At 58.7% G+C, this 57,671-nt stretch carries 42 protein-coding genes, 3 tRNA genes and 5 pseudogenes (1 of these 50 running past the window's edge); 30 read left to right on the forward strand and 20 right to left on the reverse strand.

Annotated elements, in window-relative coordinates; all coding sequences use genetic code 11:
• The 16 genes from ftsH to CES87_RS13940 all read left to right on the forward strand — a co-directional run.
• Positions 1–1,228, forward strand: the 3' portion of a protein-coding gene (ftsH, locus tag CES87_RS13865; RefSeq protein WP_128606665.1) for an ATP-dependent zinc metalloprotease FtsH. Its footprint begins 683 nt before the window's first position; only the last 1,228 of its 1,911 coding nucleotides appear in the window; its start codon lies beyond the left edge, outside the window; it ends in the stop codon at positions 1,226–1,228.
• Positions 1,229–1,236: 8 nt separating this feature from the next.
• On the forward strand, positions 1,237–2,088 hold the full coding sequence (folP, locus tag CES87_RS13870) for a dihydropteroate synthase (protein ID WP_128606549.1): 852 nt from the start codon (positions 1,237–1,239) through the stop codon (positions 2,086–2,088).
• Between the two features lie 16 nt (positions 2,089–2,104).
• The gene (gene glmM, locus CES87_RS13875) at positions 2,105–3,442 is read left to right on the forward strand and encodes a phosphoglucosamine mutase (protein ID WP_128606550.1); all 1,338 of its coding nucleotides are present in this window, start codon (positions 2,105–2,107) and stop codon (positions 3,440–3,442) included.
• Positions 3,443–3,508: 66 nt separating this feature from the next.
• Positions 3,509–4,264, forward strand: coding sequence for a triose-phosphate isomerase (gene tpiA / locus CES87_RS13880; RefSeq protein ID WP_128606551.1), 756 nt, complete (start codon positions 3,509–3,511; stop codon positions 4,262–4,264).
• A gap of 4 nt (positions 4,265–4,268) precedes the next feature.
• The gene (gene secG, locus CES87_RS13885; protein ID WP_017336473.1) at positions 4,269–4,652 is read left to right on the forward strand and encodes a preprotein translocase subunit SecG; all 384 of its coding nucleotides are present in this window, start codon (positions 4,269–4,271) and stop codon (positions 4,650–4,652) included.
• Positions 4,653–4,674: 22 nt separating this feature from the next.
• Positions 4,675–4,760 (forward strand) — tRNA-Leu (locus CES87_RS13890).
• 97 nt (positions 4,761–4,857) lie between these two features.
• A tRNA-Met gene (locus CES87_RS13895) sits at positions 4,858–4,934 on the forward strand.
• 139 nt (positions 4,935–5,073) lie between these two features.
• Positions 5,074–5,532: a ribosome maturation factor RimP gene (rimP, locus tag CES87_RS13900; protein ID WP_128606552.1), complete on the forward strand. Its 459-nt coding sequence runs from the start codon at positions 5,074–5,076 to the stop codon at positions 5,530–5,532.
• 47 nt (positions 5,533–5,579) lie between these two features.
• Positions 5,580–7,061 (forward strand): transcription termination factor NusA, encoded by a 1,482-nt coding sequence (gene nusA / locus CES87_RS13905; RefSeq protein WP_008057419.1) that lies wholly within the window; start codon positions 5,580–5,582, stop codon positions 7,059–7,061.
• Between the two features lie 27 nt (positions 7,062–7,088).
• Positions 7,089–9,602 carry a translation initiation factor IF-2 gene (infB, locus tag CES87_RS13910; RefSeq protein ID WP_128606553.1) on the forward strand — a complete coding sequence of 838 codons (2,514 nt, stop codon included), beginning with the start codon at positions 7,089–7,091 and terminating at the stop codon, positions 9,600–9,602.
• A gap of 159 nt (positions 9,603–9,761) precedes the next feature.
• Entirely contained in the window at positions 9,762–10,163 is a 402-nt protein-coding gene (rbfA, locus tag CES87_RS13915) for a 30S ribosome-binding factor RbfA (protein ID WP_060541203.1), read from the forward strand.
• Positions 10,164–10,166: 3 nt separating this feature from the next.
• On the forward strand, positions 10,167–11,084 hold the full coding sequence (gene truB, locus CES87_RS13920; protein ID WP_128606554.1) for a tRNA pseudouridine(55) synthase TruB: 918 nt from the start codon (positions 10,167–10,169) through the stop codon (positions 11,082–11,084).
• A 142-nt stretch (positions 11,085–11,226) separates the two neighbouring features.
• Positions 11,227–11,496, forward strand: coding sequence for a 30S ribosomal protein S15 (gene rpsO, locus CES87_RS13925; RefSeq protein WP_003197723.1), 270 nt, complete (start codon positions 11,227–11,229; stop codon positions 11,494–11,496).
• Between the two features lie 195 nt (positions 11,497–11,691).
• Positions 11,692–13,797: a polyribonucleotide nucleotidyltransferase gene (gene pnp / locus CES87_RS13930; protein WP_128606555.1), complete on the forward strand. Its 2,106-nt coding sequence runs from the start codon at positions 11,692–11,694 to the stop codon at positions 13,795–13,797.
• Positions 13,798–13,935: 138 nt separating this feature from the next.
• Positions 13,936–14,008 (forward strand) — tRNA-Thr (locus CES87_RS13935).
• Positions 14,009–14,145: 137 nt separating this feature from the next.
• A complete protein-coding gene (locus CES87_RS13940; protein WP_128606556.1) occupies positions 14,146–14,448 on the forward strand; it encodes a DUF6388 family protein in 303 nt (100 codons plus the stop codon).
• Between the two features lie 108 nt (positions 14,449–14,556).
• Here CES87_RS13940 and nadC read toward each other — a convergent pair whose 3' ends face one another.
• Positions 14,557–15,405 (reverse strand): carboxylating nicotinate-nucleotide diphosphorylase, encoded by an 849-nt coding sequence (gene nadC / locus CES87_RS13945; RefSeq protein WP_128606557.1) that lies wholly within the window; start codon positions 15,403–15,405, stop codon positions 14,557–14,559.
• Positions 15,406–15,663: 258 nt separating this feature from the next.
• Between nadC and ampD the strand changes: the two genes are divergently transcribed.
• The 5 genes and pseudogenes from ampD to CES87_RS13970 all read left to right on the forward strand — a co-directional run bounded on the left by ampD (position 15,664) and on the right by CES87_RS13970 (position 20,322).
• On the forward strand, positions 15,664–16,239 hold the full coding sequence (gene ampD / locus CES87_RS13950; RefSeq protein ID WP_128606558.1) for a 1,6-anhydro-N-acetylmuramyl-L-alanine amidase AmpD: 576 nt from the start codon (positions 15,664–15,666) through the stop codon (positions 16,237–16,239).
• Positions 16,236–17,072 carry a regulatory signaling modulator protein AmpE gene (gene ampE / locus CES87_RS13955; RefSeq protein WP_128606559.1) on the forward strand — a complete coding sequence of 279 codons (837 nt, stop codon included), beginning with the start codon at positions 16,236–16,238 and terminating at the stop codon, positions 17,070–17,072. The genes ampD and ampE overlap by 4 nt, the downstream gene beginning before the upstream one ends.
• A gap of 183 nt (positions 17,073–17,255) precedes the next feature.
• Positions 17,256–19,285: pseudogene (locus tag CES87_RS13960) on the forward strand (methyl-accepting chemotaxis protein).
• A 203-nt stretch (positions 19,286–19,488) separates the two neighbouring features.
• Complete coding sequence (locus tag CES87_RS13965; protein WP_128606560.1) at positions 19,489–19,878, forward strand: hypothetical protein; 390 nt, start codon at positions 19,489–19,491, stop codon at positions 19,876–19,878.
• A gap of 177 nt (positions 19,879–20,055) precedes the next feature.
• Positions 20,056–20,322, forward strand: a complete 267-nt coding sequence (locus tag CES87_RS13970) for a hypothetical protein (protein ID WP_128606561.1) — start codon at positions 20,056–20,058, stop codon at positions 20,320–20,322.
• A 229-nt stretch (positions 20,323–20,551) separates the two neighbouring features.
• Here CES87_RS13970 and CES87_RS13975 read toward each other — a convergent pair whose 3' ends face one another.
• Positions 20,552–21,370, reverse strand: coding sequence for a TatD family hydrolase (locus CES87_RS13975; protein WP_128606562.1), 819 nt, complete (start codon positions 21,368–21,370; stop codon positions 20,552–20,554).
• Positions 21,371–21,373: 3 nt separating this feature from the next.
• Positions 21,374–22,369 (reverse strand): catabolite repressor/activator, encoded by a 996-nt coding sequence (cra, locus tag CES87_RS13980; protein ID WP_128606563.1) that lies wholly within the window; start codon positions 22,367–22,369, stop codon positions 21,374–21,376.
• Positions 22,370–22,661: 292 nt separating this feature from the next.
• Between cra and ptsP the strand changes: the two genes are divergently transcribed.
• The 4 genes and pseudogenes from ptsP (at position 22,662) to CES87_RS14000 (ending at position 29,881) form a co-directional block, all read left to right on the forward strand.
• A complete protein-coding gene (ptsP, locus tag CES87_RS13985) occupies positions 22,662–25,523 on the forward strand; it encodes a phosphoenolpyruvate--protein phosphotransferase (protein ID WP_128606564.1) in 2,862 nt (953 codons plus the stop codon).
• Positions 25,523–26,464 (forward strand): 1-phosphofructokinase, encoded by a 942-nt coding sequence (pfkB, locus tag CES87_RS13990; RefSeq protein ID WP_128606565.1) that lies wholly within the window; start codon positions 25,523–25,525, stop codon positions 26,462–26,464. The genes ptsP and pfkB overlap by 1 nt, the downstream gene beginning before the upstream one ends.
• Positions 26,465–26,475: 11 nt before the next feature.
• Positions 26,476–28,214: pseudogene (locus CES87_RS13995) on the forward strand (PTS fructose-like transporter subunit IIB).
• 126 nt (positions 28,215–28,340) lie between these two features.
• Positions 28,341–29,881, forward strand: a pseudogene (locus tag CES87_RS14000) (alkaline phosphatase).
• Between the two features lie 60 nt (positions 29,882–29,941).
• On the opposite strand, the gene CES87_RS14005 reads toward CES87_RS14000, so the two are convergent.
• Both CES87_RS14005 and CES87_RS14010 read right to left on the reverse strand, forming a co-directional pair.
• Positions 29,942–32,500: a sulfite reductase flavoprotein subunit alpha gene (locus CES87_RS14005; RefSeq protein WP_128606566.1), complete on the reverse strand. Its 2,559-nt coding sequence runs from the start codon at positions 32,498–32,500 to the stop codon at positions 29,942–29,944.
• A gap of 226 nt (positions 32,501–32,726) precedes the next feature.
• Positions 32,727–35,049, reverse strand: a pseudogene (locus CES87_RS14010) (TonB-dependent receptor).
• Between the two features lie 208 nt (positions 35,050–35,257).
• On the opposite strand from CES87_RS14010, the gene CES87_RS14015 reads away from it, so the two are divergent.
• Genes CES87_RS14015 through CES87_RS33105 form a run of 3 tightly spaced genes read left to right on the forward strand, consistent with a single transcriptional unit; the run spans position 35,258 to position 36,839 of the window.
• The gene (locus tag CES87_RS14015) at positions 35,258–35,938 is read left to right on the forward strand and encodes a Fe2+-dependent dioxygenase (protein WP_128606567.1); all 681 of its coding nucleotides are present in this window, start codon (positions 35,258–35,260) and stop codon (positions 35,936–35,938) included.
• The gene (locus CES87_RS14020) at positions 35,935–36,702 is read left to right on the forward strand and encodes a tetratricopeptide repeat protein (protein WP_128606568.1); all 768 of its coding nucleotides are present in this window, start codon (positions 35,935–35,937) and stop codon (positions 36,700–36,702) included. The genes CES87_RS14015 and CES87_RS14020 overlap by 4 nt, the downstream gene beginning before the upstream one ends.
• A gap of 8 nt (positions 36,703–36,710) precedes the next feature.
• Positions 36,711–36,839, forward strand: a complete 129-nt coding sequence (locus tag CES87_RS33105) for a hypothetical protein (protein WP_256590917.1) — start codon at positions 36,711–36,713, stop codon at positions 36,837–36,839.
• Positions 36,840–36,872: 33 nt separating this feature from the next.
• Here the strand turns inward: CES87_RS33105 and CES87_RS14025 are convergent, their stop codons facing one another.
• The 5 genes from CES87_RS14025 to CES87_RS14045 form a co-directional block, all read right to left on the reverse strand.
• Positions 36,873–38,036 (reverse strand): type III PLP-dependent enzyme, encoded by a 1,164-nt coding sequence (locus CES87_RS14025; RefSeq protein ID WP_128606569.1) that lies wholly within the window; start codon positions 38,034–38,036, stop codon positions 36,873–36,875.
• 440 nt (positions 38,037–38,476) lie between these two features.
• Entirely contained in the window at positions 38,477–39,634 is a 1,158-nt protein-coding gene (locus CES87_RS14030; protein ID WP_128606570.1) for a betaine/proline/choline family ABC transporter ATP-binding protein, read from the reverse strand.
• Positions 39,631–40,284 (reverse strand): ABC transporter permease, encoded by a 654-nt coding sequence (locus CES87_RS14035; protein WP_128606571.1) that lies wholly within the window; start codon positions 40,282–40,284, stop codon positions 39,631–39,633. Before CES87_RS14035 ends, CES87_RS14030 begins: the two co-directional genes overlap by 4 nt.
• Positions 40,285–40,296: 12 nt before the next feature.
• Positions 40,297–41,190 carry a glycine betaine ABC transporter substrate-binding protein gene (locus CES87_RS14040; RefSeq protein WP_128606572.1) on the reverse strand — a complete coding sequence of 298 codons (894 nt, stop codon included), beginning with the start codon at positions 41,188–41,190 and terminating at the stop codon, positions 40,297–40,299.
• Positions 41,191–41,210: 20 nt separating this feature from the next.
• A complete protein-coding gene (locus CES87_RS14045; RefSeq protein ID WP_128606573.1) occupies positions 41,211–41,927 on the reverse strand; it encodes an ABC transporter permease in 717 nt (238 codons plus the stop codon).
• A 599-nt stretch (positions 41,928–42,526) separates the two neighbouring features.
• Between CES87_RS14045 and CES87_RS14050 the strand changes: the two genes are divergently transcribed.
• Positions 42,527–44,110: a peptide chain release factor 3 gene (locus CES87_RS14050; protein ID WP_128606574.1), complete on the forward strand. Its 1,584-nt coding sequence runs from the start codon at positions 42,527–42,529 to the stop codon at positions 44,108–44,110.
• A 173-nt stretch (positions 44,111–44,283) separates the two neighbouring features.
• Here the strand turns inward: CES87_RS14050 and CES87_RS14055 are convergent, their stop codons facing one another.
• Positions 44,284–44,649, reverse strand: a complete 366-nt coding sequence (locus CES87_RS14055; protein ID WP_128606575.1) for a DUF4440 domain-containing protein — start codon at positions 44,647–44,649, stop codon at positions 44,284–44,286.
• Between the two features lie 323 nt (positions 44,650–44,972).
• On the opposite strand from CES87_RS14055, the gene CES87_RS14060 reads away from it, so the two are divergent.
• Entirely contained in the window at positions 44,973–45,230 is a 258-nt protein-coding gene (locus CES87_RS14060) for a hypothetical protein (RefSeq protein WP_128606576.1), read from the forward strand.
• 203 nt (positions 45,231–45,433) lie between these two features.
• Here the strand turns inward: CES87_RS14060 and CES87_RS14070 are convergent, their stop codons facing one another.
• The 9 genes and pseudogenes from CES87_RS14070 to CES87_RS14110 all read right to left on the reverse strand — a co-directional run bounded on the left by CES87_RS14070 (position 45,434) and on the right by CES87_RS14110 (position 57,419).
• On the reverse strand, positions 45,434–46,414 hold the full coding sequence (locus CES87_RS14070; protein ID WP_128606577.1) for a peptide ABC transporter ATP-binding protein: 981 nt from the start codon (positions 46,412–46,414) through the stop codon (positions 45,434–45,436).
• The gene (locus tag CES87_RS14075) at positions 46,414–47,382 is read right to left on the reverse strand and encodes an ABC transporter ATP-binding protein (RefSeq protein ID WP_128606578.1); all 969 of its coding nucleotides are present in this window, start codon (positions 47,380–47,382) and stop codon (positions 46,414–46,416) included. Before CES87_RS14075 ends, CES87_RS14070 begins: the two co-directional genes overlap by 1 nt.
• Before the next feature lie 10 nt (positions 47,383–47,392).
• Complete coding sequence (locus CES87_RS14080) at positions 47,393–48,319, reverse strand: ABC transporter permease subunit (RefSeq protein ID WP_128606579.1); 927 nt, start codon at positions 48,317–48,319, stop codon at positions 47,393–47,395.
• 11 nt (positions 48,320–48,330) lie between these two features.
• Positions 48,331–49,341 (reverse strand): ABC transporter permease subunit, encoded by a 1,011-nt coding sequence (locus tag CES87_RS14085; RefSeq protein ID WP_128606580.1) that lies wholly within the window; start codon positions 49,339–49,341, stop codon positions 48,331–48,333.
• A 73-nt stretch (positions 49,342–49,414) separates the two neighbouring features.
• On the reverse strand, positions 49,415–51,010 hold the full coding sequence (locus CES87_RS14090; RefSeq protein WP_128606581.1) for an ABC transporter substrate-binding protein: 1,596 nt from the start codon (positions 51,008–51,010) through the stop codon (positions 49,415–49,417).
• A gap of 79 nt (positions 51,011–51,089) precedes the next feature.
• Positions 51,090–52,522 (reverse strand): annotated as a pseudogene (locus tag CES87_RS14095) (OprD family porin).
• Between the two features lie 170 nt (positions 52,523–52,692).
• Entirely contained in the window at positions 52,693–54,294 is a 1,602-nt protein-coding gene (locus tag CES87_RS14100) for an ABC transporter substrate-binding protein (RefSeq protein WP_128606582.1), read from the reverse strand.
• A 306-nt stretch (positions 54,295–54,600) separates the two neighbouring features.
• Positions 54,601–56,226: an ABC transporter substrate-binding protein gene (locus tag CES87_RS14105; protein ID WP_128606583.1), complete on the reverse strand. Its 1,626-nt coding sequence runs from the start codon at positions 56,224–56,226 to the stop codon at positions 54,601–54,603.
• Between the two features lie 476 nt (positions 56,227–56,702).
• Positions 56,703–57,419: an SIMPL domain-containing protein gene (locus CES87_RS14110; protein ID WP_128606584.1), complete on the reverse strand. Its 717-nt coding sequence runs from the start codon at positions 57,417–57,419 to the stop codon at positions 56,703–56,705.
• Positions 57,420–57,671: the final 252 nt, after the last annotated feature.

Below are 57,671 nucleotides of genomic sequence, written 5' to 3' on the forward strand. Positions count from 1 at the left end.
CGGTGTTGGTGCCAGCCGCGTTCGCGATATGTTCGAACAGGCCAAGAAACACGCTCCATGCATCATCTTCATCGATGAAATCGACGCCGTCGGTCGCCACCGTGGCGCTGGCATGGGCGGCGGTCACGATGAGCGTGAGCAGACTCTCAACCAGTTGCTGGTAGAGATGGACGGCTTTGAGATGAATGACGGCATCATCGTGATTGCAGCGACGAACCGTCCTGACGTGCTCGACCCTGCGCTGCTGCGTCCGGGTCGTTTCGACCGTCAGGTTGTGGTTGGTCTGCCGGATATTCGTGGTCGCGAACAGATTCTCAAGGTTCACATGCGCAAAGTGCCAATGGGTGACGACGTCGCTCCGGCCGTGATCGCTCGTGGTACTCCTGGCTTCTCTGGTGCTGACCTGGCCAACCTGGTGAACGAAGCTTCGTTGTTCGCTGCACGTGCCGGCAAACGCATCGTCGAGATGAAAGAGTTCGAGCTAGCCAAAGACAAGATCATGATGGGTGCAGAGCGCAAATCCATGGTCATGTCCGAGAAAGAAAAACAGAACACCGCTTACCACGAGGCGGGTCACGCCATCGTTGGTCGCGTCGTGCCTGAACATGATCCGGTTTACAAAGTGTCAATCATCCCGCGCGGTCGAGCGCTGGGTGTGACCATGTTCCTGCCGGAGGAGGATCGTTACAGCTTGTCCAAGCGTGCCTTGATCAGCCAGATCTGCTCGCTGTACGGTGGTCGTATCGCTGAAGAGATGACTCTGGGCTTCGATGGTGTCACCACTGGTGCATCCAACGACATCATGCGTGCCAGCCAGATTGCCCGGAACATGGTGACCAAGTGGGGGCTTTCGGAGAAGCTGGGTCCGCTGATGTACGCCGAAGAAGAGGGTGAAGTGTTCCTCGGTCGCGGCGGCGGCGGCCAGAGTGCAAGCTTCTCGGGTGAGACAGCGAAGCTGATCGACTCTGAAGTACGCAGTATCATTGACCAGTGCTACGGCACGGCGAAGCAGATTCTCACGGACAACCGTGACAAGCTCGATGCCATGGCTGATGCCCTGATGAAGTACGAGACGATCGATGCCGAGCAGATTGACGACATCATGGCGGGGCGTACTCCTCGCGAGCCTCGCGATTGGTCAGGTGGTACCGGTACTTCCGGAACGCCTCCGGCGGTACAGGATGAGCGTCCGCAAACACCTATCGGCGGTCCCGCTGCTGACGTTTAAGGTTTGAAATGACTTTTGTTCAGTCCTCGACCCGGTTGCCTTGCGGCAACCGGGTTCTTGATTTGGCCCAGACGCATGTCATGGGCATTCTCAATGTCACTCCCGATTCTTTCTCCGATGGCGGCCAATACAGCCAGCTCGACGCGGCCATGCGCCACGCCGAAGCCATGGTGGTGGCTGGCGCGACACTGATCGATGTCGGTGGTGAGTCGACGCGACCGGGCGCCAGGGCGGTTTCGCCGCTGGAAGAGCTTGAGCGTGTCGCGCCGATTGTCGAGCGGATTCATCGCGAGCTGGATGTGATCATCTCGGTCGATACCTCCACGCCAGCCGTCATGCGCGAAACCGCACGGCTGGGAGCCGGATTGATCAATGATGTGCGCTCGTTGCGCCGCGATGGTGCGCTGGATGCAGCGGCGGCAACGGGTTTGCCGGTCTGTCTGATGCATATGCTCGGTGAGCCGGGCGACATGCAGGATAATCCGCAGTACCAGGACGTCACGAGAGAGGTGGGCGAGTTTCTCGCTGAGCGCATGGCGCAATGTGCGTCGGTCGGCATTCCGGCTGAGCGGATCATTCTTGATCCTGGCTTTGGTTTCGCAAAAACCTTGCAGCACAATCTAAGCTTGTTCAAGCATATGGATGCTTTGCATGCCTTGGGGCGCCCGCTGTTGGTCGGAGTTTCGCGCAAGAGCATGATAGGCCAGGCATTGAATCGTCCGGTGGATGAGCGCCTGTATGGCGGGCTCGCCCTCGCGGCGCTAGCTTCGCACAAGGGGGCGCGTATATTGCGCGTCCATGATGTAGCTGAAACAGTCGATGTGGTGAAGATGATCGCCGCAGTGGAATCAGCCGAATAAGAATGATGGAGTGTTTATGACTAGGAAATATTTTGGTACTGACGGTATTCGTGGTCGTGTCGGTGAATACCCGATTACTCCTGACTTCATGCTCAAGCTTGGCTGGGCTGCGGGTATGGCATTCCGCAAAATGGGTGCCTGCAAGGTACTGGTCGGCAAGGATACTCGGATTTCCGGGTACATGTTCGAATCGGCACTTGAGGCCGGGCTCACGTCGGCGGGCGCCGACGTAATGCTCTTGGGGCCGATGCCCACCCCGGCCATTGCCTACCTGACGCGCACCTTCCATGCTGAAGCCGGCATCGTGATCAGTGCTTCGCACAATCCTCATGATGACAACGGCATCAAGTTTTTCTCGGGTACGGGCACCAAGCTTCCGGACGAAGTCGAGCAGATGATCGAAGAGCTGCTGGACACTCCGATGACTGTTGTCGAGTCGAGCAAGATCGGCAAGGTTTCGCGAATCAACGACGCCTCTGGCCGTTATATCGAATTCTGCAAGAGCAGTGTGCCGACCGGCACCAGTTTTTCGGGTCTGAAGATCGTTATCGACTGCGCCCATGGTGCGACTTACAAAGTGGCCCCTAGCGTGTTTCGCGAGTTGGGTGCCGAGGTCGTAGTTCTGTCTGCGCAACCCAACGGATTGAACATCAACGACAATTGTGGTTCGACCCACATGGGGCAATTGCAGGCCGCAGTCCTGGCTGAACACGCCGATCTGGGTGTTGCATTTGACGGTGACGGCGACCGCGTTCTGATGGTGGACCACACTGGCACCATCGTCGATGGTGATGAGCTGCTTTACATAATCGCTCGCGATCTACATGAGCGCGACAAGCTACAGGGCGGCGTGGTGGGTACGCTGATGAGTAACCTGGGTCTGGAGCTGGCTCTCGCGGATCTGGCGATTCCATTTGTGCGCGCCAATGTCGGTGACCGTTATGTGATCGCGGACTTGCTGGAGCGCAACTGGCTGGTGGGTGGTGAGAATTCAGGGCATATCGTTTGCTTCAATCACACCACTACCGGTGATGCGATCATTGCTGCGCTACAGGTGCTGATGGCACTGAAGCGACGCTCGGAAGGTTTGGCCCAGTCTCGTCAGGCGCTGCGCAAATGTCCTCAAGTGCTGATCAATGTGCGCTTCGGTGGCGGTGCCAATCCTCTCGATCACGCGTCGGTCAAGGAGGCCAGTGAGCGTGTGACCAAGGCCATGGCAGGTCGCGGGCGTGTGCTGTTGCGCAAGTCTGGAACTGAGCCGTTGGTGCGCGTGATGGTCGAAGGTGAAGACGAAACGCAGGTCCGCGGCTACGCCGAAGAGCTGGCAAAACTGGTTGCTGAAGTTTCTGCCTGATTTTGGCTTGCCAGCCATGATTGTGTTGGGTAACATCTGCGCCCACTTTGACCGACGAGGTACAGCATGCGTCGCCCTATGGTAGCTGGTAACTGGAAGATGCACGGTACCCGCGCCAGCGTCGCTGAGCTGATAAATGGCCTTGGTCAATTGGCCTTGTCGAGCGATGTTGATGTAGCGGTATTCCCGTCTTGCCTGCATATCAATCAAGTGATTGATGGCTTGAAAGGAAAGTCGATTTCGGTCGGCGCGCAGAACTCTGCGGTGGAATCCATGCAAGGCGCATTGACCGGTGAGATTGCTCCGAGTCAGTTGGTGGATGCAGGTTGTTCCCTGGTCCTTGTTGGGCACTCCGAGCGCCGCTTGATACTGGGCGAGCAAGACGGAATGCTGAATCGCAAGTTTGCAGCGGCACAGGCATGTGGCTTGATTCCGGTGTTGTGTGTAGGGGAAACCCTTGAGCAGCGCGAAGCGGGGAAAACTCTTGAGGTTGTCTCGCGTCAGTTGGGCAGCATCATTGACGAGTTTGGTGTCGGTGCGTTTGCAAAGGCGGTAATCGCTTACGAGCCGGTCTGGGCCATTGGTACCGGGCTGACTGCTTCGCCGCAACAGGCGCAGGATGTGCATGCAGCCATCCGCGCTCAGTTGGCGGCAGAGAATTCTGAAGTCGCGCAAGGTGTGCGGCTTCTATACGGCGGCAGCGTGAAGGCGGCCAATGCGGTCGAACTGTTCGGCATGCCGGATATCGATGGGGGCCTCATTGGCGGGGCTTCCCTGAATGCAGATGAGTTCGGTGCGATTTGTCGCGCCGCGGGAAACTGAAAAAATGCTGGAAACAGTCGTAGTCGTTTTTCATCTGCTGGGTGCATTGGGCGTAGTGGCTCTGGTATTGCTGCAGCAGGGTAAAGGTGCGGATGCTGGTGCGTCTTTCGGAGCAGGTGCTTCAAATACTGTGTTCGGAAGCCAAGGTTCCTCTACCTTTCTTAGTAAGTTTACTGCTATACTTGCCGCAGGTTTTTTCATAACCAGCTTGGGGTTAGGTTACTTTGCTAAAGAGAAGGCTCACCAGCTGACTCAAGTAGGTCTCCCAAATCCAGCGGTGCTGGAAGTTCCAAAGCAACAACCGGCTTCTGACGATGTTCCGGTGCTTCAAGAGCAAAAGTCGGCTACTCCAGCGACTGACGTGCCTCCAGCTCAAGAGCAAAAGTAAGAAGGGTTTCAAACGTAGTATTGCCGAGGTGGTGGAATTGGTAGACACGCAACCTTGAGGTGGTTGTGCCCATAGGGTGTAGGGGTTCGAGTCCCCTTCTCGGTACCAATTAGTCAGGAGAGCCCGCTGTTGCGGGCTTTCTTGCAGGTGGAAGGTTACATTGACCCTGTTAGGGATCGGTCGTATACTTCCGCCCCAGCTTTGTCGCGGGGTGGAGCAGTCTGGTAGCTCGTCGGGCTCATAACCCGAAGGTCGTCGGTTCAAATCCGGCCCCCGCAACCAGTTTAAGGAGCCCCTTTTAAGGGGCTTTTTGTTAGCTGGATACTTTCAACGCCGCTGTTCGACGGCGTTTCAAGGATGGGCGTTTAGCCCATTTTTTTTATTTTGCAAAGCATGCACATACATGCACTAGGGGGTTCAGGTGTCGAGCAAGCTAGAAGAGTTGCAGGCCTTGCTGGCCCCGGTGGTCGTGGCCCTAGGCTATGAATGCTGGGGTATTGAGTTTTCGGCTCAAGGTCGTCACTCAATGTTGCGCGTTTATATCGATAAAGAGGGCGGCGTGCTGGTGGACGATTGTGCCATCGTCAGCCGTCAGATCAGCGGTGTTTTGGATGTTGAAGATCCAATCTCCGTTGAATACACCCTTGAAGTTTCCTCGCCTGGCATGGAACGCCCACTGTTCACTCTTGAGCAGTTTGCCAAATTTGCCGGTGAACAAGTGAAGATCAAGCTGCGCTCGCCTTTTGAAGGACGGCGCAACTTTCAGGGCCTTCTGCGCGGTGTAGAAGAGCAGGATGTCGTGGTGCACGTAGATGACCATGAATTCCTGTTGCCGATCGATATGATCGACAAGGCCAACATAATTCCCAGTTTTGACTGAGACGCGGATCCCGCGGATCCAATGGCTTGCGAAAGGCGAGGCGTACGATGAGCAAAGAAGTACTGCTGGTTGTTGAGTCGGTATCCAATGAAAAAGGCGTACCGGCAAACGTAATTTTTGAAGCGTTGGAACTGGCTCTGGCCACTGCTACCAAAAAGCGTTTCGAGGACGAAGTTGATCTGCGTGTGGAAATCAATCGCCACACCGGCGCTTACGAGACCTTCCGTCGCTGGACGGTCGTCGAAGAAGCAGACCTGGACGATCCGGCCATCGAAACCTGGCCGAGCAAGGTTGCCGAAACGCATCCTGGTGCCAAGGTCGGAGACGTCGTCGAAGAGAAGATCGAGTCCATCGAGTTCGGTCGTATCGCTGCACAGACTGCCAAGCAAGTCATTGTGCAAAAGGTTCGCGAAGCCGAGCGCGCTCAGGTTGTTGACGCTTATCGCGAGCGCCTGGGTGAAATAATCTCCGGCACCGTGAAGAAAGTGACCCGCGACAATGTGATCGTTGATCTGGGTAACAACGCCGAAGCGTTGCTGGCTCGTGAAGACATCATTTCTCGCGAAACCTTCAGGGTTGGCGTACGCCTGCGTGCACTGCTCAAGGAAATCCGCACCGAGAACCGCGGCCCGCAGCTGATCCTGTCGCGTACTGCGCCGGAAATGCTGATCGAGTTGTTCCGCATCGAAGTGCCGGAAATCGCTGAAGGCCTGATCGAAGTAATGGCTGCGTCCCGTGATCCGGGTTCGCGTGCCAAGATCGCCGTCCGCTCCAAGGACAAACGCATCGACCCGCAGGGTGCTTGCATCGGTATGCGCGGTTCGCGTGTCCAGGCAGTGTCGGGCGAGTTGGGCGGTGAGCGTGTGGACATCGTCCTGTGGGACGACAACCCGGCTCAATTCGTAATCAACGCCATGTCCCCGGCTGAGGTTGCGGCAATTATCGTTGACGAAGATGCCCATGCCATGGACATCGCCGTTGGCGCAGACAATCTGGCTCAGGCCATCGGTCGCGGTGGTCAGAACGTGCGTCTGGCTAGCCAATTGACTGGCTGGACCCTGAACGTGATGACCGAATCAGACATCCAGGCTAAACAGCAAGCAGAAACCGGCGACATCCTGCGCAACTTCATCGACGAGCTGGAAGTCGACGAAGATCTGGCACAGGTACTGGTTGATGAAGGCTTTACCAGCCTGGAAGAGATTGCCTACGTACCGTTGGAAGAAATGCTCAACATCGATGGCTTTGACGAAGACACCGTCAACGAGCTTCGCGCTCGTGCCAAGGATCGTTTGTTGACCAAAGCCATCGCTACTGAGGAAAAGCTGGCAGACGCCCATCCGGCCGAAGACCTGCTCTCGCTTGAGGGTATGGACAAGGATTTGGCGATGGAACTGGCGGTGCGCGGCGTAATTACCCGCGAAGACCTGGCCGAGCAGTCTATTGACGACCTGCTCGACATCGACGGCATTGACGATGATCGTGCCGGCAAGTTGATCATGGCCGCCCGAGCCCACTGGTTCGAGTAATTAGGCGCGGCCTGAGGAGAGAAATGCATGACGCAAGTCACGGTGAAACAACTGGCCGATGAGGTCAAAACACCGGTAGAGCGCCTGTTGCAGCAGATGCGTGAGGCAGGTCTGCCGCACACCGCCGCCGAAGAAAGTGTGACTGACAGTGAGAAGCAATCCTTGCTGACTCACTTGAAAAGCAGTCACAAGGCGAAAGTGGAAGAACCACGCAAGATCACGCTGCAGCGTAAAACCACCAGCACCCTGCGTGTTGCTGGCAGCAAAAGCATCAGCGTTGAAGTACGCAAGAAGAAAGTCTTCGTACAGCGCAGCCCGGAAGAAATCGAAGCCGAGCGCAAGCGTGAACTGGATGAACGTCGCGCAGTAGAAAGTGCTGCACGTCAGAAGGCTGAAGAAGAAGCCAAGCGCCGCGCCGAAGAAGAAGCGCGTCGCCAGCCAGTTGCTGCGCCGACCGCTCCAGCCGCACCTGCTGCGGTGGCCGAGCCTGTACGCGAAAGCGCACCGGTTGTGGCTGTCGCTCCGGCTCCTGCGGCCGATACTCGCAAGCGCGACGAACAGCGTCGTCCGGACAAGCCACGTGCCGACGATAACAGTCGTCGCGGTGGTGGCGATGGCGAGCGCAAAAACGCTCCGCATCGTGCTTCGGTCAAGGAAAAAGCGCCTGCTCCACGCGTTGCCCCACGTACTACCGACGAAGAAAGCGATGGCTTCCGTCGTGGTGGTCGCGGCAAGGCCAAGCTGAAGAAACGCAATGCTCACGGTTTCCAGAGCCCAACCGGCCCTGTCGTGCGCGAAGTGAAGATCGGCGAGACCATCACTGTGGGCGATCTGGCCCAGCAGATGTCGGTCAAGGCTGCTGAAATCATCAAGTTCATGTTCAAACTGGGTACTCCAGCCACCATCAACCAGGTACTCGATCAGGAAACTGCTCAACTGGTTGCCGAAGAGCTGGGCCACAAAGTGACCCTGGTCAGCGACACCGCCCTGGAAGATTCCCTGGCCGAGTCCCTGAAGTTTGAAGGCGAGGCAGTTTCCCGTGCGCCAGTCGTGACCGTAATGGGCCACGTTGACCACGGTAAGACTTCCCTGCTCGACTACATCCGTCGTGCGAAGGTAGCTGCTGGCGAAGCCGGCGGCATTACTCAGCACATCGGCGCATACCACGTTGAAACCGACCGTGGCATGGTGACGTTCCTCGATACCCCTGGTCACGCCGCGTTTACCGCAATGCGTGCCCGTGGTGCCAAGGCAACCGACATCGTGATCCTGGTGGTTGCAGCGGACGACGGCGTGATGCCGCAGACCATCGAAGCTGTTCAACACGCTAAGGCCGCGGGTGTTCCGCTGGTCGTGGCGGTGAACAAGATCGACAAGCCGGGCGCTGATCTCGATCGCATCCGCAGCGAATTGTCGGTGCACGGCGTGACGTCGGAAGAGTGGGGTGGTGACACTCCATTCGTACCGGTCTCGGCGAAGATGGGTACCGGTGTCGACGAATTGCTCGAAGCTGTTCTGCTGCAAGCCGAAGTTCTGGAACTGACGGCTACGCCTTCGGCTCCTGGCCGCGGCGTCGTGGTTGAATCGCGTCTGGACAAGGGCCGTGGTCCAGTGGCTACCGTTCTGGTTCAAGACGGTACTCTGCGACAGGGCGACATGGTCCTGGTCGGTTCGAACTATGGCCGTGTTCGTGCCATGCTCGACGAGAACGGCAAGCCAATCAAGGAAGCCGGTCCTGCCATCCCTGTCGAGATCCTCGGCCTGGACGGTACTCCGGACGCTGGCGACGAGATGAGCGTTGTGGCTGACGAGAAGAAAGCCCGTGAAGTGGCTCTGTTCCGTCAAGGCAAGTTCCGCGAAGTCAAACTGGCTCGTGCTCACGCAGGCAAGCTGGAAAACATCTTCGAAAACATGGGTCAGGAAGAGAAGAAGACGCTCAACATCGTCCTCAAATCCGACGTCCGTGGTTCGTTGGAAGCGTTGAACGGTGCCTTGAACGGCCTGGGTAACGACGAAGTGCAAGTGCGTGTGGTCGGTGGCGGTGTCGGTGGTATCACCGAATCCGATGCCAACCTGGCACTGGCCTCCAACGCTGTACTGTTCGGCTTCAACGTGCGTGCCGATGCCGGCGCTCGCAAGATCGTCGAGCAGGAAGGTCTGGATATGCGTTACTACAACGTGATCTACGACATCATCGAAGACGTCAAGAAAGCCCTGACCGGTATGCTTGGCAGCGACGTTCGCGAGAACATCCTCGGTGTGGCCGAAGTACGTGATGTATTCCGTTCGCCGAAGTTTGGTGCGATCGCCGGTTGCATGGTTATCGAAGGTAATGTTCATCGCAACCGTCCGATTCGTGTACTGCGTGAAGACATCGTTATCTTCGAAGGCGAGCTGGAATCCCTGCGTCGCTTCAAGGATGACGCTTCCGAAGTACGTGCCGGCATGGAATGCGGTATCGGCGTGAAGAGCTACAACGACGTCAAAGTCGGTGACAAGATCGAAGTCTTCGAGAAGGTTCAGGTTGCTCGCAGCCTCTAACTCGCGCACTTCAAGGGCCACGATGGGCCGTTGCATGCAAATGCGCGGCACAGCGTCAGGACTCTAAACGCAACGCCCGGTCTGGCTTTTGTCAGGCCGGGCGTTTGCCGCTTTCAGACCCTTCGGGTTTCACCGTGGGGCAGTAACAGGTAACAAGACATGGCAAAAGAATACAGCCGTACCCAACGTATCGGCGATCAGATGCAGCGTGAGCTGGCACAGCTGATCCGTCGTGAAGTCAAAGACCCGCGCGTCGGCCTGGTCACCATTACCGCTGTTGAAGTCAGTCGTGACGTCGGTCACGCCAAGATATTCATCACCGTGATGGGGCAGGACAGCAGCGAAGAAATTGCACAAAGCATCAAGGTGCTCAACTCCGCCGCTGGCTTCCTGCGCATGCAGTTGGCTCGCGAGATGAAGCTGCGCAGCGTTCCACAGTTGCACTTCCACTACGACGAAAGCGTCGTGCGTGGTGCGCATCTGTCGGCCTTGATCGAACGCGCAGTGGCTGAAGACAATCAGCATCCGGTTGCGGCAGAAGCCGAAGACACCAAGGAGTAATCGGTGGCTCAGGTCAAACGTATCCGTCGTAACGTCAGCGGCATCATTTTGCTCGACAAGCCGCTGGGGTTCACCTCCAACGCGGCCCTGCAGAAGGTCCGCTGGTTGCTAAACGCCGAGAAGGCCGGACACACCGGCAGTCTCGATCCGCTGGCTACCGGCGTGTTGCCGTTATGCTTCGGTGAAGCCACCAAGTTCTCGCAATACCTGCTCGATTCCGACAAGGGTTACGAAACCCTGGCGCAACTGGGCAAAACCACAACCACGGCGGATGCCGAGGGTGAAGTTTTGCAGGAGCGCCCGGTGACCGTTGGTCGCGCCGATATTGAGGCCGCGCTGCCGAAATTTCGCGGACAAATCAGTCAGATACCGCCGATGTACTCGGCCCTCAAGCGTGATGGTCAGCCGCTGTACAAGCTGGCCCGTGCTGGCGAAGTAGTGGAGCGCGAACCGCGTTCTGTTACTATTGCGCGCTTGGAATTGCTGGCCTTCGAAGGTGATACTGCGCGACTTGCAGTGGATTGCAGCAAAGGCACCTATATCCGCACCTTGGTGGAGGATATTGGTGAACAACTCGGTTGTGGCGCTTACGTTGCAGAACTGCGACGTACCCAGGCCGGACCTTTCACGCTGGCCCAGACGGTTACCCTGGAAGAGCTGGAAGCGGTACATGCCGAAGGCGGCAACGAAGCGGTTGATCGCTTCCTGATGCCATCGGACAGCGGTTTGCTGGACTGGCCACTGCTGCAGTTCTCGGAAGCGAGCGCGTTCTACTGGCTCAACGGCCAGCCGGTACGCGCCCCGGATGCACCGAAGTTCGGCATGGTACGGGTACAGGATCACAATGGTCGCTTCATCGGTATCGGTGAAGTGAGCGAAGACGGGCGTATCGCGCCACGTCGCTTGATTCGGTCAGAATGACCGAAACCAGTCTGTGTAACAGCAGGCTGGCGAGGGTGGCTGTTAACAGGCACGGTCACTACTCATTTTTAGATACAGGGATTTGTCCCTGGCCTGTTGAAGCTGTTTTTCTGAAACAGTTTCCTGATAAAAGGATTGCCTCATGGCTCTCGACGTTCAAGAAAAAGCTCAAATCGTAGCTGACTACCAGCAAGCTGTTGGTGACACTGGTTCGCCAGAAGTGCAAGTTGCACTGCTGACCCACAACATCAACAAACTGCAAGGTCACTTCAAGGCCAACGGTAAAGATCACCACTCCCGTCGTGGTCTGATCCGCATGGTTAACCAGCGTCGTAAGCTGCTGGACTACCTGAAAGGCAAGGACGTGAGCCGTTACAGCGCTCTGATCGCTCGCCTGGGTCTGCGTCGCTAATAAGCGATTGCGCTAGAGGTTGGTTGTCTGTCGTGCGTCAGCGGGTTTCCCGCTGGCACATGGCAGGCTCCCAGCCTCAAGTTTTATCTGGATATACGTTTTACCCTGGACAGGCGTTGGGCCGATACCCGGCATTGCCCAAGAATTTCGCAAGAAACCCGTTTCCCAAAGAGCCACAAAAGAAGGTAGGACACCGTGAACCCGGTAATCAAAAAATTCCAGTTCGGTCAGTCGACCGTTACCCTCGAGACTGGCCGTATCGCCCGTCAGGCCTCCGGCGCAGTATTGGTCACCGTTGACGACGACGTCAGCGTATTGGTGACCGTAGTCGGTGCCAAACAAGCCGATCCAGGCAAGGGCTTCTTCCCTCTGTCTGTTCACTACCAGGAAAAGACTTACGCTGCCGGTAAGATCCCTGGCGGTTTCTTCAAGCGTGAAGGCCGTCCTTCCGAGAAAGAAACCCTGACTTCCCGACTGATCGACCGTCCGATCCGTCCGCTGTTCCCAGAAGGCTTCATGAACGAAGTGCAGGTTGTCTGCACAGTCGTTTCCACCAGCAAGAAGACCGATCCGGACATCGCTGCGATGATCGGTACCTCGGCTGCTCTGGCCATCTCGGGCATTCCTTTCGATGGTCCGATCGGCGCTGCCCGCGTTGCTTTCCACGAAAGCACCGGTTACCTGCTGAACCCGACTTACGAGCAACTGGCTGCTTCGAGCCTGGACATGGTCGTTGCCGGTACTTCGGAAGCCGTTCTGATGGTTGAATCGGAAGCCAAAGAGCTGACTGAAGACCAGATGCTGGGCGCCGTACTGTTCGCCCACGACGAATTCCAGGTTGTTATCCAGGCCGTCAAAGAACTGGCCGCAGAAGCTGCCAAGCCAACCTGGACCTGGGCTGCCGCGCCAGAAGCCACCGCATTGCTGGGCGCTATCCGTGCCGAATTCGGCGAAGCGATCTCCCAGGCCTACACCATCACCATCAAGGCCGACCGTTATGCTCGCCTGGGTGAGCTGAAGGATCAGGTCGTTGCCAAGCTGTCCGGCGAAGAAGGTCAACCTTCCTCCAGCGAAGTTAAAGCTGCTTTCGGTGAAATCGAATACCGCACCGTTCGCGAAAACATCGTAAACGGCAAGCCGCGTATCGACGGTCGCGATACTCGTACCGTTCGTCCGCTGAACATCGAAGTCGGCGTTCTGCCGAAGACTCACGGTTCGGCGCTGTTCACCCGTGGTGAAACTCAGGCTCTGGTAGTCGCGACTCTGGGCACCGCCCGTGACGCACAGCTGCTGGACACTCTGGAAGGCGAGAAAAAAGACCCGTTCATGCTGCACTACAACTTTCCGCCGTTCTCGGTGGGCGAGTGTGGTCGCATGGGTGGCGCAGGTCGTCGCGAAATCGGTCACGGCCGTCTGGCCCGTCGTTCGGTTCAGGCCATGCTGCCAGCCGCTGACGTGTTCCCGTACACCATTCGGGTTGTATCGGAAATCACCGAGTCCAACGGTTCCAGCTCCATGGCTTCTGTCTGCGGTGCTTCCCTGGCGCTGATGGACGCTGGTGTGCCGATGAAGGCGCCGGTTGCCGGTATCGCCATGGGCCTGGTTAAGGAAGGCGAGAAGTTCGCCGTTCTGACCGACATCCTGGGCGACGAAGACCACCTGGGCGACATGGACTTCAAAGTAGCCGGTACCGCCAAAGGTGTGACCGCGCTGCAGATGGACATCAAGATCAAGGGCATCACCGAAGAGATCATGGAAATCGCCCTGGGCCAAGCCCTGGAAGCGCGCCTGAACATCCTTGGCCAGATGAACCAGATCATTGGCCAGTCGCGTACCGAGCTGTCGGCAAACGCACCGACCATGATCGCGATGAAAATCGACACCGACAAAATCCGTGATGTCATCGGTAAAGGCGGCGCGACCATTCGTGCGATCTGTGAAGAGACCAAGGCTTCGATCGACATCGAAGACGACGGTTCGATCAAGATCTTCGGCGAAACCAAGGAAGCGGCTGAAGCTGCACGTCAGCGCGTTCTGGGTATCACCGCCGAGGCCGAGATCGGCAAGATCTACGTCGGTAAGGTTGAGCGCATCGTCGACTTCGGCGCATTCGTCAACATCCTGCCTGGTAAGGATGGTCTGGTTCACATCTCCATGTTGAGCGACGCTCGCGTTGAGAAAGTGACTGACATTCTGAAAGAAGGTCAGGAAGTGGAAGTACTGGTACTGGACGTGGACAATCGCGGCCGTATCAAGCTGTCCATCAAAGACGTAGCAGCAGCCAAGGCTTCGGGCGTTTAATCAGCCCTCAAGCCTGACCGCTTCAACGTTATAGAAATGCCCCGCAGTTAAAGCTGCGGGGTATTTTTTTGCCTGCAAAAAAAAGAGACGAGTCATGAAGTTGCCTGACCCCATAGTCAGTGCTAGGTTTAGCCCACTGCCCGTGTAGCTCAGTTGGTAGAGCAGCGCACTCGTAACGCGAAGGTCGCAGGTTCGATTCCTGTCTCGGGCACAAGCGACCCGTTGTTTTCAGATGATCCCGAATGGTTCTGAAGGCCAGAAAAGCCGGGCTTCAATCGGTTTTTTTGCGTCAGAGAGATCCTTGATGATCCAGATCCATCTTCCATTCCCCAGATCAAAGAGAACGCCATGACCGTAAAATTGACCCAAGAAGCCAGACACGAAGAAGCACTCAAGAAGTACGCGCTGGACGCGCACGAATTGCTGGAAGAGATCAAGGACTTGCCAGCCGATGATCAGAAAGACCAGATCCAGTGGGCGTTCGAGGATGAAGCCGAAGCCCAGGGCTTGCAGCCGTGGGAGCTTACGCTCAAGTACACCTCGAGCCCGGAAGAGTACGAAACCGAGCGCCTGAAGCTGCACAAGGAAGCGGCAGAGGTGTTGGGCGTCGAATGGGAAGAGTACTGCGAGATGAATAACCTGGTGGTATGACAAAAGCGCAGGCTGGAGCGCTTTTGTAGGAGCATGGCTTGCCAGCGATTGCGTCCTCGAGATCGCAATCGCGGGCAAGCCTCGCTCCTACACGCTTGCTTGGCTTTATCAGAGACTGAGACGCATCGACAAATCTACAGCCTTCACATCTTTGGTCATTGCACCAATCGAGATGTAATCCACGCCGGTTGCGGCGATCGGCAGCAAAGTGCTTTCGTTGATCCCGCCGCTAGCTTCCAGTTTTGCCTTGCCGCCATTCAGGCGCACGGCTTCGCGCATGTCTTCCAGACTCAGTTCATCAAGCATAATGATGTCGGCGCCGGCTGCCAGGGCTTCTTTGAGCTCGACCAGGCTTTCCACTTCGATCTCCACCGGTTTGCCCGGTGCGATTTTGTGTGCGGCAGCGATGGCCTGTGCGATACCTCCGCAAGCGGCGATATGGTTTTCCTTGATCAGGAAGGCGTCATACAGGCCGATGCGGTGGTTGTGGCAACCGCCACAGGTCACGGCGTACTTTTGCGCCAGGCGCAGCCCCGGCAAGGTCTTGCGGGTGTCGAGCAGCTTGACCTGAGTCTGGGCCACGAAGTCCGCCAGGTACTGCGCGCGAGTGGCTACGCCGGACAACATTTGCAGGAAATTGAGCGCGCTACGTTCACCGGTCAGCAGCGATCGAGCCGGGCCTTCGAGGTGGAATAGCACTTGATTGGGTTTGACCCGCTCGCCATCGGCAACCTGCCAGTGCACCGCAACCCGCGGGTCCAGTTGCCGAAACACGGTATCCACCCAGGCAGTACCGCTGATGACGGCGGCGTCGCGGGTAATGATGGTGGCTTTGGCCAAGCGTTCGGCCGGGATCAATTGCGCGGTGATATCGCCGCTGCCGACATCTTCGAGCAACGCACGGCGCACGTTGGCTTCGATTTCGGCGGTCAAATCGGCGAGACGTAGATTCGGCATAACGAGCTCCACAAACAAAGTGGCCCGATTATAGGGCCATGGCGCGAGGCAACCCAAGGCATCCGCGTTCTTCCGGTCGCTCAGGGCCTGTATTTGGTCGATTTCCGCCAGGGGCCGGGCACCCGGGAAACCCCGCTGATGTTCGAAGTCAGTCGGTGATCGGCAATCTGCGACGCCTCAATCGCGGCAAGTGATCGCGTCCAGAGGGGCTATCGCGGCATACTGAGCACCAACACAGTCGTCGTTGAAGGAATCGGTATGCAGTTGGACTCCGCGAGCGGTTGGTGTCAGGACGTGCGTTTGTGCCCCTCGCCCAACTTCAATGCGCGCCCCACGGGCGAAATTTCCCTGCTGGTGATCCACAACATCAGCCTGCCGCCGGCGCAATTCGCCACCGGCAAGGTGCAGGAGTTTTTCCAGAATTGTCTGGATGTCACGGAGCACCCTTACTTTAAGGGGATTGCCGAGCTGCGGGTGTCTGCGCATTTTCTGATCGAACGTGATGGTGCCGTCACCCAGTTTGTCTCTTGTCTCGAGCGCGCCTGGCACGCTGGGGTTTCAAGTTTCGAGGGACGGGAAACCTGTAACGATTTTTCCGTGGGCATCGAGCTGGAGGGCACGGATGATCTGCCGTTCACCGATGCTCAGTACGACGCGTTGATCGCCCTGACCCGGCAGCTGCAAAGCGCGTTCACGGCCATCACTCCCCAGCGCATCTGCGGGCATAGCGACATCGCGCCCGGGCGCAAGACCGATCCGGGGCCGGCCTTTGACTGGGCACGCTACCGTGCAGCCCTGGCGAAATCCGCTCTGGAAAAAGAGGAACAACAATGAGTTTTCTGGTGTTGCTGTTGGCGGTATGGATCGAGAAGTTCTCGGCCCTGCGCCACCAGATTCAGCGAGATGGCGGTTGGGTGCGCGAGTTGCACAAACTTGAATCCGGTGCGCGACTGGCGAAAAGTCCATGGCTGGTTTTGGTCGTGCTGGTGTTGTTGCCGGTCGCGCTGTTGGGTTTGCTTTTACTGGTGCTGAATCCGGTGGCCTACGGTCTGTTGGCGTTGCCGGCGCACCTGCTGGTGGTGATTTACAGCCTGGGACGGGGCGATCTGCTGGGTGGTCTCGGTCCGTTTCGCGATGCCTGGCGCCGGGAAGATTTGCAAGCGGCGGCGCATGTAGCCAAGCGTGACCTCGATATCTGTGCCGACAGCGGCGAGCAATTGCTGGAACGGGTCGAAGGGCATTTGTTGTGGGAGGCTTATCAGAGCTTTTTCGCGGTGATTTTCTGGTACTTTCTGTTGGGTCCAGTCGCCGCCCTGAGCTACCGACTGCTGGCCCTGGCTGAGGAGCACGGGCAAAACCCGGCGCTGGTCGAGCGTGCCGGGCAATTGCGCCATGCGTTCGATTGGATACCGGTGCGCTTGCTGGCGGCGAGTTTTGCCTTGGTCGGCAACTTTGTCGCGGTCAGCCGGGTGATGTTGCACGAGCTGCTGAACTGGAACATCAGCGCCGCCCAATTGATCGAGAAGGCGGGACTTGTGGCTGCCGAAATCCCGGCACCGTTGGTCGGTCCAGAGGGCATCAACAACCTCGACCGGATCTGGGAGTTGCTGCTGCGGGCGGCAGTGCTCTGGTATGCAGGGTTTGCGTTGTGGACTGTGTTGCCCTGATACGTAGATCACGATCAAAAGAACGTCCGAACGCGACCCGAGCCTTCGGACATTCTTTTGTCGTTAACCTTAAGTTACAAAACCCTCCCCTGATTTGAGATATACAGGGATAGCGCCCAATGGTGGCTATCTGCTGTCGAGCTGCGCCTGCCAATAAAAATAAGAATCAAAGGGAGACTTCCAGTGAAGAGCTTGCTCTATCCCGCCGTCGCGCTGATGAACCGCTTGAGCTTTGGCATGAAGTTCAGCCTGATCAGCGTGCTGTTTCTGGTACCGATGCTGGTGACCAACTTCTACCTGGTACGTGATTCCTATCGCGAATTTCAGGCTACTCGGGTCGAACTGCAAAGCCTCGACCTGTTGGGCAGCAGCCTGAAGCTGCGACGCGACCTGGAGACTTTGAATAACCTGGTGCAGATCAATGTCGTCCTCGGTCAGTCCGGCAAGGCCGGCAATGCCGAGTCGCAAATCAGCACCCTGGAGCAAAGTGTGCTGGCGCACCTGCAAGGGCTGACGGCGATGACCACCGATCCGGAACAGATCGTGGTGTTCGATGGCAAACGCGATGAAATGATCGCCGCGTTCAAGGCTCAACAAACGGAAAAATCCCTGCAAAGCAAAAGTGCCTTGATCGGCAAATTGGTGGGCAGCGCGCAGATTTTCAGTCAGATCATTGCCAGTCAGGCCGGTTTGAGCCGCGATAATCAGAGCGACATGCGTCAGCTCAGTGAACTCATCACCAGCGTTACACCAGCGGTTACCCAGCTCTTGGGCGACGGCCGGGCGATGGGCTCTTACTCGTTGGGACAGGGTTTTCTCAATTCATCGTCGAGCACCCGTTTCGATGAGCTGTTGGCGCAGATCGAAAAGCTCCAGGCCGAATATGGTCTGAAGTTGCAGGACGCGTTGGCTTCCAGCAAAGCCGCGCGGGAAACCCTGGCCGCCCAGGCCGATAGCAGCAAGGCGTCGCTGAAAAAGGCCAGTGAGCTGTTTGAAGAGCAAGTGGTGATGGCCGACACGCTGGATGCGCCGTGGCAAGGCTTTTACGATCAGGTCACGGGCCTTATGGATCAGACCTACCAACTCAACGAGGCCACCCTGACGTTTCTCGGCAATCAGTTGCAGCAGCGCCTGGAGCAGAACCGCACCCACATGATCTTGCAGGCGGTGGCGTTGTCGGTAGTGTTTGTATTGATTTTTTACCTCTACGGCGGTTTCTACGCCTCGACCCGCACTACGCTTAAACGCCTTGGCGGGGTGATGGACAAAGTGGCGGCCGGCGACATGACGGTGACCTTCAGCGCCAACAGCCGCGATGAGTTGGGCGAGTTGGGCGAGGTGTTCAACGGCACCGTGAAAAAATCCATGATCTGATCGAACGTGTTGGGCAGACCGTCAGCGAGGTCGAGCGCCAGGCCGGGCAAGTGGAGAGCGTCTCCGCGCAAAGCAACCAGGCCGTGGCTGGGCAACGTACGCAGATCGAGCAAGTCGCCACGGCAATGAACCAGATGTCTGCAACGTCCCTGGAAGTCGCGCGCAGTGCCGCCGCAGCGGTCAGCAGTGCCCACAGTGTCAACGACGAAACCATCAGCGGTCGCGGGCTGGTGCAATCCCAGCAAGGCAGCATCGCCGCGCTGGCCAGCGAGATCGATCAATCGGTGCTGGTGATCAATCAACTGGCCAGTGACAGCCAGTCCATCAGCCGCGTGCTGGAAGTGATCAAGAGTATTGCGGAACAGACCAACCTGTTGGCGCTGAACGCCGCGATCGAAGCGGCGCGGGCCGGGGAGCAGGGGCGTGGTTTTGCGGTGGTGGCGGATGAGGTCCGAACCCTGGCAAAGCGTACCCAGCAGTCGACCGAGGAAATCGAGCAGATGATCGCCAAGCTCCACGGTGGTGTCGGCGCCGCGGTGAAGGCGATGGGCGTCAGCCACGAGATGGCGAGCGGCACAGTAGGGCAGTCGGAAAAGGTCCAACTGGCACTGGAAAATATCCTCGGCGCGGTGGGCTCGATTGTCGATCAGAACCAGCAGATTGCTGCGGCCGTGGAGCAGCAGACTGCCGTGGCCCACGACATCGACCAGAACATCGTCGAGATCAACCGCGCCGGTGAGCGCACCGCCGAAGGTGCGCATCAGACTGAGAATGCCAGTCGGGCGTTGTCGGCACAGGTGGTGGAGTTGAAACAGTTGATCAGTGCGTTTCGGGTTTAACGCCGCGACGTGGATCAAATGTGGGAGCGGCGGTGCGACGCCGCTCCCACATTTGATCTATTTCCCACAGAAGATATCGCTGAATTTCCTGTAGTATTTTTCCCCAATCTTGGTGGGCATCCTATTGTTTTTCCCCAGGTTTTGGTTTTTAGTCTTCAATGAAGGAAGATCCACGTTACTAACCACATGGAAGAGTCCCGGTTATGTCTGTTGCAACGCTTGGAATCCAGGGGCACTGCGCCCATTGCCAGTGCACGCTGTTACTCAAACCCTGGCAGCTCAATGCCATTGCCATCAATGAGCCTTTCACCTGCTCCCACTGCCAGAAAAGCTTGCAGCTGAACGACCCGAAACAGATCAAACGCTTCAAGTCCCTCGACTCGTTGGCCATGTTGAAGGCGAGTCTGTTGGTCATGGTGTGCACCGCGTTAATGGTGGCGCTGGTGTTGGAGTGGATGGCATTGCTCAGTGTCGTTGAGCAGTTGAATGTTTCGCTGGTGGCGATTTTCGTCTACTTCATCGCCCTGCGATTTGCCCGGCAGCGTCAGCACATGACGCTGATTCTTGAGGCCGCCAAGTCTTACGCCGACTGACAACCAGATTTTGAACTGCGGTGGATCTTCGTTCCACCCCGGCAGGTTCCAATGCCCCTTCTCAATAGTCCTTAGTGAACCGTTCGTCAGGACTGTCATTTTTTATAGGTTTAAAAGGATGAGCAGCCGAGCTTTAATAACTTGAGAGGTAATCATGAAATAAAACTGGAGTCAGAGATGAAAACTACAGAAGAGAATTTGTCGAGTTCTGAATCCTTGGAAGATGTATCTATTGTCAATTCGCTATCAGATGAGCAGTTTAAGGAGATGTCAGAAGGCAAAGCGATAAAGAAAGGGACACTGGAGATGTTCTGGCAAAGTGTTATTTTTGGTTATGTACACTATGAATACCACTGGACTCTTGAGGGGGGCTGTTTATTTGTAAAACTACCGGATATAGCATTCAGAATAAGTATGGTGGTATGGGGAATAAGTCGAACTTGAACTTTAAAATTAGCGCACTTCAATCTTGGGACAACGACTCGCCGGATAATCTGCGTTCAGATGGCATAAGGCACCCATATTACGTTGGCGGGATGGTGAATGCGAATAAAAGTGCGAGAATTTCTGCTACGTTCACGTTTGACATAAGTAGGTTGCCAGATCCAAAAGTTTCGGCATCTACAGTTGTACATTACTAGGCGCCTTATCCCTAGGTAAACGAAGTGGTACTTCAAACTTTGTTCTGTGGCACTTGTATGCAGATATCCGCGAATGACCAGTTGAACAATTCACAAGCGTTAGTAGTGCTAGCATCAGCCAGTCGTTCGGGGCTGACCGCCATGATCCCGGCCAGCGCTTCGCAGATTGCCGGCAAGTGCGCTGGACTGTTGCGTTGACCGGCAAACATGGCGGGCGCCATGTCCGGCGAGTCGGTTTCCAGTACCACCGATTCCAGTGGCAACTCGGCCAGCACGCGATGCATGCGCAGTGCCTGAGGCCAGGTTGCGGCGCCGCCCAGGCCCAATTTGAAACCGAGCTTGATATATTCCCGGGCTTCTTCGTGGCTGCCGGCGAAGGCGTGGATGATGCCGGCACGCTTCAGGCGAAAGCGTTTAAGCGTGGCGATCACCGCCGCATGGCTGCGCCGCACATGGATCAGCGACGGTAAATTGAAATCAGCTGCCAGTTGCAGTTGTGCATCGAACAACGCTTGTTGGCGGTCACGGTCGAGGGTTTCGATGAAGTAGTCCAGGCCGATTTCGCCCACCGCGCACAGTTGTCGATGACCGGCCAGGCGCGCCAGCCATTCACCGAGTTCCGTCAGATGTGCAGGGCGATGATCGTCCAGGTACACCGGGTGCAAACCGAGTGCGGCATGCAGGTCGGGATCGCTTTGCACCAGATCCCAGACCCGCTGCCAATTGCCCTGATAAACCCCCAGCACCACCATTCGCCGCACGCCGAGGGTGCGGCTTTCGGCCATCAGTGCCTGACGATCGGCGTCGAAGTCCGGGAAATCCAGATGGGTGTGGGTGTCGATCAGCTCCACGATTCAGTCCTGGCGGATACGCTGCTTGAAGGTGCGCGCGATGGCCTGCACGCCGGGTTGGTAGTCGGACTGCTCAATGGCCGCCAGAGCCAGTGCCAGCGCTCTATCGGCAATCAGTTGGTGCTGCTGGGCCATTGCATTGACCGGCAGCGGCAGGAAGTCCAGCAACTGCGTGTCGCCGAACGTGCCGAGGCGCAATGGTCGGGTTTTTAGCGGGAAATCATGCAAGGCATCGAACACGCCCTGGAGTAGCACGTAGGACGTAGTTACCAACGCTTCGGGCAGATGCCCTACACGCTGGAGTAATTCTTCCATCAACTGTTTGCCGCATTCCCGACTGAACGATTCGCCGTGTTCAATCAGCACCTCACCCTTGTACCCGGACAACGCCTCTTTGAAACCGGCGGCCCGTTCCTGGCTGATGCTCAGTTCCGGGCGGGCGCCGATCAAGGCGATCTGTTTGGGCAGCGGGTCGAGCAGGCTGCGGGTCAGTTGCAGGCTGGCTTCGCGGTCGTCGCTGATTACCGAGCAGAAATGTTCCGGCTCCATAACCCTGTCGATGGCAATGACAGGAATGCCTTTGGCCTGCAACTGGCGATAGCTGTCGTCGCCGGTCGGCAGACAACTGGCGACGATCAGCGCGTCACAACGCCTGGCGCGGAACAGTTTCAGCAACTGCCGTTCGCTGTCCGGCGCATCGTCGGAACTGGCGATCAACAACTGATAGCCGCGAGCCCGTGCGCCTTGTTCCAGCAGTTTGGCGATTCGCGCGTAACTGGGGTTTTCCAGATCCGGCAGAATGAAACCCAGGGTGCGGGTGTGGCGACTGCGCAGCCCGGCGGCCTGGGGATTGGGCGTGAAGCCGTGTTGATCGACCACCGCGCGCACGCGCTCGACGGTAGCGCTGCTGATGCGTTGCTGTTCGGCCTTGCCATTGATGACATAGCTGGCGGTGGTAACGGACACACCGGCCAACTGGGCGATATCACTGAGTTTCAACCCGTTAATTCCTTGTTTTTTTAAGCATGCCCGACATTGTCGCTAATCCTACCCGATTCAGGCAGTCGACCATTGTCGCGACGCATCCGACAATTGGACTTCAAGAGTGAGAGATTATCGAGTAACGTGCCAATCACTCTAGATTAAACGTTTCAGCAGGCGTATTTTCTACGTTATTCGTACCTTTGGTCGGTTCTGCCGCGATACCGCCAAACACTGTCATGAGACAGGTGCCTAAGCTGAATCATTCAAAACAATACCTGGCGCCAACAGGCGCCAAAAAGGAGAAAGTATGCTCGAGCTCACTGTAGAGCAGATATCCATGGGCCAATCGGCTGTGGATAAGTCCGCAGCGTTGCAGTTGCTGGCCCGGCATCTGGTTGCCGATAAGCTTGTCGCCGAGGGTTACCTCGCCGGTTTGCAGGCGCGCGAAGCCCAGGGCTCGACCTTTCTCGGTCAAGGTATTGCCATTCCCCACGGAACGCCGGAGACACGCGATCAGGTGTTCACCACCGGCGTGCGCCTGATGCAGTTCCCCGAAGGCGTGGATTGGGGCGACGGACAGATCGTCTACCTGGCGATCGGTATCGCCGCCAAATCCGATGAACACCTGCGCCTGCTGCAATTGCTGACCCGTGCCCTCGGCGAAACCGATCTGGGCCAGGCCCTGCGTCGCGCCAGTTCCGCCCAAGCCCTGCTTAAACTGCTGCAAGGCGCGCCGCAAGAGCTGGCGCTGGATGCGCAGATGATCGGCTTGGGCGTTGCCGCCGAAGATTTCGAAGAGCTGGTTTGGCGTGGGGCGCGTCTGTTGCGCCAGGCCGACTGCGTCAGCAATGGTTTTTCCGCGGTGTTGCAGCAGGTCGAAGCGTTGCCGCTGGGCGATGGCCTGTGGTGGTTGCACAGTGAACAAACGGTAAAACGTCCGGGACTGGCGTTCGTCACCCCCGACAAGCCGCTGCGTTACCTCGGTCAGCCGCTGAGCGGGCTGTTCTGTCTGGCCAGCCTTGGCGAGGCCCACCAAGCCTTGCTCGAACGCCTTTGCGCACTGCTGATCGAAGGTCGCGGCCATGAACTGGGCCGCGCCACCAGTTGCCGCGCAGTGCTTGAAGTACTTGGCGGTGAACTGCCGGTGGATTGGCCGAGCGCCCGCATCGCGCTGGCCAACGCCCACGGTTTGCATGCGCGTCCGGCGAAGATCCTCGCGCAACTGGCGAAAAGCTTTGAAGGCGAGATTCGTATCCGCATCGTAGATAGTCAGGACAGCGCGGTGTCGGTGAAAAGCTTGAGCAAGTTGCTCAGCCTCGGTGCCCGTCGCGGTCAGGTGCTGGAAATCATCTCCGAGCCGAGCATTGCCGCCGATGCGTTGCCCGCGTTGTTGGCAGCCATAGAAGAGGGCCTCGGCGAGGAGATCGAGCCGCTGCCAGCGGTGAGCCAACCCCGTGAAGAAGTTGTCGAGATAGCCCAAGTGCTGCTCGCTCCGGCGTCCGGCAGCCTTGTACAGGCCATTGCCGCCGCGCCCGGAATTGCTATCGGCCCGGCACATATTCAAGTGCTGCAAGTCATCGATTACCCGCTGCGCGGTGAGTCCGCTGCCATCGAGCGTGAACGTCTCAAGCAGGCGCTGGCGGATGTGCGGCGTGACATTGGCGGCTTGATCGAGCGCAGTAAGGCCAAGGCGATTCGCGAGATTTTCGTGACCCACCAGGAAATGCTCGACGACCCGGAGTTGACCGATGAAGTCGACACCCGCCTCAAGCAGGGCGAAAGCGCCGAAGCGGCGTGGATGTCGGTGATCGAAGCGGCAGCCCGACAACAGGAGTCGCTGCAGGACGCGCTGCTCGCCGAGCGCGCCGCTGATTTGCGTGATATCGGGCGTCGCGTGCTGGCGCAACTGTGCGGAATCGAAACGCCTGGCGAACCCGAGCAACCATACATTCTGGTGATGGACGAAGTCGGACCGTCCGACGTGGCCCGTCTTGATCCGGCCCGTGTCGCCGGCATTCTTACCGCCCGGGGTGGTGCCACCGCCCACAGCGCGATTGTTGCCCGAGCCCTCGGCATCCCGGCATTGGTCGGCGCCGGTGCGGCGGTGTTGCTGCTGGCGCCGGGTACGCCATTGTTACTCGATGGTCAGCGTGGTCGGTTGCACGTGGACGCCGACGCGACGACCTTGCAGCGCGCTATTGAAGAACGCGATACCCGCGAGCAACGGTTGAAAGCGGCCGCCGAACAACGCCATCAACCGGCACTGACCACTGACGGTCACGCGGTCGAAGTGTTTGCCAACATCGGTGAAAGCGCCGGCGTTACCAGCGCGGTAGAGAACGGTGCGGAAGGCATCGGTCTGCTGCGTACCGAATTGATTTTCATGGCCCACCCGCAAGCACCGGACGAGGCGACTCAGGAAGCCGAATATCGCCGCGTGCTCGATGGTCTGGCCGGGCGGCCGCTGGTGGTGCGTACCCTCGACGTCGGTGGCGATAAACCGCTGCCCTATTGGCCGATCGCCAAGGAAGAAAACCCGTTCCTCGGGGTGCGCGGCATTCGCCTGACCTTGCAACGGCCGCAGATCATGGAAGCGCAGTTGCGCGCCTTGCTGCGGGCCGCCGACAACCGTCCGCTGCGCATCATGTTTCCCATGGTCGGCAGTGTCGATGAATGGCGCCAGGCTCGGGACATGACCGAACGCCTGCGCCTGGAAATACCGGTCGCGGACCTGCAACTGGGGATCATGATCGAAGTGCCATCGGCGGCATTGCTGGCGCCGGTGTTGGCCAAAGAAGTCGATTTCTTTAGCGTTGGCACCAACGATCTGACGCAATACACCCTGGCCATCGATCGTGGTCATCCGACGCTTTCGGCCCAGGCCGATGGCTTGCACCCGGCGGTGCTGCAACTGATCGACATCACCGTGCGTGCGGCCCATGCTCATGGCAAATGGGTTGGCGTGTGCGGTGAGCTGGCGGCCGATCCACTGGCGGTGCCGGTGCTGGTCGGTCTCGGCGTGGATGAGCTGAGCGTGGGCGCACGCAGCATCGCCGAGGTCAAGGCGCGGATTCGCGAACTCAACCTGACCCAGACCCAAACCCTCGCCCAAGAGGCACTCGCCGTGGGTAGCGCCAATGAAGTGCGCGCATTAGTGGAGGCCCTGTAATGGCCAAGATATTAACCCTGACCCTCAACCCCGCGCTGGACCTCACCGTGCAGTTGCCACACCTGGAACCCGGTCAGGTCAACCGCAGCGACGCCATGCACACCCACGCCGCCGGTAAAGGGGTAAACGTGGCGCAAGTGCTGGCGGACCTCGGGCATCAAGTGACGGTCAGCGGTTTCCTCGGTGAAGACAACCTGCAAGCGTTCGAAACGCTGTTCGCCAAACGCGGGTTCACCGACGCGTTTATCCGCGTGCCCGGCGAGACACGCAGCAATATCAAACTGGCGGAAAGCGATGGCCGCATCACCGACCTCAACGGTCCGGGGCCACTGGTCAGTGCGGCGGCGCAGCAGGCATTGCTTGATCGGCTCGACCGGATTGCCCCGGCGCATGACGCTGCCGTCGTCGCCGGCAGCCTGCCGCAAGGCGTCAGTCCGCAGTGGTTGCAGGCGTTGATCCTGCGCTTGAAAAGCCTCGGTTTGAAGGTCGCCCTCGACACCAGTGGCGAGGCCTTGAAGGCAGCGCTCAAAGCCGCTCCATGGTTGATTAAGCCCAACACACAAGAGCTGGCCGAGGTGCTGGGTTGCGAGGTGGTTTCGGTCCTGGCCCAGGCTGAAGCGGCGAGCCGCTTGCACGCCCAAGGCATCGAGCATGTGGTGATTTCCCACGGCGCCGAGGGCGTGAACTGGTTCAGCGTCGGCTCGGCGTTGCACGCAACACCGCCCAAGGTAAGCGTCGCCAGTACGGTTGGCGCGGGTGACTCGTTACTGGCGGGCATGCTCCACGGTTTGCTCAGCGCCGATACGCCTGAGCAGACCTTGCGTACCGCCACGGCGATTGCCGCGATGGCGGTTACCCAGATCGGTTTCGGTATCGGCGATTCAGCGCAGTTGGCACAGCTCGAACAGGGCGTGCGCGTGCGTCCCCTGACAGAACAATAAGAGGGTTTGTCATGAAGTTAGCCATTGTTACTGCCTGCCCGAACGGCATGGTCACCAGTGTGCTGTGCGCACGCTTGCTTGATGCCGCGGCCCAGCGTCAGGGCTGGAGCACCAGCGTCGAAATCAGCGATGTGCTGCATCCCGAAAGACAATTGTCGGCGGTCACTATCGAAGCGGCCGAGTGGGTGTTGCTGGTGACAAGCGCACCGGTGGATATGTCGCGATTTGTTGGCAAGCGAGTCTTCCAGAGCACCCCGGCGCAAGCCCTGCAGGATGTGGAAGCGGTGCTGCGACGTGGCGCCGAAGAGGCTCGGACTTATCTTGCGCCTGAGGCCGCCGTCGAGCCTGTTGCCGTCGCCAAAAATGCCCCGCGTCTGGTCGCGATCACCGCGTGCCCGACCGGCGTCGCCCACACGTTCATGGCAGCCGAAGCCTTGCAGCAAGCGGCCAAGCGCCTGGGCTACGACCTGCAGGTGGAAACCCAAGGCTCAGTCGGCGCGCGTAATCCCCTCAGCGCACAAGCGATTGCCGATGCCGATGTGGTGCTGCTGGCGGCGGATATCGAAGTCGCCACCGAGCGTTTCGCCGGCAAGAAGATTTACCGCTGCGGCACCGGCATTGCCCTCAAGCAGGCAGAAGCGACGCTGAATAAAGCGCTGGCCGAAGGCAAGCAGGAAAGCGCCTCGACCGGTACCAAAGGGCCAGTCAAGCAAGAGAAGACCGGGGTCTACAAACATCTGCTGACCGGTGTGTCGTTCATGTTGCCGATGGTGGTGGCGGGCGGTCTGATGATCGCCTTGTCGTTCGTGTTCGGCATCACTGCGTTCAAGGAACCCGGCACGCTCGCGGCGGCGCTGATGCAGATCGGTGGCGACACGGCGTTCAAGCTGATGGTGCCATTGCTGGCGGGCTACATCGCCTACTCGATTGCCGATCGTCCGGGCCTGGCGCCAGGGATGATTGGCGGTCTGTTGGCAAGCACCCTGGGCGCCGGTTTTATCGGCGGGATCATTGCCGGTTTTATCGCCGGTTACGCGGCCCAGGCGATCAATCGTTATGCGCGGTTGCCGCAAAGCCTTGAGGCGCTGAAGCCGATCCTGATCATCCCGTTGCTGGCCAGTTTGTTCACCGGTCTGGTGATGATCTACGTGGTCGGCAAACCGGTGGCCGGGATGCTCGAAGGGCTCACGCATTTCCTCGACAGCATGGGCACCACCAACGCGATTCTGCTGGGTGTGCTGCTGGGCGGGATGATGTGCGTCGACCTCGGCGGGCCGATCAACAAGGCGGCGTATGCGTTCTCTGTCGGGCTGTTGGCGTCGCAGAGTTACGCACCGATGGCGGCGACCATGGCGGCGGGTATGGTGCCACCGATTGGCCTGGGGATTGCCACGTTCATCGCCCGGCGCAAGTTCGCCCAGACCGAACGCGAGGCCGGTAAAGCAGCGCTGGTACTGGGCTTGTGTTTTATCTCCGAGGGCGCGATTCCGTTTGCCGCCAAGGACCCGCTGCGGGTAATCCCGGCGAGCATCGCCGGCGGTGCTCTGACCGGTGCGTTGTCGATGTATTTTGGCTGCAAGTTGATGGCGCCCCACGGCGGGTTGTTCGTGATGATGATTCCGAATGCGATCAATCATACGCTGCCGTATTGCTGGCGATTGTGGCGGGGAGTTTACTGACAGCGGTGGTGTATGCGCTGGTCAAGCGGCCTGAGACGGTTGAGTTGGCGTTGGAACCAGCCGAGGCCTGACACCGATCCCCTGTAGGAGCGAGCTTGCTCGCGATGGTCGTGAACGATAACGCGTTGAACCAGATGCCCAGCGGTGCCTATGGATCTTTCGCGAGCATGCTCGCTCCTACAGAGGTCGAGAACACCATGAGCGAATTTGACCTCGGCCGCCGTCGAGTCATACAAGCTGTAGGCGCCGGGCTGTTGCTGCCGGGGCTGGCGCCAGCGGTGATCGCTTCGGTCAAGGATCGTCCACAGCTCACTGACGGCGTGCAATCGGGCGACTTGCTCGGCGACCGCGCAATCATCTGGAGCCGTTGCGATCGTCCGGCGCGGATGGTGGTGGAGTGGGATACCCGCAGTCTGTTTCCCAACCCCCGTCGATTCGTTTCGCCCCTGGCCGATGCCGGCACGGACTTCACCGCCCGGGTTGAGCTCACCGGGCTGCCCGCCGATCAGGCGATTTTCTATCGTGTGCAGTTTGAAGATGCCCAGACCGGCGTCGCCAGCGAGCCCTGGTTCGGCCATCTGCGCAGTGTGCCGCAGACCCGTCGCGACATCCGTTTCGTCTGGAGCGGCGATACCGCTGGTCAGGGCTTCGGCATCAATCCGGACATTGGCGGCATGCGCATCTACGAGGCCATGCGCCTGCGTCTGCCGGATTTTTTTATCCACAGCGGCGACACCATCTACGCCGACAACCCCGTGCCTGCGCAGCTTGTCACCGAGAGCGGCCGGGTGTGGCGCAACATCACCAGCGAGGCCAAAAGCAAAGTCGCCGAAACCCTCGATGAATTCCGTGGCAATTACCGCTACAACCTGATGGACGAAAACATCCGCCGCTTCAACGCCGAAGTGCCGCAGATCTGGCAGTGGGACGACCACGAGGTGGTGAACAATTGGTCGCCGGGCAAACAACTGGATGCGCGCTACAAGAGCAAAGATATCCACAGCCTGGTGGGTCGCGGGCGTCAGGCCTGGCTCGAATACGCACCGATGCGTTGGCAAATCGCCGATGGCGGCGGGCGGATTTATCGCCAGCTCGCCTACGGGCCAATGCTCGATGTATTCGTGCTCGATATGCGCAGTTATCGCGGTGCCAATGACGACAACCTGGGCGACGTCAAACCTTTCCTTGGACGCGAGCAACTGGACTGGCTGAAGGCTTCGCTGAAAGCCTCCAATGCCCAATGGAAAGTCATCGCCGCCGACATGTCGATTGGGCTCGAGGCACCGGATGGCGAGGTCAGCCCCGGTGTGAGGCGCTGGGAAGCGGTGGCCAATGGCGACCCCGGACCGGCCCAGGGGCGCGAATTGGAAATTGCCGAGTTGCTGGGCTTTTACGGGCGCAGCAAGTGCGCAATTTCGTGTTCCTGACGGCGGATGTGCATTACTGCGCGGCGCACCACTATCACCCGGACCGTGCCGCGTTTCAGGATTTCGAGCCGTTCTGGGAGTTTATCGCCGGCCCTCTGAATGCCGGCAGCTTCGGACCGGATACGCTGGATAAAACCTTTGGCCCTGAGATGGTGTTCCAGAAAGCACCGCCCGCGCAAAACACCTCACCGTTTGCCGGGTTTCAGTTTTTTGGCGAGGTGAATATCGACGGGCAAAGCGGGGAGTTGAGCGTGATATTGCGGGATCTGGATGGGGTAGCGGTGTTTGAGCAGAAGTTGCAGCCGGTTTAATGTCGCGCGTTGATGCTGATCGTTCCCACGCGGAGCGTGGGAATGATCAGGCGTGGGGTGTCAGTAAACGTCGCGGCGGTAGCGGCCCTGTTCGATCAGGCGCTCAACCTCGGCGGCGCCGAGCACTTCATTGAGCACTTGATCCACGCCCGCCGCCATACCCTGCAGGCTCCCGCAGATGTAGATCACGGCACCCTCCGCCAGCCATTTCTTCAGTTCATTGGCCGATTCACGCAGGCGATCCTGTACGTAGATCTTCTGTGCCTGGTCCCGTGAAAACGCCAGGTCCAGGCGCTGCAAATCGCCGGAAATCAACCACTCTTCCAGCTCGTCGCGACACAGGTAGTCGTGCTCCCGATTGCGCTCGCCGAACAGCAGCCAGTGACGTTGTTGGCCATCGGCAATCCGCGCCTTGAGCAAACTGCGCAGCCCGGCCAGCCCGGTGCCGTTGCCTAGCAGGATCATCGGCACCGGTTCGTTCGGCAGGTGGAAACCGCTGTTGCGTCGAACCCGCAGGCTGATGCTGCCTCCCAGTGGTGCGTGTTCCGTGAGCCAGCCGGAGCCGACGCCCAGGCTGCCATCGGCATGCTGCTCCTGGCGCACGATCAATTCCAGGATGCCGTCGGCGGCAGTCGAGGCGATGGAGTATTCGCGCATGGCCAGTGGCACGAGGGCATCCAGCAGCGCTTGCGCGTGCAAACCGACCAAGTGGCTGCGGTTTTCGGGCAGCTGTCGGCTGGCAAGGGCTTGTTCCAACGGTTGCGACAACCCATCGAGCGCAATCGTGGCCCGACCGTCAATCCCCAAACCTTCGAGGAAATGCTCGATCGCCCATGGGCAATTGCGCGGCAACACTTCCACCAGGTCGCCGGCCAGCCAACTGCTGGTGGTCGGTGCGGTGAGACCCAGCAAGTAGACCGCCGAACCACTACTGTCGGGGTTGAGCAATTCGCGGCGGGTCAGGGTCCAGTTGTCGTAGCTTGGCGCTTGCCAGGTGTCCACGGGCGCCTGGCCGGTCAATAGACCCAGTTGCTGTTGCCAGTGACGCAAGGCGTAAGGGTCTCCGCTGTCGACTTCCACAGGGGCGAACAGGGTCTTGCCACCGTGTTTGCCCAGCCAGGTATGCAGGCGACGGGCGAAACCGCAGAAGTGTTGGTACTGCCGGTCACCGAGGCCGAGCACGGCGTAGTTCAGGCTTTCCAGGCTCAACGTCCGGCCCAGTACTTTGCGCTCGAAACCACGGGCGCTGTCCGGCGCTTCGCCGTCGCCGAAGGTGCTGACCACGAACAGCGCGTTGCTTGAATCACGCAGGTCCTGTTCGCTGACGCTCGCCAGCGGCTGTACTTTCACCGGCAGACCGGCAGCCTGCAATTGGCCGGCAGTCTGCCACGCCAGTTGCTCGGCGAAACCGCTCTGGCTGGCGAAGCCGATCAGCCACGCCGGGACGTCGCTACCTGGTTGGGCGAGACCTTCGCGGGCGTCCTTGATCCGGCGTTTTTTGCGACGACGATCGAGGTAGAGCATCCAGCCGGTTATGAAAAACAGCGGCATGGTCAGGGCGGTGATCGTCAGGATGATGCGCCCGCCAATGCCGAAGTAACTGCCGACGTGCAGCGCGTAGATGCTGGTCAGCAACTGCGCCTTGAAGCTCTTGTCGCTGTAGCGGTCGTGCCGTTTGATCTCACCGGTGAGCGGGTCGAGGGTAATCTGGTTCAGCGCGCGGTCGTGGGGCGAGTCTTTCAACAGGTAATACACAGTCGCCGGTTGTCCGGCCACGGGTGGCATGCGGGTGTTGTAGAAACGCAGGTCGGGACCTGCCGCACTATAGATGCTGCTCCACATGGCCGAGTAATCGGCCGTCGGCGCCGGGCCGCTGGGTGCCGGGCCACGACCACCGCGAACGCGTTCGTTCTGCGGCGAGTCGGAGAGTAGTTGCGTCAGGCCCTTGTTGTACCACTCGTAGGACCAGGACAGCCCGGTCAACGCTGCCAAGAGGTAAAACACCAGGCACCAGGTGCCGGCGACCGAATGCAGGTCCCAGTTGAAGCTGCGGCCTTTTTTCTTCCAGTCCAGGGTCAGCCAGGCGCGCCAGCTTTTCCACTGGCGAGGCCAGCGCAGGTACAGGCCGGACAGGCAGAAGAACACCAGGATCAGCGTACAGGCGCCGGTGATCTGCCGACCGGTGTCGCCCATGGCGAGGAAACGGTGCAGTTGCAGCATCAGGCCGAAGAAGTCCTGGCCGGTGGCGTCGCCCAGTAGTTCGCCGGTATACGGGTCGAAGTAACGCATGGGACCGCGACGTTCACCCGGCGCAGGGGTGAAGAATGCACGTGCGGCTACGTCGCTATCGATGTCGACCGAGAGCATCGCGACTTTCAAGCTCGTTTGCGCTTCGACTTTTTCCACCAATTCGGCGGGCGGCAGCACACCGGCGACCTGCTTTTGCACCTGCAACACAGAAGGGTTCAGCGCGTACAGGATTTCATCCTGAAACGAAACCGTTGCCCCGGTGATGCCCATCAGGGCCAGGACGAGCCCTGCGCTGATGCCAAAAAACCAGTGCAACTGGAACAGGGTTTCTTCAACACGTCGCTCGCCTTGTTCGTTCAAAATAGTCATCACGGCGCGCATTATGCCGTGGGTTTTCGAGAAACATTCTTTTTTACACACAAAAGCCCCATTCACCTGGGTGAACGGGGCCTCTGCTTTCGCGCTCTCCTGTAGGAGCGAGCATGCTCGCGATGAACTCGAGAACGACGCGGGGTTTCAGGTTTCCCGCGTCATCGTTGACGACCATCGCGAGCATGCTCGCTCCTACAGAAGGGGTTTCATGTTCACGTTTCCATTAGAAGTGGAAGTTGGTGCTCAGCAGCGCAGTACGGCCCGCCGCCTGGTTGGCGAAGTGAGTCGAGAAGGCCTTGTCGTAGTAGGTTTCATCGGTCAGGTTCTGCACGTTCAGTTGCAGATCGATGTTTTGGTTAGCTTGTAGGCAGCCATCGCATCGTAGCGAACGTAGGAATCGACCATGGTGGTGTTGGCCACACTACCGAATACGTCGTCGACGTAGAACGCACCGCCACCGATGGTCAGCTTCGGAGTGACCTGATAGGTCGTCCACAGGCTGGCGCTGTTTTTCGGCGTGTTAGGCAGTTCGTTGCCGTCGTTGGCTTTGTTGGCCGGCAGGTCACCACCATCGACTTGCTCGCTGTCCATGTAGGCGTAGCCGGCGAAGACTTGCCATTTATCGGTGAGCTTGCCGGTGGCCGACAGTTCGAAACCTTGAACGCGGGTTTTGCCGACGTTTTGGTACGTCGTGGGGTCGATTTGCACACGAGCATTGTCTTTCTCGGTGCGGAAGATATCGGCAGTCAGCGACAGACGATCATTCATCAGGTCCCACTTGGTACCGATTTCGTAGTTCTTGGTGGTTTCCGGCTCCATGGCGCTCCTCAGCAGGTTGCCGTTGCGATCCGGAGTGCCGCCCAGCGGGTTGCCTTCTTGACCTTCACCAAGGGCGTTGCCCGGTGGGGTGGCGGAAGTGGCGTAGGACGCATAGATGCTGCCGTTTTCTGCTGGCTTGTAGACCACGCCGAACTGACCAGTAACGAACTCGCTGGTATCGTCGCCCTTGAACGTAGTGTTGCCTGCGGCTGTGTAGGTTTTGTAATCGGTGTCGAAGTGGTCATAACGCAGCCCCATGTTCACCAGCCACTGCTCGGACAACTCCAGGGTGTCGAACACATACAGAGCATACGTGTTGGCCTTGGTGTCGGTGCCGGCGTAGTTCCGCGAAATGGCACCGTTCCACGGGTCGTTCGGGTTCGGGTTGGACAACGAGGTGCAGTTGTAACCGCTCGGAGCGCCGATCAACGCTGGCGAGCAGTTGGTGGTTACGGCCGCTGTGCCAGGTGTGGTGTCAGTGTTGACGTTGTACGAGGATTTTTGCTTTCCTCACGGCTTAACTCGATACCGGTAGCAAAGCTGTTCTTGAAGCCGGCGATGTAGACATCACCAAACAGATCGGTCTGGTTGGTCGTTGTTTCGGTGTTGCTGACACGGGTATTCGCCCGACGCCAGACGCTGCCATTGTTGACGTTGCCTTTGCTGTCGTCCGGCTGGGTCAGGATGTAGTCCTGCATGTTGGTGCCGTGGCGCAGGGTGTTCTTGACGGTCAGCGCGTCGTTCAGGTCGTGTTCGATGGCGATAGTCGCGGTATCGGTACGGCCCTTGCGGAAGTCGCGGTTGTTCAAACCGTAGAAGTTGCTGCTGTCGCCGCCGTCGTTGGGCTTGTCCGGGTTGGCCTTGGTACGGGCCGTCGAGCCTGCGGTAGGGATCGAGTACGGAATTCCAGAGTCCGGCGTGTCGTTGTTTTCCAGATGGTAGTAGTCAAGGTTGACGCGGGTGTCGGTGCCAAGACCAAAAGCCAGGGAAGGCGCAACGCCCCAGCGATCGTAATCGACACTGTCGCGACCGGCGACATTGCTTTCGTGGCTCAACAGGTTCAGACGGCCGGCAACGGTGTCGGAGAATTGATAGTTGCCGTCCATGGTGTAGCGTTGGGTCTGGTCCGAGCCCCAGGTAAAGCCACCATCAAACGAGTTGCCCAGGTGCGCTTTCTTGCTCACCAGGTTGATGCTGCCGCCAGCCGCGCCACGGCCGCCGATGGCCGAGTTCGGGCCTTTGCTGACTTCGATCGATTCAACGGCGAAGATTTCGCGGCTCTGCGAACCTGTATCGCGCACGCCGTCCAGGTAGGTATCGCCCTGGGCATCGAAGCCGCGAATGAATGGACGGTCGCCCTGAGGGTTGCCGCCTTCGCCCGCGCCGAAGGTGATGCCTGGAACGGTGCGCAGCGCGTCCTGCATGTTCAGGGCGCCGGTGTCCTTCAGGACCTGTTGCGGGATGACCGTGATCGAGCGCGGTGTGTCTACCAGTGGTGCGGTGTATTTGGGCGAGGAGGCTTTTTCGACGTTGTAGGAGGTCGCGTCCTGGGCTTCGCCGGTGATCGCGGTAGCGCCCAGCGAAATGGAGTTACTCGGCGCTTTCTCGTCGGTTTTTTCAGCCGCGAAAACCATATGGCCCGCAGAGCCGGCAGTGATTGCCACGCCAATTGCAGAAGCGAGCAGACGTGGTGAGCTGACCGGTAATTGTGGGTGTTGACGTGACATTTTTTATTCCCCTCCCCAAGGATTTGAGGCGGCGGAATATAATGTAAACACGTATTTGTATCAATTGCGATAAATTGCTATTTGCACTGAATTTACATTCTTTACAATTTAGCCTTACGGTTTTTGCTGTTTCGTTCGTCTAGCGGGTTTTACACGGGCAATAAGAATCAATACCATTGGCGCCCCTTGGTTCTCAGGCGTCCTTCCCATGCTGTTGCACATTCCCGGCTTGTTCGACAAAGAAGAAGTGCAGCGCATTCGCGAGGCTCTGGAACAGGCCGATTGGGCCGACGGCAAGATCACCGCCGGCTATCAGTCGGCCAAGGCCAAACACAATCTGCAATTGCCGGAAGGTCATCCACTGGCCAAGGAAATCGGCGCAGCCATGCTGGAGCGGCTGTGGAAAAATCCGCAGTTCATGTCAGCGGCGCTGCCGCACAAGGTCTTTCCTCCGTTACTGAACTGTTACACGGCCGGTGGCAGTTTCGACTTCCACATCGACAATGCCGTGCGTCAACCCCAGGGCAGCATCGAGCGTGTGCGCACCGATCTGTCGGCGACGCTGTTTTTCAGTGAGCCGGAGGATTACGACGGCGGCGAGCTGGAAATCCAGGACACCTTCGGTACCCAGCGTGTGAAGTTGCCGGCCGGCGATATGGTGCTGTACCCCGGCACCAGTTTGCACAAGGTCAACGCGGTTACCCGAGGAGCGCGTTACGCCTCGTTTTTCTGGACCCAAAGCCTGGTGCGTGAAGACAGTCAGCGTGCGCTGTTGTTCGAGATGGACGGCGCGATCCGGCAACTGACCCAGGATGTGCCGGAACATCCTTCGCTGATCCGCCTGGCCGGCACCTACCACAATCTGTTGCGCCGCTGGGTCGAGGTATGAGTTTTCAATTGCGCCGCGAGGAAGTGCTCGACGGTGAACGCCTCAAATCCATGCTCGATGAAAGCCCTGCGCATGCTGCCCAGGCGATTCTAATGGCGGCCCGTGAAGGCGTTGTCGATGCTCAGGCGTTGCTCGGGCAGATTCTGCTGGACGGGCGAGGGATAGCGCAGGATCAGCCGCTGGCGCTGCGCTGGTTCGCCATTGCCGCCCGACAAGGGCACCTGATGGCGCGCAACATGCTTGGGCGCTGTCATGAACATGGTTGGGGTTGTGCTACCCAGGCTTCGGTGGCCGCAGGACATTATCGGGTCGCGGCTGAAGCCGGCCTGGACTGGGCTATGTACAACTACGCCAATCTGCTGGCGACTGGGCGAGGGGTGAGTGAGGATCAGGCAGGGGCGCTGAGTCTCTATCAGCGCGCCGCCGAACTGGGCCATGCGAAATCGATGAACCTGCTGGGGCGATATCTGGAAGAAGGGCGCGTTTGTCCGACTGATGCAAAAGCGGCTCGCGACTGGTATCGACGTTCGGCGATCGGCGGAGATTTTCGTGGGCAGTTCAGTTATGCAGCTGTGCTGGCCGGTGAAGGAAATATCGATGAGGCGTTGGTCTGGCTGCGCAAGGCTCTGGCCGGCGGGAATCTGAATTTCCTGCGGGTGGCGAGCAAAGCGCTGTTGAGCGCAACCGATCCAAAGATTCGTGCCTTGGCACCCGCTTATGTCCAGCGACAAGCCGAACTCGAGCAGCAACTCAAACCCCTGTAGGAGCGAGCATGCTCGCGATGGGTGTCAACGATAACGCTGGCGGCCTGATGCCCCGCGATGTTCTGGTGTCCATCGCGAGCGTGCTCGCTCCTACAGCGGGGGGCGTGGCGATCTGGCAGGCACAAAAAAGCCCATGACATGTCATGGGCTTTTTGATTTCTGCGTGTGGTTTACACGTAGAAGGACTTCAATGGCGGGAAGCCATTGAATTCAACTGCGCTGTAGCTGGTGGTGTAGGCACCGGTCGACAGCCAGTACAGGCGATCACCGATGGCCAGGTTCAGCGGCAGGCCGTATTTGTAGTTTTCGTACATGATATCGGCGCTGTCGCAGGTCGGGCCGGCGATGACCACTTCTTCCATCTCGCCGTTCTTCTCGGTCCAGATCGGGAACTTGATGGCTTCGTCCATGGTTTCGATCAGGCCGGAGAACTTGCCCACGTCCGTGTACACCCAACGCTCTACCGCGGTACGCGATTTGCGCGCGACCAGTACCACTTCACTGACCAGGATGCCGGCGTTGGCGATCAACGAACGACCTGGCTCCAGGATGATTTCCGGCAGGTCATCACCGAAGTCTTCCTTGAGGAAACGGATGATTTCTTCAGCGTAGGTTTCCAGGCTGTTGGTGCGGGTGATGTAGTTGGCCGGGAAGCCGCCGCCCATGTTGATCAGCTTCAGGTGGATGCCGTCTTCTTCTTTAAGGCGCTCGAAGATCACTTTGACCTTGGCGATCGCGGCGTCCCAGACACTGATGTCACGCTGCTGCGAGCCCACGTGGAACGAGATGCCGTAAGGCACCAGGCCCAGGTCACGGGCAAGAATCAGCAGGTCCATGGCCATGTCGGTCTGGCAGCCGAATTTGCGCGACAAAGGCCAGTCGGCTGTGGTCGAGCCTTCGGTCAGGATGCGCACGTAGACTTTCGAACCCGGCGCGGCCTTGGCGATGTTGCGCAGGTCGGCTTCGGAGTCGGTGGAGAACAGGCGCACGCCCTTCTCGTAGAAGTAGCGGATGTCCTTGGATTTCTTGATGGTGTTGCCGTAGCTGATGCGGTCGGCGCTGACGCCACGGTCCATCACTTTATCCAGCTCGTAGATCGAGGCGATGTCGAAGCTCGAGCCTTTTTCTTTAAGCAGGTCGATGATTTCGACGGCCGGGTTGGCCTTGACCGCGTAATAGACTTTGGCGAATTCGAAACCGGCGCGCAGGTCGTCATAGGCCTGGCTGATCATCGCGGTGTCGATCACCACGAACGGGGTTTCTTGTTTGTCGGCGAACGCCTTCATTTTCTGGAAGGTTTCGCGCGCGAAATAGTCTTCGACCTGGATCGACATACTTGGGAGCTCCTATTGGCAAACGGGTAAAAACAATGGGTGCAAATGAACGTCCTCCGTATCCCCACTTTGGTTCGCCTACTTCCCAAGGCATGTCGCCGAAAGCAAAAAGGCCATGGGAAGCGGTGCTTTCCCTTGGCCTTGCTGTCTCGTCGTCAGTACTTGAGCCGGATGGATCGTTTCCAGCATGGACGTTCGGCGCGAACTTTAGGGCGTGAGGGGCTTGAGATCAACAAAAAATGTCGCGTTGTTGCACGCTTCCGTCGTGCGGTCCCTGACAACTAGTGATGTAGCTGACCTGTGTGACGGTGTGATGTTCCCGTTGGAGGGATATTTAGCGGGGGTTCAGGGGAATTCGTGGCGCCCCAATCGCGGGCAAGCCCGCTCCCACAAGGACGGCGGTGATCCTGTGGGAGCGGGCTTGCCCGCGATGGCGTCCGTCAGGCCAACGCGGTCTCGGCTGGCGAAACAATACTGGTCTTGCCCCCACGGGACTTACCGGAGCTCAAATACTCGGCAATCGATTCCTGCGTAACCTCGCCCAAAAACACCCGTTCGGCGTCCATCACCGGCAACCATGCACGATTGAACTCGTACATCCTCGACAGCAGGATGCGCAAATGCTCGTCGTACGCCGCCGTGGCGTTGAACTCGCGCAGGTATTGCCCGCAGGTACCAGCCTGACGGTGCAAGTCGCGACGTCGTACATAACCCTGGGCCTTTTTCTCACCGTCGGTGACCACCACATAACGTCGGTCATGCTCATCCATCAATTCCAGCGCTTCGGCCACCGAAGTGTCCGGACTGACGGACGGTGCGTTGTCCGCCGCGTCTTCGGCCTTCACCAGCAACAGGCGCTTGAGGGTGCTGTCCTGGCCGACGAAGTTGCTGACAAAGTCATCTACCGGGTGCGCCAACAGCGTGTCCGGATGGTCGATTTGCAGGAGCTTGCCGGCGCGGAAGATGGCGATCTTGTCGCCGAGCTTGATGGCTTCGTCGATGTCATGGCTGACCATGATCACGGTCTTGTTCAGCGCTCGCTGCATCTCGAAGAACTCGTTCTGGATCATCTCACGGTTGATCGGGTCGACCGCGCCGAACGGTTCGTCCATCAGCAACAGCGGCGCATCCGCCGCCAGCGCCCGAATCACGCCGATCCGTTGCTGCTGACCGCCGGACAGTTCACGCGGATACCGGTGCAGATACTGCTTGGGCTCAAGCTTGATCATGCTCATCAGTTCGCGGGCGCGGTCGTGGCATTTCTGTTTGTCCCAGCCAAGCAGCTTCGGTACGACCACTATGTTCTCTTCGATGGTCATGTTCGGGAACAGACCGATCTGCTGGATCACGTAACCGATGTTGCGCCGCAGCGTCACTTCGTCGAGACCGGTGGTGTCTTCGCCGTTGATCAGGATCTTGCCCGAGCTGGGTTTGATCAGGCGGTTGATCATTTTCAACGTGGTGCTCTTGCCGCAACCCGATGGCCCGAGGAACACGCAGATCTCGCCTTCATTGACGGTCAGGCTTACCGAGTCCACGGCTTTCACGTCTTTGCCGTTGCTTTGGAAGGTCTTGCTGAGGTTTTGAAGTTCGATCATTTCAGGAGTCCTTTTGGGGTCAGCGAGCGTTGCAGCCATTGCACAAGCAGGTCGGCGAAGATGGCCAGCAGGCTGACCAATACAGCGCCGACGATCAGCATCGACATGTCGCTGCGGCTGATGGAGGCGAGGATGAGCACGCCGAGGCCACCGGCGCCGATGGTGGCGGCGATGGTCATGACGCCGATGTTCATCACTACGGCGGTGCGCACACCGGCGAGGATCACCGGCACGGCGATGGGCAGTTCGACCATGCGCAGGCGCTGGCCAAAGGTCATGCCGATGCCGCGCGCGGCTTCGCGGATGCCTGGTTCGACGCTGGTCAGGGCGAGGTAGGTGTTGCGCATGATTGGCAGCAGCGAATAGAGAAATACCGCCGTGATCGCCGGCATCGGGCCCAAGCCCTGGCCGAACTTCGAGTAGAAAGGCAGCAGCAGACCGAACAGGGCAATCGACGGCACGGTCAACAGTACCGTGGCGCTGGCCTGCAAGGGGCCTGCAAGCGCCGGGAAGCGGGTCATCAGTATGCCCAGCGGCACGCCGACCACAATCGCCAGGGTCACGGCGATGCCAACCAGCGTGATGTGCTGCCAGGTAAGCTGCATCACTTGCTGCCAGTCGAGATGGGAAAAGACGTTCAAGAATTCCATGACTTTTCCTCCTCAGTTGATGGGGTGTTGGCGCAGAAAGTCAGCGGCCACGGCGGATGGGCTTTCGTGGTCGACATCGACCCGTGCATTGAGCTGGCGCATGGTGTCGTCGTCGAACAGTTCGGCCAGCGGCTTGAGTTCTTCGGCGAGTTTGGGATGAGCATCGAGAAACGCCTGACGCACCACGGGCGCTGCGGTGTAGTCCGGGAAGTAGTGCTTGTCGTCTTCGAGCAGTTTGAGCTTGAAGGCGTTGAGGCGTCCGTCGGTGGTGTAGACCAGACCGGCAAACACCTGACCGTTGCGCAACGCGCTGTAAACCAGCCCGGCGTCCATCTGGCGGATGTTGTTGCGGGTCAGGTTCATGTCGTACAGCTGCACCATGCCGCCCAGACCGTCAGAACGGTTGGCGAATTCGGTATCCAGTGCTACCAGATGATTGGTCTTCGCCTCGTCACGCAGCACGTTGTTCAGCTCGCTGATGGTGTTGATCTGCGGGTATTGATCGGCGACGCTTTTCGGCAGGGCGAGGGCGTAGGTATTGCTGAATTTCGACGGGGTGAGCCAGACCAGTCCCTTTTTCGCATCGAGTTCTTTCACCCGGGCGTAGGATTGTTCGCTGTCGAGTTTTTCAGTGACATGGTTGTAAGCCACCAGCGATACGCCGGTGTATTCCCACAGCATGTCCAGTTGCCCGCTTTCGTGGGCACTGCGGGCGAGGTTGCTGCCCAGACCGCCGGTCACTTGGGCGTCGTAACCCTTCGCGCGCAAATATTGCGAAGTGATTTCCGCCAGCAGGGTCTGTTCGGTGAACACCCGGGCGCCGATGCGGATCAGCGGTTTTTCAGCCGCTTGGGCAAATCCTGCGAACAGCAGGACGCAGCCTAGTAAAAAGCTTGATGTCTTCATGATTATTCCTTTGCCGAGGCTTAAGACGGGCGCAAGCCGCGTTCGAGCCAGAGGCGGCTGGCCAGTGTCACCAGGCCGTCGAGCAACAGGGCCAACAGCGCAGTGCAGGCCGCGCCGAGTAGTAGTTGCGGCTGATTGTTCAAGGCAATGCCGGGGAAAATCAGGCTGCCGAGACTGTTGGCGCCGATCAGGAACGCCAGCGGCGCCGTCCCGACGTTGATCGCCAGCGCCACACGCACCCCACCGATGATGATCGGCACGGCGTTCGGCAATTCGACTTTCCACAGCACCTGGCGCGGGGTCATGCCGATGCCGACGGCGGCTTCCTTGAGCGAGCCGGGCACGTTTTTCAGGCCTTCATAGGTGTTGCGCACGATTGGCAATAATGAGGCGAGGAACAGGGCGAAGATCGCCGGACCGCTGCCAATGCCGAGGATGCCCAGGGCGATGGCCAGCACGGCCAATGGCGGAATGGTGTTGCCGATGTTGAAGATCTGCATGAAGCGTTCAGCGCGGTCGACCCGGGTCGGACGGCTGAGGAAGATGCCGGCGGGAATGCCCACGACAAGGGCGGCCAGCATGGATGCGAGGACGAGGATCAGATGAGCTTGCAGGTAAAACAACAAATCGTCGCGGTAGTGTTCGATCGTATCGATGCCGATCCAGTGGATCAGCAGGGCCAGGAGAGCGATTACCAGCGCACCTCCTATCAGCCCTTTGCCATAGTGGATAGCCACAGGCGGACTCCTTTTTTTCTTTGTCGGCGAACGCAGCTTCGTGTGGCAACGCCATTCCTGGCTGCCGAAGAAAACGTTCGCGAGAAGCAGCTCATGCCGAACACGTTCCCCTGTAGGAGCGAGCCTGCTCGCGAAAAACGCCCAGACAACGCGTACATTCAGGTACCCAGCGTTATCGTTGACGTCCATCGCGAGCAGGCTCGCTCCTACAGGTGAATCTGTACGGCTTATCGAGCCATAAGCGCAGCCTCGTCAGGCTGACTTGCTGGTTTTTCGGCCCCTGACGAGTGGTCGTAGCAGGGGAGTGGACGCCTCCACCTTTTAAAAGGTTCCATAATCGACAGCATTTGGCCACCGCGCATCGCGTTTTGCTTCACATAGCAGCTGCCGAGGCACGAGGCTGCGTTCGGCGGCGCAGCCGTCGTAAAACCATGCTCTGCGGTGTTTCAGTTGCACCGGGACCGCTGATTTGACGACGGCTGCGCCGCCGAACGCAGCCTCGTGCCTCGGTAGCTGCTACAGGGCGAATGGTGGTCCGTAGGTCACGTTTTAAGCTATACTCGCCGCCCTTTTTTGAATCACCTGCCAGGCGATTTCCCATGACCAACCAGGCCGCCGAAGTCGCGAAACGCCGCACTTTCGCCATTATTTCCCACCCCGATGCCGGTAAAACCACCATCACCGAAAAGCTCTTGCTGATGGGCAAGGCGATTGCGGTGGCCGGCACGGTGAAATCTCGTAAATCCGACCGCCATGCCACCTCCGACTGGATGGAAATGGAAAAGCAGCGGGGTATCTCGATTACCACGTCGGTCATGCAGTTCCCCTATCGCGAACACATGATCAACCTGCTCGACACCCCGGGCCACGAAGACTTCTCCGAAGACACCTACCGCACTCTGACTGCGGTTGACTCGGCGTTGATGGTGCTCGACGGCGGTAAGGGCGTAGAGCCACGGACCATCGCCCTGATGGACGTCTGCCGTCTGCGTGACACGCCGATCGTCAGCTTCATCAACAAACTCGACCGTGATATTCGCGATCCGATCGAACTGCTCGACGAAATCGAAGCCGTCCTCAAGATCAAGGCTGCGCCGATCACCTGGCCGATCGGTTGCTACCGTGATTTCAAAGGCGTGTATCACCTCGCCGATGACTACATCATTGTCTACACCGCCGGTCACGGCCACGAGCGCACCGATGTAAAAATCATCGAGAAACTCGATTCCGATGAAGCCCGCGCCCACCTGGGTGACGAGTACGAGCGTTTCATCGAGCAGCTCGAATTGGTGCAGGGTGCTTGCCACGAGTTCAACCAGCAGGAATTCCTCGACGGTCAGCTGACGCCGGTGTTCTTCGGTACAGCACTGGGCAACTTCGGTGTCGATCATGTCCTCGACGCCGTAGTCGACTGGGCGCCGCGCCCACTGGCGCGCGTAGCGAACGAGCGCACCGTGGAGCCGGTTGAAGAGAAGTTCTCGGGCTTCATCTTCAAGATCCAGGCGAACATGGACCCGAAACACCGCGACCGTATTGCCTTCATGCGCATTTGCTCCGGCAAGTACGAAAAAGGCATGAAGATGCGCCACGTACGCACCGGCAAGGACGTACGCATCGGCGACGCTTTGACGTTCTTCTCGTCGGAGCGTGAGCAACTGGAAGAAGCCTTCGCCGGCGACATCATCGGTCTGCACAACCACGGCACCATCCAGATCGGCGACACCTTCAGCGAAGGTGAAGTCCTGGGCTTCACCGGCATCCCGCACTTCGCCCCGGAACTGTTCCGCCGCGTGCGCCTGCGTGACCCGCTGAAATCCAAGCAACTGCGCCAGGGCCTGCAACAGCTGGCCGAAGAAGGCGCGACCCAAGTGTTCTTCCCTGAGCGCAGCAACGACATCATCCTCGGCGCCGTCGGCGTGCTGCAGTTCGATGTGGTCGCCAGCCGCTTGAAAGAGGAATACAAGGTCGAGTGCTCCTACGAGCCGATCACGGTCTACTCTGCGCGCTGGATCGAATGCAGCGACAAGAAGAAGCTCGAGGAATTCTCCAACAAGGCGGTGGAAAACCTCGCGCTGGACGGCGGCGGTCACCTGACCTACCTCGCCCCGACCCGGGTGAACTTGGCGCTGATGGAAGAGCGCTGGCCGGACGTGAAATTCCGTGCGACGCGTGAGCATCACTAAGCGCTGAGTTGCAAAGTACAAAAAGCCCCGACGCGAAAGCCTCGGGGCTTTTTTAGTTCTGCCTGATCGTTCCCACGCTCTGCGTGGGAATGCAGCCCGGGACGCTCCGTGTCCAAAAAGCGTAACGCAGAGCGTCACAGGAGGCGTTACCACGCAGAGCGTGGGAACGATCATCAAAGCTGAGGGAGAAGTGTTCCCTGGTGGAAAACCATCTGCCATTGCTCGCCCTGCCTACGCCAGATCGAACTGCGCAAGCTGTTGGCTGAGCAGCGCTGGCCATTGGCGGTAGCGTGACAGCGGTAAGTCACCAAGACTGTGTGTTCAGACAGATGTTTGGCGATGAACTCGCTGATGGTGCGCTGGGTGAACGCCTCATGAGGCAGCTGCTCGACCACTTCAGACTTGGTCCAGATGCCGCCACTGGCGCCGAACTCGATGAAGTCGTCAGCGAGCAGGCGTGAGATTTCTTCTGCATCGCAGCGGGTTGCCTGCGACAGGAGGCGTTGTTCGAGTTTCAGCAGTGTCGGTGACAGTTCCATGGCAGTGGCCTTTGTCTGAGTTGTTCGGGTTCATGATCGTTCCCACGCTCTGCGTGGGAATGCAGCCCGGGACGCTCCGCGTCCCAACAGCGTGACGCAGAGCGTCACAGGATGCGTTACCACGCAGAGCGTGGGAACGATCATCAATGCAGCCCGGGATGTTAGCGGTTTCGGTTATAGGCGTTATTCAAAACCAATCTCGGCAGCCAGCGCATTCCGTCCCTTCGTTAGCGTCCTATCTGGAGAACCCGGCTGATCGGAACTAAATTTCATTCAGCGCCAGCCAGGCATTTGTGTTTCACCCGCGAAGGATGGATTCGGCTATGAACAAGTTGTTACGTGTCTTATTGCTGTTAAAGGTGGTGGTGATGTTGTCCCTCGGCAGTTCGGCGGTGTGGGCCGAGTGCGAGAATCACGACATCCAGGCATCGAACGGTCAGGTGGTGCAGGGTGATCAGATGCTGGCCAAGTCCGAGTCCGAGGGGGGCGACCAGGATCAGGGTGGCAGCAAGGGTGACGATGATTCGACCACTGACGAGCCGGATTCAGATGACGAGGATGAAGGCGACAGCCAGACATAAATCGCAGGCAAAAGAAAACCCCTTCTACCCCGGCTGATGCGCAATCGGAGTGGAAGAGGTTTGGTCAACACTTTCTCAGCATGCAACACGATTCCTGTGGGAGCGGGCTTGCCCGCGATAGCGGTGTGTCAGTCGATATATGAGTTCGCTGATACGACGCCATCGCGGGCAAGCCCGCTCCCACAGGTTTTTTCAAATCACTGTCATGCCGCGCCGTCGAGGAATTGCTCGGCGTAGTGGCAAGCCACCTGGCGGTTGTCGAGCAGGCGCAGGGCCGGCTCTTCAGTGCTGCAACGCTCGGTAGCGTACGGGCAGCGCTTGTGGAACGCGCAGCCGGACGGCGGGTTCAGCGGGTTGGGCAACTCGCCGACGATCTTGATTTTCGGCTTGTTCGGGTCCGGGTGGATGGTAGGTGTGGCTGACAGCAACGCCTGGGTGTACGGGTGCAGAGGACGGGCGTAGATGTCGTTCTTCGGGCCCATTTCCACCGGGCGGCCGAGGTACATCACCATCACGTCATCGGCAACGTGTTGCACCACGGCCAGGTTGTGGGAGATGAACACGTAGGCGGTATTGAACTCCTGCTGCAAATCCATGAACAGGTTCAGCACCTGCGCCTGGATCGATACGTCCAATGCCGAGGTCGGTTCGTCCGCCACCAGCACTTTGGGTTGCAGCATCATCGCCCGGGCGAGGGCGATCCGTTGGCGCTGACCGCCGGAGAACATGTGCGGATAACGCTGATAGTGCTCAGGGCGCAAACCCACCTGCTTCATCATCGCCTGCACTTTCTCGCGACGTTCCGAAGCGCTCAGGCTGGTGTTGATCAGCAATGGCTCGGCCAGCTGATCACCGACTTTCTGCCGAGGATTCAACGAGGCGTACGGGCTCTGGAACACCATCTGCACGTCTTTGCGCAGTTGCTTGCGCTGGGCCTTGTCGGCGCCGGTCACTTCCTGGCCGGCGATTTTCAAGGAGCCTGAGGACGGCTCTTCGATCAGGGTCAGGGCGCGGGCCAGGGTAGACTTGCCGCAGCCCGACTCACCTACAACGGCGAGGGTCTTGCCGGCTTCCAGCTCGAACGACACACCGTTAAGGGCGCGTACGGTGGCGTGTCCCTTGAACATGCCACGGGACACTTCGTAGTGACGGGTCAAGTCGCGGGCGGTAAGAACGACGGCCATTACGCCACCTCCTGGTTCAGCGGGTAGAAGCAGCGGGCGAGGCTGTTGCTTTTCGGGTCAAGGGCCGGACGCTGCGTGCGGCAGTTGTCCTGCACGTACGGGCAGCGCGGCGACAGCAGGCAGCCCTGCGGACGGTCGTAGCGACCAGGCACGATGCCCGGCAGGGTCGACAGGCGTGAGGCGCCCAGGCTGTGTTCCGGAATCGCCTTGAGCAGCGCTTCGCTGTAGGGGTGTGCCGGGATATCGAACAATTGCGGCACCTGGCCGACTTCGACGGCTTGACCGGCGTACATCACGCACACGCGTTGAGCGGTTTCGGCCACGACCGCGAGGTCGTGGGTAATCAGCACCAGGCCCATGTTCTGCTCTTTCTGCAACGCCAGCAGCAGGTCCATGATCTGCGCCTGAATGGTCACGTCGAGGGCGGTGGTCGGTTCGTCGGCAATCAGCAGTTTCGGCTCGCCGGCAATTGCCATGGCGATCGCGACACGCTGACTCATGCCACCGGACAGTTGATGAGGGTAGGCGTCCATACGGCTGGCCGCGCCCGGGATTTCAACTTTTTCCAGCAGTTCGATGGCGCGCTTGCGAGCGGCCTTGCTGGACATTTTCAGGTGCAGGCGCAGCACTTCTTCGATCTGGAAGCCCACGGTGTAGCTCGGGTTCAGCGCGGTCATCGGGTCCTGGAAGACCATAGCCAGGTCTTTGCCGACGATTTTGCGACGCTGACGGTTGTTGAGCTTGAGCATGTTCTTGCCGTCGAAATTCAGCGCGTCGGCGGTGACGATCCCCGGATGCTCGATCAGGCCCATCAGCGCCATCATGGTCACGGACTTGCCGGAACCCGATTCGCCGACGATGGCCAGGACTTCGCCCTTGTCCACGGAAATGTCGAGGCCGTCGACCACCGGAACAGCATTGGCGTCGCCGAAGCGAACGCTGAGATTCTTGATTTCTAACAGTGACATTTGAATCTCCTCAGGCGGCGTTCTTGAGTTTCGGGTCCAGCGCATCGCGCAGGCCGTCGCCCATCAAGTTGATTGCCAGCACGCTGAGCAAAATGGTCAAACCAGGCAGGCTGACTACCCACCAGGCGCGTTCGATGTAGTCACGGGCCGAAGCCAGCATGGTGCCCCATTCAGGGGTCGGCGGTTGTACGCCAAGGCCGAGGAAGCCCAGAGCCGCGGCATCGAGAATCGCCGAAGAGAAGCTCAAGGTCGCCTGAACGATCAGTGGCGCCATGCAGTTGGGCAGCACAGTGACGAACATCAGGCGTGGCAGAGTGGCACCGGCCAGGCGTGCGGCGGTTACGTAGTCGCGGTTCAATTCGCCCATCACCGCGGCGCGGGTCAGACGAACATAGGACGGCAACGAAACCACGGCGATGGCGATGATGGTGTTGATCAGGCCAGGGCCGAGGATGGCGACAATCGCCACGGCCAGCAGCAAGGACGGCAGGGCCAGCATGATGTCCATCAGGCGCATGATGGTCGGGCCGACCACGCGCGGGAAGAACCCGGCGAACAGACCCAGCAGAATCCCCGGGATCAGCGACATGACGACCGACGACAAGCCGATCAGCAGCGACAGGCGCGAACCGTTGATCAGACGCGACAACAAGTCACGACCCAGTTCATCGGTACCCAGCAGGAACTGCAGTTGCCCGCCTTCCAGCCAGGCTGGAGGGGTCAGCAGGAATTCGCGGTACTGCTCGCTCGGGTCATGTGGCGCGACCCACGGGGCGAAAATGGCGCAAAAAATCACCAGCAGCATGAACAACAGGCCGGCAACGGCGCCCTTGTTCTTGGAAAACGCTTGCCAGAATTCTTTGTACGGCGAGGGGTACAGCAGGCTTTGATCCACGGCGGTGGTGGCGGTGGCTACTGAGGATGTTGGAGTGCTCATGGGTATTGACCTCAGCGCTGATGACGGATGCGTGGGTTGGCAAAGCCGTAGAGGATGTCCACTACGAAGTTGACCACAATCACCAGGCAGGCGATTAGCAGGATGCCGTTTTGCACAACCGGGTAGTCCCGGGCGCCAATGGCTTCGATCAGCCATTTGCCGATGCCCGGCCAGGAGAAGATGGTTTCGGTCAGGACCGCACCGGCCAGCAGGGTGCCGACTTGCAGGCCGACCACGGTCAATACCGGAATCAGCGCGTTACGCAGACCGTGCACGAACACCACTCGAGATGGCGACAGACCCTTGGCCTTGGCGGTACGGATGTAGTCCTCACGCAACACTTCGAGCATCGAGGAACGGGTCATCCGCGCAATCACCGCCAGCGGGATGGTGCCGAGCACGATGGCTGGCAGGATCAGGTGGTGCAGGGCGTCGAAGAATGCCCCGACGTCATCGGCCAGCAGTGTATCGATGAGCATGAAACCGGTGCGTGGCTCGATGTCGTACAACAGGTCGATCCGCCCGGACACTGGGGTCCAGCCCAGGGACACCGAGAAGAACATGATCAGGATCAGGCCCCACCAGAAGATCGGCATCGAGTATCCCGCCAAGGAGATACCCATCACCCCGTGGTCGAACAGGGATCCTCGCTTGAGTGCCGCGATCACCCCGGCCAGCAGGCCCAGGACGCCGGCGAACAATAGGGCGGCCATGGACAGTTCCAGGGTCGCGGGGAATAGGGACGTGAACTCGTGCCAGACGCTTTCACGGGTACGCAGGGATTCCCCGAGATCGCCGTGGGCCAGTTTGCCGATGTAATCCAGGTACTGGGCGTATAGAGGTTTGTTCAGACCAAGGCGTTCCATTGCCTGTGCATGCATCTCGGGGTCGACCCGACGTTCGCCCATCATCACTTCCACGGGGTCACCGGGAATCATGCGAATCAACGCGAAAGTCAGCAAGGTGATGCCGAAGAACGTGGGGATCAGTAACCCCAGTCGGCGGGCAATAAAACTAAACATCGTGTGGTGTACCTCATCAGCCGGTTAGGCGTGCCCGGCATGCCTGGGTCAGGGATGCCGGGAGTTTTCTTATTTACTTCACCTGGGTGGTGGCGAAGTTATTCGTGGTGAGGGGGCTAATGTGATAGCCCTCTACGTTGTTGCGCATTGCGGTAAACATTCTAGTGTGCGCCAGGCTGATCCATGGCTGGTCCTGGTTAAAAATAACCTGAGCCTGTTCGTACAGTGCTGCACGTTCGGCCGGGTCGGTTTTTTCACGGGCCTGGTCGATCAGGGCCTGGAATTTGTCATTGCACCAACGTGCATAGTTTTCGCCGTTCTTCGCGGCCTCGCAACTGAGCATAGGCGTCAGGAAGTTATCCGGGTCGCCGTTATCGCCCGCCCATCCGGCGGAAACCATATCGTGCTCGCCGTTTTTGGCGCGTTTGAGCATTTCGCCCCATTCCATGACGCGGATGTCGATCTTGATCCCGACCTTGGCCAGGTCGGCTTGCATCATCTGCGCGCCGAGCATCGGGTTCGGGTTGGTCGCACCACCGCCATTGCGGGTGAACAGGGTGAATACTGTGCCTTCCGGTACGCCGGCTTCCTTGAGCAGGGCGCGAGCCTTGTCCAGGTCGCGGGTCGGGTTTTTCAAGTCGTGGTTGTAGCCCAGGAGGGTGTCCGGGAATGGGTTGACCGCCGCGGTCGCATTGCCTTTGCCGAACAGGGCGTTGACGGCCGCTTCCTTGTCGAAGGCGATGTCGATGGCTTTACGTACCCGCACGTCACTCAGGTATTTGTGCTGGGTGTTGATAGCGATATACGCGACGGTCATCGCGTTCAGTTCGTCGACCTTCAGTTTGGTGTCTTTCTTGATGCTCGGGATGTCATCCGGCTTCGGATACAGCGCCACCTGGCACTCGTTAGCCTTGAGCTTTTGCAGGCGCACATTGTTATCGGTGGCGATGGCCAGGATCAACGAGTCAGCCGGTGGCTTGCCGCGGAAGTAGTCCGGGTTGGCCTTGAAGCGAACCTGGGCGTCCTTGTTGTAACGCTGGAAGACGAATGGACCGGTGCCGATCGGCTTGTTGTTCAGGTCGCCGGTCTTGTTGGCCTTGATCAGCTGGTCGGCGTACTCGGCGGAGTAGATCGAGGAGAACGCCATGGCGATGTCGGCCAGAAACGGCGCTTCGCGGCGGGTCAGGGTGAATTTGACCGTATTTTCGTCGACTTTCTCGACGTTTTTCAGCAGTTCTTTGAAGCCCATGCTTTCAAAGTACGGGAAGCCTACGCTCGATAGTTTATGCCATGGATGGTTCGGGTCCAGCTGACGCTGGAAGCTCCAGACCACGTCGTCGGCATTCATGTCGCGGGTCGGCTTGAAGTATTCGGTGGAGTGAAACTTGACGCCTTTACGCAGGTGGAACGTGTAGGTGAGACCGTCTTCGCTGATGTCCCAGGATTCGGCCAGTGCCGGAATCACCTCAGTGGTACCAGGCTTGAAGTCCGCCAGGCGATTGAAGATGGTTTCGGCCACAGCATCGGCTGTGACTGCAGTCGTGTACTGGACCATGTCGAAGCCTTCGGGGCTGTTTTCGGTACAAACCACCAGGGGTTTGGCCGATACACCAACCGCGACACTCAGCAACGCGGCCGCGATGGCCGCACGTAGGGGAAGCATTTTCATCGAGAACCCTCTGCAATCGGTTAGAAGGACTAATGCCGCACGGCCGATTCATCACTGAATCAGCCATGCGGCCGGTGCATTACAGAATGTTGAACGGAACAGTGGTCACGAGACGGAACTCGTTGATGCTGCCGTCAGCCTGGTTTTCACTGGCACGGTGAGCGGTGTAGGTCGCACGAACAGTAGTGGCCTTGAGCGGGCCGCTCTGTAGGGCGTAGGTAGCACCGATACCGTATTCGTAATGGGTTTCGCCATCCTGCGACTGGATACCGTCATAACCCTTGCCGGCCACACCGCCGTTGCCGGTGTAGTGAGTACCGTCGATCCCCAGCCACGCGCCTGGTAAATGTTGAACTTCAGGCCTGGGACGCCGTATTCGGCCATGTTCAGACCGTAGGCAACCTGGAAGGATTTCTCGTTCGGGCCGTTGAAGTCCGACAGCAGGGAGTTGGCCAGGTAGATGCCGTTGGTTTCGTGCAGGTAGTCGAAGTACTCGTTACCGTTCACTTCCTGATACGAGAAGGTCAGGCTGTGAGCCTGGTGAGTCAGGCCGAACGACAGGGAGTAGGTGTCGTTGTCGATGTCGCCAATCAGCGCCTTACCTTGTTCCTTGGTTTTGTAGTAGTTCAGGCCGGAGGTCAAGCTCAGCACCTGGCTGTCGCCCAGTACGTGGGTGGCGCCGAAGTAGTACTGGTTCCAGATGTCTTCGGCCTGGGTCGCCCAAAGGCTGGTGGTCAGGCTGGCGAACGGGGTGTAGGTGATACCGCCGGTGTAGACGTGGTCGGTCTCAACGATTCCGTTGGCGTATTCGGTGCGGAATTTGCGCTGGCTTTCTTCGGTACGCGGGGAGTTGCGATCGAAGGTGGCCAGGTCGAATGCCAGGTTGTTCAGCTCTTCGCTGTGGATCGCCACACCCTCGAAGCTCGAAGGCAGCGCACGGTTGCCTATGACATCGACCATCGGGCTGCTGAAGTTCATGCGGCCAGCGGTCAGTGTGGTATTGGAAACGCGAGCCTTGACGTTGGCCAGGCCCAGTTTGCTCCACTGGCCTTGAGCGTCACCGCCTTCTTTGGTCAGGGTCCGGTTGTTGCCCGCGCCTGGTCGAGTGCCAGGTGCGCCACCGTTGTTGGAAGCCAGGTCCTTGCGGTCACGATCCAGGGCGATGGCGTTGTAGGCCGCCACTTCAGTGCTGAAACCGACAGTGCCTTCGGTGAAGCCCGAGTTGTACTTGACGATCGTGCCCTGAACCCAGTTGATGCGACGGTCAGTCGGGGTCGATACGCCGTCTTTCTTGTAGGTGAAGTTGCCGCCGCGCTTCAGTTGTTCGTTGGCGTACCAGTTACGGGTAGTGCCGCTGATCGACTGGCCTTCGAGGAAGCCGGTGGCTTCGCCCTGGGCGCTTTTTTCATTCACGGTAACCGGGGTATACGCCTGGCTTTGGGTTTCTGCGTAAGCCGTGGCGGTTACGCTGCTGATGGCCAGGGCCAATATTGCGGTGCTGCTCAGTTTCATGGGTGAAGCTCCTTACTTTCTATTATTAATGCCGACCTTTTTGATGGTTCGGCTATTTGCTTGGAACTCATTTGCGCATCGCAAACGTTTGCTCGCCGCCGGATGGGCGAATTACGGCAATACGCCTGCATGAGGGCGTTATGCGCCCCCAGCGTTTTAGCTACACGGTTTTATTTATCGATGCTGACACCCGAGAACACGTTGCGACCGAAGGGGCTGACCTTGAACCCTTCGATTTTGGCGCTCAACGGCTGGTTGACCGTCGAGTGGGCGACTGGCGTGATCGGTACCTGCTGTTTGAGTAACTGCTGCGCCTGTTTGTAAAGCTGGGTGCGTTGGTCGCGGTCGGTCACGACTTTGGCCTGCTTGATGATCTTGTCGTAAGCCGGATCACACCACATGGAGTAGTTGTTGCCACCAATGGCGTCGCAGCTGTACAGCGTGCCGAGCCAGTTATCCGGATCACCGTTGTCACCGGTCCAGCCGATCAGGCTGATGTCGTGCTCGCCGTTCTTGGTGCGCTTGATGTACTCGCCCCATTCGTAGCTGACGATCTTGACCTTGAGGCCGATCTTCGCCCAGTCAGACTGAAGCATCTCGGCCATCAACTTGGCGTTGGGGTTGTACGGGCGCTGGACCGGCATGGCCCACAGGGTGATTTCTGTGCCTTCCTTCACGCCAGCAGCCTTGAGCAGTTCCCTGGCTTTTTCCGGGTTGTAGGCGGCGTCTTTGATGGTCTCATCGTATGACCACTGGGTCGGTGGCATGGCGTTGACGGCCAGTTGTCCCGCGCCCTGGTAAACGGCGTTGAGAATGCTTTGCTTGTTCACCGCCATGTCCAGCGCCTGACGTACTTCGAGCTGGTCGAAGGGTTTGTGGCGCACGTTATAGGCGATGTAGCCGAGGTTGAAACCCGGTTTCTCGATCAGTTGCAGTGCCGGGTCGTTCTTCAATGCGGCCACATCGGCAGGGCGCGGGTGCAGGGTGATCTGGCACTCGTTGGCCTTGAGCTTCTGCACACGCACCGAGGCGTCGGTGTTGATGGCGAAAATCAGATTGTCGAGCTTGACCCGGGTCGGGTCCCAGTAGTGCTTGTTGCCGGTGTAACGGATGTTGGAGTCTTTCTGGTAGCTCTTGAACACGAACGGCCCGGTGCCGATGGGCTTCTGGTTGATATCGCTCGGCTTGCCCTCGGCCAGCAGCTTGTCGGCGTACTCGGCGGAGAGAATTGCGGCGAAGCTCATGGCGATGTTCTGGATGAACGCGGCGTCCACGCTGTTGAGCGTCATGACCACGGTCAGCGGCCCGGTCTTTTCGACCTTGGCGATGTTCTTGTTCAGGCTCATACCGTTGAAATACGGAAACTCGGTCGGATAAGCCTTACGGAAAGGTTGTTGCGGGTCGAGCATGCGATTGAACGTGAACAGCACGTCATCGGCGTTGAAGTCGCGGGTCGGTGTGAAGTACTTGGTTGTATGAAATTTCACCTCAGGGCGCAGGTGAAAAGTGTACTTGAGGCCGTCCTCGGAAATATCCCAACTCGTGGCCAGGCCCGGTACGACATTGGTCGCGCCTTTTTCAAACTCTGCCAGTCGGTTGTACAGCGGCTCGGCGGCGTCGTTATCGGTCGCAGTGGTGTACTGCGCCGTATCGAAACCGGCGGGACTGCCTTCAGAGCAGAACACCAGGCTGTTGTTGGCGGCCTGACTCATGGAGGTGACGGCCAACAGGCCGGTGCCCAGCAATGCGGATAAAGCCAAGGTATGGCGCATGACGCTCCCTCTCGTTAGGTGTTTTGACAATGAGCCTTCGTCCCGTCCGGGGACGTGGAGGCTTCACTGGTTTCAAGCCATGACGTGCAGCAAAAAAAACCGATGACCCACGCATGAGCTGGTCGGATCCCGACGGTATGAACCGTGAGTCCGGCAGTAAATGCGAAAAGTCCGAAAGACTTGTGGGAAAAGTCGACGCGTCCTAGCGTTCTGCTGTAGTCAGCAGTCGGTTTGGATGTAGGTGGTTTCCTGCTTTCTCGGTAGATAAAGCAACGGCGACGTCAGAAACGTCGCCGTTGCCAAACCTTATTTGCTGACGCTTACGCCGTAGAAGGAGTTCAAGCCAAATGGGCTGATCTTGAAGTCCTGCACTTCGGCGCGCATGGGTTGGAACACCGTCGAGTGAGCGATAGGTGTCATTGGCGTCTGATCTTTGAGGATGTGTTGCGCCTGCTTGTACAGATCGGTGCGCTTGGCCTGATCCGAGGTGCGCTTGGCTTGTTTGACGATGTCGTCAAACGGCTTGTAGCACCACTTGGAGAAGTTGTTGCCTTCCAGCGAGTCGCAACCGAACAGCACGTTCAGCCAGTTGTCCGGATCACCATTGTCGCCACTCCAGCCAATCAGCATTGCCTGGTTTTCGCCACCTTTGGAGCGCTTGATGTACTCGCCCCACTCGTAGCTCTGGATCTTGACCTTGAGACCGATCTTGGACCAGTCGGACTGCAGCATTTCTGCCATCAGCTTAGCGTTCGGGTTGTACGGACGCTGTACCGGCATCGCCCAGAGTACGATTTCGGTGCCGTCTTTCACGCCGGCTTCCTTGAGCAGCTCTTTGGCTTTCTCAGGGTTGTACGGCGCATCCTTGATGGTGGTGTCGTAGGACCACTGGGTCGGTGGCATGGCGTTGACGGCCAGTTGGCCGGCGCCCTGGTACACGGAGTCGATGATCTGCTGTTTGTTGACCGCCATGTCCAGTGCCTGACGCACTTTCAGTTGGGCCAGCGGATTCGGCTCGTTGCTGCCCTTGACCTTATCCATCACGTTGTAGGCGATGTAACCCAGGTTGAAACCAGCCTGGTCAGGCAACTTCAGGGTCTTGTCTTCGCGCAGTGCTTTCAGGTCGGCTGGACGAGGGAACAGAGTGATCTGGCACTCGCCCTTCTTCAGCTTCTGGATACGCACCGACGGGTCGGTGGTGATGGCGAAGATCAGGTTGTCGATCTTGACGTCTTCAGGCTTCCAATAGTCCTTGTTCCCGGTGTAGCGGATGTTGGAGTCTTTCTGGTAGCTCTTGAACACGAACGGGCCGGTGCCTACCGGCTTCTGGTTGATGTCGGCGGCCTTGCCTTCCTTGAGCAGCTGGGCAGCGTACTCGGCGGACTGGATCGAGGCGAAGCTCATGGCCATGTTCTGGATGAACGCGGCATCAACGTCTTTGAGGGTGAACTTGACAGTCTTGTCGTCGACTTTATCGATCTTGGTGATGTTGGTGTCCATCCCCATGTCGGTGAAGTACGGGAATTCGGTCGGGTACGCTTTGCGGAACGGGTCATCCTTGTTAATCATGCGATTAAAGGTGAACAGAACGTCGTCGGCGTTGAAGGTACGAGTCGGCTTGAAGTACGGGGTAGTGTGGAACTTGACGCCTTCGCGCAGGTGGAAGGTGTAAGTCAGGCCGTCGGTGGAGACGTCCCAGCTGGTCGCCAGGCCAGGAATAACGGCGGTGCCGCCGCGCTCGAACTGGGTCAGGCGGTTGAACATGGTTTCTGCAGAGGCGTCGAAGTCGGTTCCGGTGGTGTACTGACCTGGATCGAAACCGGCCGGGCTACCTTCAGAGCAGAACACCAGGTTACCCGCAGCTTGAGCGAACGGCGCGCTAGCCAATAGGCTGGCGCCAAGTAAAAACGGAATGACCGCGTGTTTAAGCATGGTGGCCTCATGATTTTGTTGTCATTTTTTAATTTGAGGACGACCTCGTGAGTCGTGCCTGCGGATACTTATGCAGGGGCCATACCCAATGCAAGATCCAGAGCGACTACAAGCCTTAAACGGTGGCACGAACGTACCTTAATGTCGCATTTGTGTAAAAACTGACGCATTTTAACGTTTGCGCGGCTTTTTTGTAGTGCAACTGGCGCACCTTTATGGTGCGCTCAAGCGTCGGGATGCCCGTGGGTGGGGCGGGGGTGTTACCTATTTATACCCTCGTCCTGTGGGGGTGAGTATGGGTGAATGGGAGTGGTTATCGTTGTCTTGGTATGGGTCGATCACAGTGAGTTTTACCAAGTGCAACTGATGTCGTTTTTTGGGGTGTGCCCGCCCATCCCCAGATTCAGCATAGACGCTGATTGCAAAAAAAAGGCGATCACCGGGGTGATCGCCTTTTTTGCCTGCGGGTTAACGAATCAAGGCATCAGCACTTCAATCGAACCATCGGCGGTCATGCTGACCTGGCTGGTGCCGGCTTCCACTTCCGGGGTCACCGGTGCGCTGTCCATGCTGGCGGCTTTCATCATCATCGGTGCGCGCATGTACGGTTGCGGGTAGCCGTTGCTGTTGAGGTTCATATTGACGATCTTGTAGCCCTTGCCGCCCAGAGCGTCGGTGGCGAGTTGGGCGCGAGCCTTGAAGGCAGTCACCGCGTCCTTGAGCAGGGCGTCTTCGCTGGCCTTGCGGGTCGGTGTGGCGATGGCGAAGTCCATGCCGCCCATCTTCAGGTCGTTGAGCAGTTCACCGGTCAGCTTCGACAGTGCGGCGAAATCGGTGCTTTCCAGGCGCAGTTCAGCGCGCTCTCGCCAGCCAGTAATTTTTTGGCCCTTGGTGTCATAGATCGGGTAGCTGTTGCGGCTGCCCTGGCGCAGGGTGATGTCTTTAACCTGCCTGGCCTGGGCCAGCGCCTTGTTCATGGTGGTGCTGACGTCGGCGGCGAGCTTGGCCGGATCGGTGTTTTGTTCTTCGGTGTAGAGAGTCACGATCATCAGGTCGCGAGCCACTTCCTGGCTGACTTCGGCGCGCAGGGAAATCTGGTTGTAGTGAAGCTCGTCGGCAGCCAAGGCCGGGAGGCTGGCGATAGTGCCAACACTCAGGGCGAGGAGGGCAGCGCTGCGGCGGAATGTGTGCATGAAGGCTCCTAAGGTGGTGCGCAGGAAATGGTCCGGGCCTGCGTGAAATCATCAGACTCTAGCTTCAATGATCCGGTTCGCACAGTTACAACTTCTATACAGATCGACGCGATCCTTTGTAGCAGCTGCCGAAGGCTGCGTTCGGCTGCGAAGCAGCCGCAGATCCGGTATGCGCGGTTTTCCTGAAGTACCGCAGTGTCGGATTTTACGACTGCTTCGCAGCCGGACGCAGGCTTCGCCAGCTGCTACAAG

It is taken from the genome of Pseudomonas sp. ERMR1:02 (assembly GCF_002277815.1).
In the GTDB taxonomy this organism is placed as follows: domain Bacteria; phylum Pseudomonadota; class Gammaproteobacteria; order Pseudomonadales; family Pseudomonadaceae; genus Aquipseudomonas.

What these genes read in the sequence shown, in the direction of transcription:
- folP (WP_128606549.1), top strand. Translation starts at nt 1,237, where the DNA reads ATGACTTTTGTTCAGTCCTCGACCCGGTTGCCTTGCGGCAACCGGGTT.
- glmM (WP_128606550.1), top strand. Translation starts at nt 2,105, where the DNA reads ATGACTAGGAAATATTTTGGTACTGACGGTATTCGTGGTCGTGTCGGT.
- tpiA (WP_128606551.1), top strand. Translation starts at nt 3,509, where the DNA reads ATGCGTCGCCCTATGGTAGCTGGTAACTGGAAGATGCACGGTACCCGC.
- secG (WP_017336473.1), top strand. Translation starts at nt 4,269, where the DNA reads ATGCTGGAAACAGTCGTAGTCGTTTTTCATCTGCTGGGTGCATTGGGC.
- nusA (WP_008057419.1), top strand. Translation starts at nt 5,580, where the DNA reads ATGAGCAAAGAAGTACTGCTGGTTGTTGAGTCGGTATCCAATGAAAAA.
- infB (WP_128606553.1), top strand. Translation starts at nt 7,089, where the DNA reads ATGACGCAAGTCACGGTGAAACAACTGGCCGATGAGGTCAAAACACCG.
- rbfA (WP_060541203.1), top strand. Translation starts at nt 9,762, where the DNA reads ATGGCAAAAGAATACAGCCGTACCCAACGTATCGGCGATCAGATGCAG.
- rpsO (WP_003197723.1), top strand. Translation starts at nt 11,227, where the DNA reads ATGGCTCTCGACGTTCAAGAAAAAGCTCAAATCGTAGCTGACTACCAG.
- CES87_RS13940 (WP_128606556.1), top strand. Translation starts at nt 14,146, where the DNA reads ATGACCGTAAAATTGACCCAAGAAGCCAGACACGAAGAAGCACTCAAG.
- nadC (WP_128606557.1), bottom strand. Translation starts at nt 15,405, where the DNA reads ATGCCGAATCTACGTCTCGCCGATTTGACCGCCGAAATCGAAGCCAAC.
- ampD (WP_128606558.1), top strand. Translation starts at nt 15,664, where the DNA reads ATGCAGTTGGACTCCGCGAGCGGTTGGTGTCAGGACGTGCGTTTGTGC.
- ampE (WP_128606559.1), top strand. Translation starts at nt 16,236, where the DNA reads ATGAGTTTTCTGGTGTTGCTGTTGGCGGTATGGATCGAGAAGTTCTCG.
- CES87_RS13965 (WP_128606560.1), top strand. Translation starts at nt 19,489, where the DNA reads ATGTCTGTTGCAACGCTTGGAATCCAGGGGCACTGCGCCCATTGCCAG.
- CES87_RS13970 (WP_128606561.1), top strand. Translation starts at nt 20,056, where the DNA reads ATGAAAACTACAGAAGAGAATTTGTCGAGTTCTGAATCCTTGGAAGAT.
- ptsP (WP_128606564.1), top strand. Translation starts at nt 22,662, where the DNA reads ATGCTCGAGCTCACTGTAGAGCAGATATCCATGGGCCAATCGGCTGTG.
- pfkB (WP_128606565.1), top strand. Translation starts at nt 25,523, where the DNA reads ATGGCCAAGATATTAACCCTGACCCTCAACCCCGCGCTGGACCTCACC.
- CES87_RS14005 (WP_128606566.1), bottom strand. Translation starts at nt 32,500, where the DNA reads ATGACTATTTTGAACGAACAAGGCGAGCGACGTGTTGAAGAAACCCTG.
- CES87_RS14015 (WP_128606567.1), top strand. Translation starts at nt 35,258, where the DNA reads ATGCTGTTGCACATTCCCGGCTTGTTCGACAAAGAAGAAGTGCAGCGC.
- CES87_RS14020 (WP_128606568.1), top strand. Translation starts at nt 35,935, where the DNA reads ATGAGTTTTCAATTGCGCCGCGAGGAAGTGCTCGACGGTGAACGCCTC.
- CES87_RS33105 (WP_256590917.1), top strand. Translation starts at nt 36,711, where the DNA reads ATGCTCGCGATGGGTGTCAACGATAACGCTGGCGGCCTGATGCCCCGC.
- CES87_RS14025 (WP_128606569.1), bottom strand. Translation starts at nt 38,036, where the DNA reads ATGTCGATCCAGGTCGAAGACTATTTCGCGCGCGAAACCTTCCAGAAA.
- CES87_RS14030 (WP_128606570.1), bottom strand. Translation starts at nt 39,634, where the DNA reads ATGATCGAACTTCAAAACCTCAGCAAGACCTTCCAAAGCAACGGCAAA.
- CES87_RS14035 (WP_128606571.1), bottom strand. Translation starts at nt 40,284, where the DNA reads ATGGAATTCTTGAACGTCTTTTCCCATCTCGACTGGCAGCAAGTGATG.
- CES87_RS14040 (WP_128606572.1), bottom strand. Translation starts at nt 41,190, where the DNA reads ATGAAGACATCAAGCTTTTTACTAGGCTGCGTCCTGCTGTTCGCAGGA.
- CES87_RS14050 (WP_128606574.1), top strand. Translation starts at nt 42,527, where the DNA reads ATGACCAACCAGGCCGCCGAAGTCGCGAAACGCCGCACTTTCGCCATT.
- CES87_RS14055 (WP_128606575.1), bottom strand. Translation starts at nt 44,649, where the DNA reads ATGGAACTGTCACCGACACTGCTGAAACTCGAACAACGCCTCCTGTCG.
- CES87_RS14060 (WP_128606576.1), top strand. Translation starts at nt 44,973, where the DNA reads ATGAACAAGTTGTTACGTGTCTTATTGCTGTTAAAGGTGGTGGTGATG.
- CES87_RS14070 (WP_128606577.1), bottom strand. Translation starts at nt 46,414, where the DNA reads ATGGCCGTCGTTCTTACCGCCCGCGACTTGACCCGTCACTACGAAGTG.
- CES87_RS14075 (WP_128606578.1), bottom strand. Translation starts at nt 47,382, where the DNA reads ATGTCACTGTTAGAAATCAAGAATCTCAGCGTTCGCTTCGGCGACGCC.
- CES87_RS14080 (WP_128606579.1), bottom strand. Translation starts at nt 48,319, where the DNA reads ATGAGCACTCCAACATCCTCAGTAGCCACCGCCACCACCGCCGTGGAT.
- CES87_RS14085 (WP_128606580.1), bottom strand. Translation starts at nt 49,341, where the DNA reads ATGTTTAGTTTTATTGCCCGCCGACTGGGGTTACTGATCCCCACGTTC.
- CES87_RS14090 (WP_128606581.1), bottom strand. Translation starts at nt 51,010, where the DNA reads ATGAAAATGCTTCCCCTACGTGCGGCCATCGCGGCCGCGTTGCTGAGT.
- CES87_RS14100 (WP_128606582.1), bottom strand. Translation starts at nt 54,294, where the DNA reads ATGCGCCATACCTTGGCTTTATCCGCATTGCTGGGCACCGGCCTGTTG.
- CES87_RS14105 (WP_128606583.1), bottom strand. Translation starts at nt 56,226, where the DNA reads ATGCTTAAACACGCGGTCATTCCGTTTTTACTTGGCGCCAGCCTATTG.
- CES87_RS14110 (WP_128606584.1), bottom strand. Translation starts at nt 57,419, where the DNA reads ATGCACACATTCCGCCGCAGCGCTGCCCTCCTCGCCCTGAGTGTTGGC.